56 protein-coding genes, 1 tRNA gene and 1 other RNA gene (2 of these 58 running past the window's edge) are annotated in these 55201 nt (G+C 62.3%); 28 read left to right on the top strand and 30 right to left on the bottom strand.

Annotation, left to right across the window (positions count from 1 at the left end):
* Together AB8A23_RS20805 and AB8A23_RS20800 are read right to left on the bottom strand one after the other, a co-directional pair.
* Window positions 1–128: the beginning of an outer membrane protein gene (locus AB8A23_RS20805; RefSeq protein WP_439058364.1), read on the bottom strand. 676 nt of this gene lie to the left of the window's left edge; only the first 128 of its 804 coding nucleotides appear in the window; it begins with the start codon at window positions 126–128; the stop codon falls past the left edge of the window.
* A 167-nt stretch (window positions 129–295) separates the two neighbouring features.
* Window positions 296–550 (bottom strand): hypothetical protein, encoded by a 255-nt coding sequence (locus tag AB8A23_RS20800; protein WP_175369082.1) that lies wholly within the window; start codon window positions 548–550, stop codon window positions 296–298.
* Window positions 551–1242: 692 nt separating this feature from the next.
* Between AB8A23_RS20800 and AB8A23_RS20795 the strand changes: the two genes are divergently transcribed.
* Window positions 1243–1833 carry a hypothetical protein gene (locus AB8A23_RS20795; protein ID WP_439058365.1) on the top strand — a complete coding sequence of 197 codons (591 nt, stop codon included), beginning with the start codon at window positions 1243–1245 and terminating at the stop codon, window positions 1831–1833.
* Window positions 1834–2359: 526 nt separating this feature from the next.
* Window positions 2360–3451, top strand: coding sequence for an acyltransferase family protein (locus AB8A23_RS20790; protein ID WP_439058366.1), 1092 nt, complete (start codon window positions 2360–2362; stop codon window positions 3449–3451).
* Between the two features lie 310 nt (window positions 3452–3761).
* Here the strand turns inward: AB8A23_RS20790 and AB8A23_RS20785 are convergent, their stop codons facing one another.
* A complete protein-coding gene (locus AB8A23_RS20785; RefSeq protein ID WP_439058367.1) occupies window positions 3762–4589 on the bottom strand; it encodes a tyrosine-type recombinase/integrase in 828 nt (275 codons plus the stop codon).
* Window positions 4590–4759: 170 nt separating this feature from the next.
* A tRNA-Ser gene (locus AB8A23_RS20780) sits at window positions 4760–4849 on the bottom strand.
* A gap of 167 nt (window positions 4850–5016) precedes the next feature.
* On the opposite strand from AB8A23_RS20780, the gene AB8A23_RS20775 reads away from it, so the two are divergent.
* Both AB8A23_RS20775 and ssrA read left to right on the top strand, forming a co-directional pair.
* Window positions 5017–5379: a histone gene (locus AB8A23_RS20775; protein ID WP_439058368.1), complete on the top strand. Its 363-nt coding sequence runs from the start codon at window positions 5017–5019 to the stop codon at window positions 5377–5379.
* Between the two features lie 38 nt (window positions 5380–5417).
* Window positions 5418–5770: a transfer-messenger RNA gene (gene ssrA, locus AB8A23_RS20770) on the top strand.
* An 82-nt stretch (window positions 5771–5852) separates the two neighbouring features.
* On the opposite strand, the gene AB8A23_RS20765 is transcribed toward ssrA, so the two are convergent.
* The gene (locus AB8A23_RS20765) at window positions 5853–6092 is read right to left on the bottom strand and encodes a hypothetical protein (protein ID WP_439058369.1); all 240 of its coding nucleotides are present in this window, start codon (window positions 6090–6092) and stop codon (window positions 5853–5855) included.
* 379 nt (window positions 6093–6471) lie between these two features.
* Window positions 6472–6729 carry a hypothetical protein gene (locus tag AB8A23_RS20760; protein ID WP_439058370.1) on the bottom strand — a complete coding sequence of 86 codons (258 nt, stop codon included), beginning with the start codon at window positions 6727–6729 and terminating at the stop codon, window positions 6472–6474.
* A 237-nt stretch (window positions 6730–6966) separates the two neighbouring features.
* On the opposite strand from AB8A23_RS20760, the gene AB8A23_RS20755 reads away from it, so the two are divergent.
* Window positions 6967–7089 carry a hypothetical protein gene (locus AB8A23_RS20755; protein ID WP_276509758.1) on the top strand — a complete coding sequence of 41 codons (123 nt, stop codon included), beginning with the start codon at window positions 6967–6969 and terminating at the stop codon, window positions 7087–7089.
* A gap of 75 nt (window positions 7090–7164) precedes the next feature.
* Here the strand turns inward: AB8A23_RS20755 and AB8A23_RS20750 are convergent, their stop codons facing one another.
* Window positions 7165–7329, bottom strand: coding sequence for a Flp family type IVb pilin (locus tag AB8A23_RS20750; RefSeq protein WP_089264337.1), 165 nt, complete (start codon window positions 7327–7329; stop codon window positions 7165–7167).
* 335 nt (window positions 7330–7664) lie between these two features.
* On the opposite strand from AB8A23_RS20750, the gene AB8A23_RS20745 reads away from it, so the two are divergent.
* The 7 genes from AB8A23_RS20745 (at window position 7665) to AB8A23_RS20715 (ending at window position 14961) form a co-directional block, all read left to right on the top strand.
* Window positions 7665–8600 carry a septal ring lytic transglycosylase RlpA family protein gene (locus tag AB8A23_RS20745; RefSeq protein WP_439060485.1) on the top strand — a complete coding sequence of 312 codons (936 nt, stop codon included), beginning with the start codon at window positions 7665–7667 and terminating at the stop codon, window positions 8598–8600.
* A 122-nt stretch (window positions 8601–8722) separates the two neighbouring features.
* Window positions 8723–9982, top strand: coding sequence for a D-alanyl-D-alanine carboxypeptidase family protein (locus AB8A23_RS20740; protein WP_439058371.1), 1260 nt, complete (start codon window positions 8723–8725; stop codon window positions 9980–9982).
* A gap of 1 nt (window position 9983) precedes the next feature.
* Entirely contained in the window at window positions 9984–10670 is a 687-nt protein-coding gene (gene tmk / locus AB8A23_RS20735) for a dTMP kinase (RefSeq protein WP_439058372.1), read from the top strand.
* On the top strand, window positions 10667–11713 hold the full coding sequence (locus AB8A23_RS20730; RefSeq protein ID WP_115028791.1) for a DNA polymerase III subunit delta': 1047 nt from the start codon (window positions 10667–10669) through the stop codon (window positions 11711–11713). Before tmk ends, AB8A23_RS20730 begins: the two co-directional genes overlap by 4 nt.
* 72 nt (window positions 11714–11785) lie before the next feature.
* Window positions 11786–13351: a methionine--tRNA ligase gene (metG, locus tag AB8A23_RS20725; protein WP_439058373.1), complete on the top strand. Its 1566-nt coding sequence runs from the start codon at window positions 11786–11788 to the stop codon at window positions 13349–13351.
* A 9-nt stretch (window positions 13352–13360) separates the two neighbouring features.
* Window positions 13361–14167 carry a TatD family hydrolase gene (locus AB8A23_RS20720; RefSeq protein ID WP_439058374.1) on the top strand — a complete coding sequence of 269 codons (807 nt, stop codon included), beginning with the start codon at window positions 13361–13363 and terminating at the stop codon, window positions 14165–14167.
* A complete protein-coding gene (locus AB8A23_RS20715) occupies window positions 14164–14961 on the top strand; it encodes an MBL fold metallo-hydrolase (protein WP_439058375.1) in 798 nt (265 codons plus the stop codon). Before AB8A23_RS20720 ends, AB8A23_RS20715 begins: the two co-directional genes overlap by 4 nt.
* On the opposite strand, the gene AB8A23_RS20710 is transcribed toward AB8A23_RS20715, so the two are convergent.
* From AB8A23_RS20710 to AB8A23_RS20695, 4 genes are all read right to left on the bottom strand, one after another.
* A complete protein-coding gene (locus AB8A23_RS20710; protein ID WP_439058376.1) occupies window positions 14942–15730 on the bottom strand; it encodes a hypothetical protein in 789 nt (262 codons plus the stop codon). The two genes, AB8A23_RS20715 and AB8A23_RS20710, sit on opposite strands and share 20 nt — an antisense overlap.
* 56 nt (window positions 15731–15786) lie before the next feature.
* A complete protein-coding gene (locus AB8A23_RS20705; RefSeq protein WP_439058377.1) occupies window positions 15787–17436 on the bottom strand; it encodes an acyl-CoA synthetase in 1650 nt (549 codons plus the stop codon).
* Between the two features lie 122 nt (window positions 17437–17558).
* Complete coding sequence (locus AB8A23_RS20700) at window positions 17559–19454, bottom strand: TRAP transporter large permease (protein WP_439058378.1); 1896 nt, start codon at window positions 19452–19454, stop codon at window positions 17559–17561.
* Window positions 19455–19465: 11 nt separating this feature from the next.
* On the bottom strand, window positions 19466–20485 hold the full coding sequence (locus AB8A23_RS20695; protein ID WP_439058379.1) for a TRAP transporter substrate-binding protein: 1020 nt from the start codon (window positions 20483–20485) through the stop codon (window positions 19466–19468).
* A 230-nt stretch (window positions 20486–20715) separates the two neighbouring features.
* Here AB8A23_RS20695 and AB8A23_RS20690 point away from each other — a divergent pair, with 230 nt between their 5' ends.
* A complete protein-coding gene (locus AB8A23_RS20690) occupies window positions 20716–21489 on the top strand; it encodes an SDR family NAD(P)-dependent oxidoreductase (RefSeq protein ID WP_231080687.1) in 774 nt (257 codons plus the stop codon).
* A 128-nt stretch (window positions 21490–21617) separates the two neighbouring features.
* Here the strand turns inward: AB8A23_RS20690 and AB8A23_RS20685 are convergent, their stop codons facing one another.
* Window positions 21618–22466 (bottom strand): helix-turn-helix transcriptional regulator, encoded by an 849-nt coding sequence (locus tag AB8A23_RS20685; RefSeq protein WP_439058380.1) that lies wholly within the window; start codon window positions 22464–22466, stop codon window positions 21618–21620.
* 96 nt (window positions 22467–22562) lie between these two features.
* On the opposite strand from AB8A23_RS20685, the gene AB8A23_RS20680 reads away from it, so the two are divergent.
* Complete coding sequence (locus tag AB8A23_RS20680; RefSeq protein WP_439058381.1) at window positions 22563–23453, top strand: SDR family oxidoreductase; 891 nt, start codon at window positions 22563–22565, stop codon at window positions 23451–23453.
* 192 nt (window positions 23454–23645) lie between these two features.
* On the opposite strand, the gene AB8A23_RS20675 is transcribed toward AB8A23_RS20680, so the two are convergent.
* Both AB8A23_RS20675 and AB8A23_RS20670 read right to left on the bottom strand, forming a co-directional pair.
* On the bottom strand, window positions 23646–24923 hold the full coding sequence (locus tag AB8A23_RS20675) for a serine hydrolase domain-containing protein (RefSeq protein WP_439058382.1): 1278 nt from the start codon (window positions 24921–24923) through the stop codon (window positions 23646–23648).
* Window positions 24924–25055: 132 nt separating this feature from the next.
* The gene (locus tag AB8A23_RS20670) at window positions 25056–25754 is read right to left on the bottom strand and encodes a hypothetical protein (protein WP_175369136.1); all 699 of its coding nucleotides are present in this window, start codon (window positions 25752–25754) and stop codon (window positions 25056–25058) included.
* 125 nt (window positions 25755–25879) lie between these two features.
* On the opposite strand from AB8A23_RS20670, the gene nthA reads away from it, so the two are divergent.
* Both nthA and nthB read left to right on the top strand, forming a co-directional pair.
* Window positions 25880–26506, top strand: a complete 627-nt coding sequence (gene nthA, locus AB8A23_RS20665) for a nitrile hydratase subunit alpha (RefSeq protein WP_439058383.1) — start codon at window positions 25880–25882, stop codon at window positions 26504–26506.
* Window positions 26503–27162 (top strand): nitrile hydratase subunit beta, encoded by a 660-nt coding sequence (nthB, locus tag AB8A23_RS20660; RefSeq protein ID WP_439058384.1) that lies wholly within the window; start codon window positions 26503–26505, stop codon window positions 27160–27162. Before nthA ends, nthB begins: the two co-directional genes overlap by 4 nt.
* A gap of 5 nt (window positions 27163–27167) precedes the next feature.
* Here the strand turns inward: nthB and AB8A23_RS20655 are convergent, their stop codons facing one another.
* Window positions 27168–27911 carry a Crp/Fnr family transcriptional regulator gene (locus AB8A23_RS20655; protein WP_439058385.1) on the bottom strand — a complete coding sequence of 248 codons (744 nt, stop codon included), beginning with the start codon at window positions 27909–27911 and terminating at the stop codon, window positions 27168–27170.
* A 212-nt stretch (window positions 27912–28123) separates the two neighbouring features.
* Between AB8A23_RS20655 and AB8A23_RS20650 the strand changes: the two genes are divergently transcribed.
* Genes AB8A23_RS20650 through AB8A23_RS20630 form a run of 5 tightly spaced genes read left to right on the top strand, consistent with a single transcriptional unit; the run spans window position 28124 to window position 32300 of the window.
* On the top strand, window positions 28124–28318 hold the full coding sequence (locus AB8A23_RS20650) for a nitrate reductase (RefSeq protein ID WP_420878700.1): 195 nt from the start codon (window positions 28124–28126) through the stop codon (window positions 28316–28318).
* A gap of 9 nt (window positions 28319–28327) precedes the next feature.
* Window positions 28328–28624, top strand: a complete 297-nt coding sequence (locus AB8A23_RS20645; protein WP_439058386.1) for a chaperone NapD — start codon at window positions 28328–28330, stop codon at window positions 28622–28624.
* Window positions 28625–28636: 12 nt separating this feature from the next.
* Window positions 28637–31132, top strand: a complete 2496-nt coding sequence (napA, locus tag AB8A23_RS20640; protein WP_439058387.1) for a periplasmic nitrate reductase subunit alpha — start codon at window positions 28637–28639, stop codon at window positions 31130–31132.
* Window positions 31105–31599 carry a nitrate reductase cytochrome c-type subunit gene (locus AB8A23_RS20635; RefSeq protein WP_120289709.1) on the top strand — a complete coding sequence of 165 codons (495 nt, stop codon included), beginning with the start codon at window positions 31105–31107 and terminating at the stop codon, window positions 31597–31599. Before napA ends, AB8A23_RS20635 begins: the two co-directional genes overlap by 28 nt.
* Before the next feature lie 5 nt (window positions 31600–31604).
* The gene (locus tag AB8A23_RS20630; protein WP_439058388.1) at window positions 31605–32300 is read left to right on the top strand and encodes a NapC/NirT family cytochrome c; all 696 of its coding nucleotides are present in this window, start codon (window positions 31605–31607) and stop codon (window positions 32298–32300) included.
* A gap of 37 nt (window positions 32301–32337) precedes the next feature.
* Here AB8A23_RS20630 and AB8A23_RS20625 read toward each other — a convergent pair whose 3' ends face one another.
* The 4 genes from AB8A23_RS20625 to AB8A23_RS20610 all read right to left on the bottom strand — a co-directional run bounded on the left by AB8A23_RS20625 (window position 32338) and on the right by AB8A23_RS20610 (window position 36647).
* Window positions 32338–33315 (bottom strand): Bug family tripartite tricarboxylate transporter substrate binding protein, encoded by a 978-nt coding sequence (locus AB8A23_RS20625; protein ID WP_439058389.1) that lies wholly within the window; start codon window positions 33313–33315, stop codon window positions 32338–32340.
* 107 nt (window positions 33316–33422) lie between these two features.
* Window positions 33423–34400 (bottom strand): Bug family tripartite tricarboxylate transporter substrate binding protein, encoded by a 978-nt coding sequence (locus AB8A23_RS20620; protein ID WP_439058390.1) that lies wholly within the window; start codon window positions 34398–34400, stop codon window positions 33423–33425.
* A gap of 53 nt (window positions 34401–34453) precedes the next feature.
* Window positions 34454–35884, bottom strand: coding sequence for an FAD-binding oxidoreductase (locus tag AB8A23_RS20615; RefSeq protein ID WP_439058391.1), 1431 nt, complete (start codon window positions 35882–35884; stop codon window positions 34454–34456).
* A 13-nt stretch (window positions 35885–35897) separates the two neighbouring features.
* Window positions 35898–36647 carry a FadR/GntR family transcriptional regulator gene (locus AB8A23_RS20610; RefSeq protein ID WP_120289701.1) on the bottom strand — a complete coding sequence of 250 codons (750 nt, stop codon included), beginning with the start codon at window positions 36645–36647 and terminating at the stop codon, window positions 35898–35900.
* A gap of 304 nt (window positions 36648–36951) precedes the next feature.
* Here AB8A23_RS20610 and AB8A23_RS20605 point away from each other — a divergent pair, with 304 nt between their 5' ends.
* Both AB8A23_RS20605 and AB8A23_RS20600 read left to right on the top strand, forming a co-directional pair.
* Window positions 36952–37716, top strand: coding sequence for an SDR family NAD(P)-dependent oxidoreductase (locus AB8A23_RS20605; RefSeq protein WP_439058392.1), 765 nt, complete (start codon window positions 36952–36954; stop codon window positions 37714–37716).
* Window positions 37717–37807: 91 nt separating this feature from the next.
* Window positions 37808–38707, top strand: a complete 900-nt coding sequence (locus AB8A23_RS20600; protein ID WP_439058393.1) for a dihydrodipicolinate synthase family protein — start codon at window positions 37808–37810, stop codon at window positions 38705–38707.
* Here the strand turns inward: AB8A23_RS20600 and queC are convergent.
* Entirely contained in the window at window positions 38704–39420 is a 717-nt protein-coding gene (queC, locus tag AB8A23_RS20595) for a 7-cyano-7-deazaguanine synthase QueC (protein ID WP_439058394.1), read from the bottom strand. The genes AB8A23_RS20600 and queC overlap by 4 nt on opposite strands.
* Window positions 39421–39539: 119 nt before the next feature.
* Between queC and mazG the strand changes: the two genes are divergently transcribed.
* The gene (gene mazG, locus AB8A23_RS20590) at window positions 39540–40364 is read left to right on the top strand and encodes a nucleoside triphosphate pyrophosphohydrolase (protein WP_439058395.1); all 825 of its coding nucleotides are present in this window, start codon (window positions 39540–39542) and stop codon (window positions 40362–40364) included.
* Window positions 40365–40395: 31 nt separating this feature from the next.
* Complete coding sequence (locus AB8A23_RS20585; RefSeq protein WP_439058396.1) at window positions 40396–41181, top strand: sulfite exporter TauE/SafE family protein; 786 nt, start codon at window positions 40396–40398, stop codon at window positions 41179–41181.
* A gap of 17 nt (window positions 41182–41198) precedes the next feature.
* On the opposite strand, the gene hflX is transcribed toward AB8A23_RS20585, so the two are convergent.
* The 8 genes from hflX to dusB form a co-directional block, all read right to left on the bottom strand.
* Window positions 41199–42590 (bottom strand): GTPase HflX, encoded by a 1392-nt coding sequence (gene hflX, locus AB8A23_RS20580; protein WP_439058397.1) that lies wholly within the window; start codon window positions 42588–42590, stop codon window positions 41199–41201.
* A 23-nt stretch (window positions 42591–42613) separates the two neighbouring features.
* Window positions 42614–42859, bottom strand: a complete 246-nt coding sequence (hfq, locus tag AB8A23_RS20575; protein ID WP_068731834.1) for an RNA chaperone Hfq — start codon at window positions 42857–42859, stop codon at window positions 42614–42616.
* Window positions 42860–43046: 187 nt separating this feature from the next.
* On the bottom strand, window positions 43047–43904 hold the full coding sequence (locus AB8A23_RS20570) for a D-amino-acid transaminase (RefSeq protein ID WP_089264306.1): 858 nt from the start codon (window positions 43902–43904) through the stop codon (window positions 43047–43049).
* Window positions 43905–43949: 45 nt separating this feature from the next.
* On the bottom strand, window positions 43950–45320 hold the full coding sequence (gene ntrX / locus AB8A23_RS20565; protein WP_089264305.1) for a nitrogen assimilation response regulator NtrX: 1371 nt from the start codon (window positions 45318–45320) through the stop codon (window positions 43950–43952).
* Between the two features lie 32 nt (window positions 45321–45352).
* Entirely contained in the window at window positions 45353–47638 is a 2286-nt protein-coding gene (locus AB8A23_RS20560; RefSeq protein WP_439058398.1) for an ATP-binding protein, read from the bottom strand.
* A gap of 192 nt (window positions 47639–47830) precedes the next feature.
* Window positions 47831–49273: a nitrogen regulation protein NR(I) gene (gene ntrC, locus AB8A23_RS20555; RefSeq protein ID WP_068731842.1), complete on the bottom strand. Its 1443-nt coding sequence runs from the start codon at window positions 49271–49273 to the stop codon at window positions 47831–47833.
* A 14-nt stretch (window positions 49274–49287) separates the two neighbouring features.
* The gene (locus tag AB8A23_RS20550) at window positions 49288–50466 is read right to left on the bottom strand and encodes a two-component system sensor histidine kinase NtrB (RefSeq protein ID WP_231080673.1); all 1179 of its coding nucleotides are present in this window, start codon (window positions 50464–50466) and stop codon (window positions 49288–49290) included.
* Window positions 50463–51497: a tRNA dihydrouridine synthase DusB gene (gene dusB / locus AB8A23_RS20545; protein WP_439058399.1), complete on the bottom strand. Its 1035-nt coding sequence runs from the start codon at window positions 51495–51497 to the stop codon at window positions 50463–50465. Before dusB ends, AB8A23_RS20550 begins: the two co-directional genes overlap by 4 nt.
* 232 nt (window positions 51498–51729) lie before the next feature.
* On the opposite strand from dusB, the gene AB8A23_RS20540 reads away from it, so the two are divergent.
* Both AB8A23_RS20540 and AB8A23_RS20535 read left to right on the top strand, forming a co-directional pair.
* Complete coding sequence (locus AB8A23_RS20540; RefSeq protein WP_439058400.1) at window positions 51730–52926, top strand: bifunctional 2-C-methyl-D-erythritol 4-phosphate cytidylyltransferase/2-C-methyl-D-erythritol 2,4-cyclodiphosphate synthase; 1197 nt, start codon at window positions 51730–51732, stop codon at window positions 52924–52926.
* 1 nt (window position 52927) lies between these two features.
* Entirely contained in the window at window positions 52928–53551 is a 624-nt protein-coding gene (locus AB8A23_RS20535) for a CinA family protein (RefSeq protein WP_093758557.1), read from the top strand.
* Here AB8A23_RS20535 and AB8A23_RS20530 read toward each other — a convergent pair.
* Complete coding sequence (locus AB8A23_RS20530; RefSeq protein ID WP_439058401.1) at window positions 53541–54026, bottom strand: type II toxin-antitoxin system RatA family toxin; 486 nt, start codon at window positions 54024–54026, stop codon at window positions 53541–53543. The two genes, AB8A23_RS20535 and AB8A23_RS20530, sit on opposite strands and share 11 nt — an antisense overlap.
* 10 nt (window positions 54027–54036) lie before the next feature.
* Window positions 54037–54996: a lipoyl synthase gene (gene lipA, locus AB8A23_RS20525; RefSeq protein WP_184516693.1), complete on the bottom strand. Its 960-nt coding sequence runs from the start codon at window positions 54994–54996 to the stop codon at window positions 54037–54039.
* Between the two features lie 100 nt (window positions 54997–55096).
* Here lipA and AB8A23_RS20520 point away from each other — a divergent pair, with 100 nt between their 5' ends.
* Window positions 55097–55201, top strand: the 5' portion of a protein-coding gene (locus AB8A23_RS20520; protein WP_439058402.1) for a DNA-3-methyladenine glycosylase. The gene runs 501 nt beyond the window's last position; only the first 105 of its 606 coding nucleotides appear in the window; its start codon is at window positions 55097–55099; its stop codon lies beyond the right edge, outside the window.

Below are 55201 nucleotides of genomic sequence, written 5' to 3'. Positions count from 1 at the left end.
CCGCCCCAGCTATAACCTGCCTCGGTCGCCCCGGGCGTCTTGGTCCAGACGCGCGACTGCAGGTCGGCGGCAGCGGCATTCACCGCGCCCGACGCTGCGATGATCGCGGCCAGCCAAAGCGTTCGCATCCAGGACCTTCCATCGCTCTGAAGATATTGAGCGAATTCGACACAAGCTTTAGCTGGAAACGCTGACCTTGGCTGTCACCGGTGGGCAACAGAAGCAGAACAATACCTGAGTACGGCAGCAAAAAGCCCGGCCGTTGGGCGGCCGGGCTTTCCGTAACTTTGTGGGATCAGTAGGCGCAGACGTTGACCGTCCGGACGCGCGGCCCACGGCGGGTTTCCACGACGCGGCGCTGCAAGCAGCCATCGGTCAGGCCGCCGACATAGAAGGTGGGCCCGCCGTAGAAGGCGTGGTGACCATAGCCGCCCCATCCGCCGTGCCAGCCGCCAACGTGCCAGCCATGGGCCGACGCGGCGCTGGGGGCGAGGGCGGCCGCACCGAGCGAGGCTGCAGCGATCAGTCCGAGGGTAACTTTGCGAAACATAGATCTTCTCCATTGGGTGGGCGCGCGAGCGCTTTGCTGTGTCCCTGCCCATCAGTCGCTGCCCTCGTCGGGCGCGTTCAAAGCGGTTCTGGAGAATCGTGTTTCAGTCTTGTTTCGTCGGAGACAGCTTTCATCGAAGCCGTGTCTCTCGATCAGGGCAGCGCAGTGGCTGCAGGCGCACCGACTAGCTGAGTTGCGAGATGGCTGAGCGGCGGTGTCGCAAAAATCGTCGCGCGCTTAGAAGCGGGCGCGGTAACCGTCATAGGCGTGAGCGGCCAGAATGCCGGCGCTGAGAAATCCGAAGAGTGCAGTGACGGTCTCAATCATCGTGGTGGTCCTTATTCCCCCGCGAACTACAGACGGCACGGGGGGCCGCACAGTCAAAGAGATTCGCGGTCGGCTTTTCATTCGGAGCTGTAGTGATGCGTCGTTGCAACATTTTACGCGGTTGCGCGGAGCGATCGCGGCGCAACGGCGATGACAATGCGGCGCCGGCGAGGCGATGCCAGCCCGGCGCAGGGTTAACGGGCGCTGAAGGCGTATCTGCGCGGGCATGATGAGGCGACATGGGGGATGACCGAGTCGCAGCAGTTCACCTCAGTGGATTTTTTGCTTACATACGCTTCAAGGAATCGCGCCGGTTGTCTCGCTCCCCGAGCCGCAGGATCGGACGTCGCAAGTGAGGATCTCCAGTGGCCGATACGTTCAACAACGAGATCAATGTCGGGCCGCCCCCTGTGCCGCTGCGCAAGCGCAGGTCGTTCGGCCCGTTCGGAGTTGTCGCCGTGCTGTTGATCCTCGCTGGCGGCGGTGGATATCTCTGGCTGAACTACCACGACGCACTGACCGACATGGCACAGGCGGTGACAGGAAGCACTGGCCCCAGAGAGAGCGCCCCGGTGTTGGCGAGCGCGGCGGAGGGCAGCGTCAGCGCGACTGATTTCGCAGCGTTCCAACAGCAGACCGGAAGCTCGATCCAGGCTGCTACCGAACTGCTGACGGCGCAGCAGACAGAGTTGAAGCGCCTGTCCGATCAGATCCAGGGCCTCACGACCCAGGTCGTTGGCCTAACCGCCAAGATCGATACGCTGCAGGGCAGGGGCGTTCTCGCCCCGCCGGCTCCAGCCGCTGCGGCGCCAGCGCCCATGGCCGCAGCTCCGGCTGCGCCAGTGGCCGCGCGCCCGGCACCCACGGCGCCGCGCAAGCGACCCGCCGATCGTCCCGCCGGTGCCATCTCGGTCGGCGGCGCTCCGCTCCCGGCGGCGGCGCAGCCACCGCGTTAGTCCCGATCCTCAAAGTTGCCTAGCGCGTCCCGGGTCGCCGTGCCCTCCTCGGCGGACGATGGCGGCTGAGATCGGGCGGTCCGCCGATGACCTTGGTCTTCACGAATTCGCATTTCGGACAGGCGAAGGTGCACTTGTCGCTGCCGCCGGGATCCGGCTCGCTTCGCAGCAACGCCATTCGCGCCCGGCACATCGCGCAGCGCGGCGGCTTGAGAGCGCCGAGTGTTTCAGCGGGCGTCGTTGGCTCGGATTGATCGATCATGTCGTCCGACAGAGGATGATGCGGCAAATGGCGGAAAGGGTGTCTGTCAATCTGCACTGAAAAATCAGCGTTTTCTGGTCCCGTTTATCAAGAAACTACGGTCTGGGCCAACGGGGCAGGCGGAGGGACCGTGGCTTCGACAAGCCCGATCTTATGTGATTCTTACTTCCCCTTTTGCTCACAGCGCGGGGCTGAGATGGACCGCAAACTTCCTACGCAACTACCGGTGTTGAGCACCTTTTGGGGGCGTGATAGCTGTGCGAGATGACATCGCAAGTTCTGCTTGGTGAGGAGCCGGCCGCTCGGAATCCGCATATTTGGCCGCTACTGGCCGGATTGCGGTTCTTTTTTGCGGCTTGGGTACTGTTCGACCACACTTATAATTTTGGCCCCGCTGACCGTGCCATGCCCATCTTTACGAAGAGTGGCCTTGTCGCGGTCATGTGCTTCTTCGTAATCTCCGGGTTCAGCATTCACCATTCGATCGTTAATCGGCCGAATGGATATGGAGCTCGCCGGTTCTGGCGTATCGCGCCGATCAACGTGCTTGCGGTCGTGATTGGGTGGATTGCCTATGTCGGGCTCGGACTGTCTGGCGGCTATGGCACGCCTCCTGTCCCGCCGGGCGCCTTGAAATGGATTGGATCCTTGCTTCTTTTGGAATGCGTGGTGCCCGTCACCATCCACTTCCTTTTCCCCGCATGGTCCCTGTCGATCGAGGTCTTGTTTTACTTCGCGGCTCCGACGCTACTGAAGCTTCGAAATAGCTTTGTGATCCCGGCGGCTGCTTTTGTGTCTGCGGCGCTCTTTGTGCGGTGGCCTTACATCCATGACGTTTACATTGCGGAGCCGTCCTACCTTGTCTCGGCCGCGGCTCTGCTATGGGCATGGCTCGCCGGATGGTTAGCCTATTCCTATGCCCGCAGCCGTTTCATGGTAGCGGCTTTCGGACTGGCGGGTCTGCTCAGTTTCTGGACCCAGGCAAAATACTTCGGAATTGTCGACTTCACCTCAGGCGCCGCGAATGTTCTGGCCTGGTTGCTCACGCTTTGGGTGGTCTTTTTTGACGTGGGAATAGCGGTCGGCGACAGGGCAAAGTCCGTTCTGAACTACCTAGGGGAGATCAGCTTTCCACTCTACTTGATCCATTATCCGGTGCTTTTTGCGCTCACGAGCTCCGTTTTCAAGACGCATCCGGATTGGAATTACGGAATTGTGCAGGTCGTGATCGCGCTTGTCTGCGCCGTCCTTACTTTCCATCTGGTTGATCGCCCGTTGCGTTTCGGCCTCAAGCGGGCCCAGCGGCCAGACATTTCCTCCAGTCAGCATAGACTCCCAGCAAGGGCCGAAGTCTGATCGACCGGCGGGTTTTACGATGATCGAAGTTTTCGAAGTGCTGCTCGGGCTTGTCGTCGCCTATATCGTCATTGCAGAGATCCGGAGGCGGATGCTCAGGTAAATGGCGCGGGACCAGAGCCGCGCGCGCTGTGTCACTCACGCGCTATGAGCGCTGAATCGCAGCTAATTCATTGAAATCGCCCGCACCAGTTCATCCACAAGTTCAAGGTGCGGGCGAGTAAGTCATTGATAGTCAGCGTGTTCTCAGAGGGCGAGTCCGCGGTGGGCCACAGCCAAATGGGAACACACCCGCGCCGAAGCGTGAACGTCAGGCGGCTTTCGCGAAAGCCTTGATCTCTGCCATCAATTGCTCTGGCGCTTCCCTCTCGCAAATCTCGTCATGGGTCTCGATTACGCGTGCTCGAACAAGCAGGCCGGCCGCAGTGACCGGTTTGATCTTGAGGATTTTCTTGCCCAGTCGCCCGGTTTTTTCAGATGCTCGATTCCAGCGATCGTAAGCCGTGCCGCGACCGATCTCGTCGCTGGTAGCAGCATACACATCCATCCATTCCTGCCAGCGTTCGAGCGAGGCGTTGCGGCATGCATCGGCATCGACGTTTTTGGCAATGATGGTCTCGATCCGCCCGCGGACCCGGTTGGACGTCTCCCGCTTATCAATCCAGATCGGCCGTAGCAGATCATGAATGTGGCTCGGCAGGATCTCGCCAATTCGCAGGTGTCCGATGGTTGGATAGGCGTAAGCCTTCAGCGACGACGGCCACTGTGCCGCATGCTTGGGGCTCCACTTCGCCTCGTTGTCCTTGATGTATTGCTCGGCGCATTCGCGAAACGTCGGCGCTGCGGTGATCGCTTCGACAGCCTTCAGTTCCTCACGGGCGGATCTCTTGGCCTGGACGATGTCGATGCCTGCGCGCACCTGCTGGCGGGCGGTGTCGCGCTTGATGCGCGCTTCCTTCAGCGAGACATCCCGGAGTGAGCCGAGGCCGTACCACCGCTCCTTGCCCTTGAACCAGTAGCGATACGACCAATTCCGCGACGTGGCGCTCGCAACGACGAGGTATAGACCGTCGCCGTCAGCGTGTTTTCCGGGCGTGATTTGCCGGGCGACATCGAGGGGTTTGAGCTTCCCAGCCATACCTGTTCTCCGATCAGAACCGTCCGCCAAACTCACGGGGAAAAACCACGAACACAGTGCTGATTTTGACGAACCAGAGCGAATGAGTAATGAGTAAAGACACCCGCCGGATTAACTCACTGATTTTATTGTGGTATCCGTACAGCAGCGAACAACTGCGAACAGGGTACTGGCGGAAAGGGTGGGATTCGAACCCACGGTACCCTTGCAGGCACGGCGGTTTTCAAGACCGCTGCCTTAAACCACTCGGCCACCTTTCCGTCGTGGGACAGCGCTTAGCAAAGCGGCCTGCCGAGGGAAAGAGAGGATTGCGCCGGGGCGGCTGTCCGGGGCTGAAATCATCGGCACGGGGATTCCCTCGGGCCGGTCGGTGCGGGGCGCCGGGCGTGCTAAGCACAGCCTGACGATTCTGAGGACGGAGACCAACATGGCAAACCCGACACCGCGCGCCGACGCCTTGCGTGCGATGCGCGAGGCCAAATTCGAAGCCGCGCAGCGGCTGATCAAGGAGGCCGGCAAGGCCGCCGCGCCCGCAGAGAGCAAGCCCGCGCCTGCGGCGAAGAAGGTGGCTGCCGCGAAGCCTGCCGGGAAGCCGGCTGTCGAGGTTCCGGCGGTCGAGACGCAGGGGTCAGGGCCTCAGACTGCGGACGTGCCGCCGGTCGAAGCTCCGGTTGCCGAAGCCAAACCTGCAAAGATCACGGCACCTAAAGAAAAGCCGGCCAAGGCAGAGGCGGCCAAGCGCGCTGCCAAAAAGACCGCTACCAAAAAGAGTTCCGCCAAGAAGGGCTAGCGGCCAGCGGCATTCCGCCCGGAATGCAGGGCGGACCGAGCCTAGATTTCGCCTGAGATCGCGCCTATATCTGGTTCGTCGCAAGACGATGGCGCTGAACCTCTCAATGGACTGCGGGCAGACCCGGGGGCAGTACCCGGCGCCTCCACCTCAGCAGCTCGCGATCTCATCCAGGTGAGGTCGATTTCGCCGGATGGTGAAATGCACGGGCTGCTCAGGCGGGGGCGAAACAGGATCGATGGCCGCGAAGAAGTTGTGAATTGTGCTCGGCATGATACCGCCGTTATCGGGTCAAAACCTAAATGCAAACGATAACGTTCGCATGAACGAAGTGCGCCTCGCGGCGTAACCGTTCGGGGTAGGTCCACCTTGCAACAGAACGGCCATGGCCGCGTCAACTTTCGGGTTGGCGCGGCTTTTAATTTGCCGAGTGCTTCCAGTTTGTAGTGTCGGAGAATGGCGCTTCCGTGCGCTCAGTGCCTGGTCTTGCCGGTCTGCAAGAACGGCTGCCGCGCAGTTTCGTGCTTCTGATAGAGTTCGAGCCAGCGCCGGTCTTCGGCATGGGCCCATTGTTCGAGCGAGATCCCAGGCGGGCGGGCGTGACCGATGGTGCCGTCAAGGCGGGTGAATTCCGCAGTCTCTTCCACGGTCAGCCCGATCAGCACCCGGATGCCCTGGTCATTCAACTCATAGCTGTCGTCATCGTCGATCATGCCGGCAATTGAGCAAGGCTGCGGGTGCGGTCAATGCAATTACCGGTTTAACCTAACCAATCAACCTTACCGGCAGCATATGCGTCTGAGTCGGTAGGCATCCATCGTCACGATGCGATGGTGCCCCGCTTTGCTGCCAGCTCACTCCGCGTCATTACGAAGCGCCGCGCGCCGAGGCTATGCTTGCCGTGGACGCACAAATTATAGCCGAAGCCACGACGCAATTTTAACAGAATGCATGCTCACATTCAGTGTCGTTCGGTCGATGCAATGGAGCAGGCAATGGCACGCAATTTCGGCGTTCCCCGACAGTTCCGCCCGCGGGCGCAGGCGCCCGTCTGGCCGCTATGGGTGATGGCTTTCGCGGTCGTCACCGTGATCAATGCAGCGACATTCCTTCCGCACTAGCGGGAGCAGGTGGCTGCTCACTCGACGCTGCAGCATTCGGCAGGCGCCACGACCCGAGCACATAGAGCTTCATGCTGTTGCGGAAGCGCGATGTGACGACGGTGAAGATGGCTTCGGGATGTTCGGCCCAGATGGCGATCTGGTAGAGCGTCACGATCAGGTGGCCATCGCGAAACCTGTACTCTCCCGCACCGGTTATTCCGCCGCAATCCGTCCTTGAAACGTCCATCTCCATCCCCAACATCCCGCCGCAAGAGTCCCGCCAGGAATCGCGTCAGCGCGTTCCGCTATCAAATCCAAATCATGCGCGATCGTTCAACTAACAAATAGTTGAAACGGACGGGGGAGCGAGTTGCGGAAATTAATCTCCGTTAGCGGCGGGCCGCAAATTCAAAACAAACCGCAGCGGGGATCTTAAAAATCATCATGTATTGCTGTGCCCAACGAGAATGCCGGGGGCTTTGTGGTGATCGAGACCTTGTTGTTGCTGAGTGTTGTTGCCGGTGTCGGCGGCCTGCTGGTGCAGGTCTATCGCTGGCGTCAGGACGTGCTGTACGGCCCGTATATCCGCCGCGAGTGGTACGATTGATCGTGCGAGACGTAACTTGAGGGAGAACTCCGCGCGCCGTGGCGGCGCGGGGAGTGATAGTGGATCGTCAGGTCGTCACTTCAGTGACGAGTTGATCGATGTGAACTTGCCATTGAGCTTGGTGCCCATACCGTTGATGACGGCAATGATGGCGAGGGCAATGCCGGCAGCAATCAGTCCATATTCGATGGCCGTGGCGCCGGTTTCGTCTGCGATAAATCGCTTGATGAGGTTTTTCATAGTGGTGCACGCTACGAAGCTCGTCTGAATCCGGGGTAAATATGTAAGCGTCGATCCCGGAAAAATGCGCGTGTTCTGAAGTGGTTGAACACAATCACGGTGCCATCTCACCGATCGCAAGAGGAACTTCTAGCGCGACGTGTGCGGTGCGAGCGACACCCGGCGTGCGGGCTGAAAACCCACATCCTCTGTTTACCATACCGGGGCTCTCCCCATTTCCGCCGCGATCCGGCTGCGATATATTCACCACTTGATGCGGAAGTGGGCTGCATCGGGATTTGGCCGTGGGGATGCCCGGAGATGGGCAGGCGGCCGCTGGAATGGTATTGGGGCGTATGGGGATTCGTGGGTCAAACCGACTCGGCCAGGCTGTTCAGGCAGCAGCGGCCATCAGCGCCTGTCTGGCGCTGGCCAATTGTTCCTCCTCCACCACCAGCTTCAGCCGCCTCGATCCGAAATATGGCGTCTCGAGCAGTCCTCGGGTCGTCGGGATGGGCGAGCCGGTTCCCAAGGGCGGCGGCACCTACCGTGTCGGCAAGCCCTACACCGTCGCCGGCAAGCTCTATGTGCCGGAAGAAAACATCAATTACCGCGCTGAAGGCATCGCCTCCTGGTATGGCGACGCGTTTCATGGCCGTCTGACAGCCAATGGCGAAGTGTTCGACATGGCCTCGCTCACCGCAGCCCATCCGACGCTGCCGATCCCGAGCTATGCCCGTGTGACCAACGTCTATAACGGCAAGTCGCTGATCGTGCGCGTCAACGATCGTGGCCCGTATCACGGCAACCGCCTGATCGACGTCTCGAACAAGGCCGCCGAACTGCTCGAATTCAAGGGTAACGGCACCGCCAAGGTTCGCGTCGAATATGTCGGCCGCGCGCCGCTGGAAGGGTCGGACGATCGCCAGCTCGTTGCCACGCTGCGCACCGGTGAACCGGCACCGTCGCCATCGCTGGTGCGCGTCGCCTCGGCGCGCTCTTTCGTGCCCGACATGCAGGGTGGTCGTGTTGTCTCGCGCGATGTTCCTCTGCCGGAGGGCCGCCCGTATTCGCTCGGCAATACTTCGGCCGATGTGGCGTCGATCCGTTCGACGTCGGAAATGTCGGCGTCGAGCCGCATGCGCACGGCGTCGGCGCCGCGCATGACCGAGAACCATCGCGCGGTGTCCTATGAGAGCAACGCCGCTTATGCTACGCCTGCCGAGCCGGATGACGGCACGGTCGATGCGCGTGGCGCCCAGGCGATCCTGTCCGGTCGCGGTCTCTACTAAGCCGGTTCGTCGTTCACGACCGACACCAGACGGGCGCAGCATAGCGCCCTGATCCGCGTTGCACCTTGCCGCGTTGTTTGCCATCGGCGATCCTGTTAAGACCTGAGCACTCAGGACAGCACATGGCATCTGGCTCTATCCCCTTGAAACGACCGCAATTCGCCGCGCGGAGCTGGCGAACGCTGCTGGCTGCCCTGGTGACGTTTGGCGTCGCCCTCGGCCCAACAGCGCAGGCTGCGAACCAGAGCGTTCAGGGTGCCAAGAAGGTCGTCGAGGACGGTGGCTACGACGCCGATGCGCCGACCGCGATCCTGATCGAGGCCGGCTCCGGCAGCGTGCTGTTCGAGAAGAATGCGGATGAGCTCCGCGCGCCCTCCAGCATGATGAAGCTGATGACCGTCGAACTGGTGTTCGACGCGCTGACCCGCGGCGACATCAAGCTCACGGACGAATACCGCGTCAGCGAGAATTCCTGGCGCAAGGGCGGCGCGCCGGCTGGCGCATCGACCATGTTCGCCGCGATTAACAGCCGCGTGCCCGTCGCCGATCTTTTGCGCGGGGCCATCATCCAGAGCGGCAACGACTCTTGCATGATCCTGGCGGAGGGCATTGCAGGCGGCGAGGCGGCCTTTGCCGAGAAGATGACGGCACGGGCGCGTGCGCTGGGCATGCCGAAATCCACCTTCGCCAATTCCAACGGTTTGCCGGACCCCGGCAACAAGATGACGGTGCGCGAGCTCGGCGTTCTCGCCCGTCATATCGTTCGCACCTATCCGGAATTCTACAAGCTGTTCGGCGAGCGCGAATTCACCTGGAACAAGATCCGCCAGCAGAACCGCAATCCGTTGCTGGCGACGCTGGACGGCGCTGACGGTTTCAAAACCGGCTACACCAAGGATGGTGGCTACGGCATGGTCGGCTCGGCCATCCGCGACGGCATGCGGCTGATCGTGGTGATCAACGGTCTGGACGATCCGGACGATCGTGCGACCGAGGCGAAGAAGCTGCTGGAGTGGGGTTTCAAGAATTTCGAGGCCCGCACGCTGTTCGCGGCCGACCAGACCGTCGGCTTCGCCAAGGTGTTTGGCGGCGAGAGCCGCTCGGTCGCGCTCTCGGCCAAGGAGCCAGTGAAGGTGATGGTGCAGAAAAACGGCAGCGACAAGCTGATCGCTCGCGTCGTCTATAAAGGCCCGGTGCGTGCACCCATTGAGCCCGGTCAGCCGGTTGGCGTGATCAAGGTCTGGCGCGGCGCCAATATCGCCGTCGAGACGCCGCTCTATACGGCGGCCGCCGTCGGCACGGGATCGACCATGCGGCGCGCCGTCGACGGCGCCGGTGAGCTGGTGATCGGACTGTTCCGCGCCGGCGCCGAGAAGCTCTGACATGACGGACACGCCCACGACACCGCCGCCGCGCGGTCGCTTCGTCAGTTTCGAGGGCGGCGAGGGCGCCGGCAAATCGACCCAGATCAAGATTCTGGCCGACCGGCTGGAGGCCGAAGGCAAGCGCGTCATCGTCACCCGCGAGCCCGGCGGTTCGCCCGGTGCCGAGATCATCCGCCATGTGGTGCTGTCGGGCATGGGCAAACTGCTCGGCCCCGAAGCCGAGACGCTGCTGTTTGCCGCGGCGCGCGACGACCATGTCCATGCGGTGATTGCGCCGGCGCTGGAGCAGGGCATCTGGGTGCTGTGTGATCGCTTCTCGGATTCGACGCGGGCCTATCAGGGCCGACTCGGGCATGTCTCGCCGGAACTGCTCAATGCGATGGAGCGCGTCACCATCGGACGGCTCAAACCGGATCTCACCGTCATTCTCGATATCCCGGTCTCGATCGGCATGCGACGCGCAGCAGCGCGGCGTGGCAATGATGTGCCCGATAGATTCGAGGCCGAGGGCATCGCCTTTCATCAGGGGCTGCGTGACGCGTTCCGGCAGATCGCAGCCGATGAACCGCAACGCTGCGTACTGATCGACGCCAATGCAGATCCCAAGATCGTATCGAACAATATCTGGGGCGTGTTGCGCCGACGCCTTCTAACGCCGTCGAACCACGAGGTCACTTCGGCATGAGCGCAAAGTCGTCCGAGCAAACGATCTCGGTTCCGCATCCGCGCGAGACGACCGCGCTGTTCGGTCATCAGGATGCCGAGGCCACGCTGCTCAACGCCTATCGCGGCGGCCGCATTCCGCATGCCTGGCTGATCGGCGGCCCGCAGGGCATCGGCAAAGCGACTTTAGCCTATCGCATGGCGCGTTTCGTACTGGCGCATCGCGATCCCGCATCACCGCAAGTGCAATCCGCAACATCGCTCGGTCTCGATCCGATGCATCCGATCGTGCGTCAGGTCGCCGCCGAATCCCATGGCGGGCTGCTGACGCTGGAACGTTCGCTCAACGACAAGGGCGTGATGCGCACGGTCATCACCGTCGATGAGACCCGGCAGACCGTATCGTTCTTCGGCTCGACCGCCGCTGTCGACGGCTGGCGTGTCTGCATCGTCGACACCGTCGATGAGCTGAACGCCAATGCTGCCAACGCGCTGCTGAAGGTGCTTGAAGAGCCGCCGTTGCGCTCGCTGTTCCTGCTGGTGACACATGCGCAGGCGCGCGTGTTGCCGACCATCCAGTCGCGCTGTCGCAAGCTGGCGCTGCGTCCGCTGTCCGTCGCCGACGTTACCCGCGCCACGTCGCAGGCCGCCGAGATCGAAACCAGCGATCCCTTGCTCAAAGAGGTCGCGGAAGCCTCGGAAGGCAGCGTGTCGCGCGCTCTGAATCTGCTCGGAGGCGGTGCGCTGAAACTGCACCAGCGCACCGCCTCGCTGCTGAATACGCTGCCCCATGTCGATCCGCGCGAGCTGCATGCGCTGGGGGATGCGCTGGGGACCAGCGACCGTGTCGCGCTCGGCGCCTTTGTCGACAGTGTCGACCGCTGGATCGGCGAGCGCATGCGGGCCGACGACGCCAATGCCAACGCCAATCTGCCCCGCCTTGCGCGGCTGGCGGAGGTATGGGAAAAGATCAACCGAGCCGCGCGCGAGACCGAATCCTACAATCTCGAGCGAAAACCGCTGGTTTTCTCGGTGTTTGGACTGCTCGCGGAAGCAACGCGCTGATCGCTGCGAGACTGGTTTCAGCCGATCCGCGCTTCACCAAGATCGTCTTATTCAAGGTCCGTAAAGTCAGCCATGACATCTGCAACCGATGCAACCCGACCGGCGTATTTTCTGACAACGCCGATCTTCTATCCCAATGGCGTGCCGCATATCGGTCATGCCTATACGGTCATGGCGACCGACACGATTGCCCGCTTCCAGAGGCTCGACGGTTATGACGTTCGTTTCCTGACCGGAACGGATGAGCATGGTCTGAAGATGCAGCAGACCGCCGTCAAGGAAGGCCTGACGCCGCTCGAACTGGCCGACCGGAATTCTGCGCGTTTTCGCGAGATGGATGCTGCGCTCAACATTTCCTATGACGACTACATTCGCACCACCGAGAAGCGCCATGAGCGCTCCGTTCAGGCGCTGTGGGTCGCGCTCGAGAAGGCCGGCGCCATCTATCTCGACAAATATGCCGGCTGGTACTCGGTGCGCCAGGAAGCCTATTTCGACGAAGCGGAAACGACGCTCGGCGACGATGGCGTGCGGCGCGAGCCGCTCGGCTCGCCGGTCGAGTGGACCGAAGAGGAAACCTATTTCTTCCGTCTGTCCGCCTACCAGGACAAGCTGCTCGATCTGTATGCGCGTGTTCCGGACTTCGTGTTGCCGCGCGAGCGGCTGAACGAAGTGACGAGCTTCGTGAAGGGCGGCCTGCAGGATCTGTCGATTTCGCGCACCACGTTCGACTGGGGCATCAAGGTGCCGGGTGCGCCCGGCCATGTGATGTATGTCTGGATCGATGCGCTGACCAACTACATCACGGCAGCCGGCTATCCGGATGTCGATGGCGACGACTTCAAACGCTATTGGCCTGCCAATCTGCACGTGATCGGCAAGGATATCGTTCGCTTTCACGCGGTGTACTGGCCTGCATTCCTGATGGCGGCAGGCGTCGACGTCCCGCATCGCGTCTTCAGTCACGGATTTCTTCTCAACCGTGGTGAGAAGATGTCGAAGTCGGTCGGTAACGTGGTCGATCCGATCGGTATGGCGCAGCAATATGGCGTCGATCAGATGCGCTATTTCTTCATGCGTGAAGTCTCGTTCGGGCAGGACGGCAGCTACAATCACGAAGCCATCGTCAATCGCACCAATGCCGACCTCGCCAATGATCTCGGCAATCTCGCGCAGCGCTCGCTGTCGATGATCGCCAAGCAGTATGGCGGCGTGCTGCCGGAGCCCGGCGACTTCAGCGACAACGACAAGGCCATCCTGGCGCAGGCCGACGGCATGCTGGAGCTCGCGCGCACCGCGATGGCGACGCAGCAGATCCATCAGGCGCTGAATGCGGTCTGGGCCGTGGTGGCCGAAGCCAACCGCTATTTCGCGGGCGAGGCGCCGTGGGCGCTCGCCAAGACCGATCCGAAGAAGCAGGCCACGGTGCTCTACGTGACCGCCGAAGTCGTGCGGCAGGTCGCCATCCTGGCGCAGCCGGTGATGCCCGCGTCCTGCGCCAAGCTGCTCGACGTGCTTGGCATCCCCGATGGCGAACGCGACTTCACGGCATTGGCCAACCGCATCAAGGCTGGTACGCAACTGCCGACACCGACCGGCGTATTCCCGCGCTATGTCGAACCGCCGGCGGCGAGCTGAGTTGACGTGATGCTGGTTGATAGTCACTGCCATCTGGACTTTCCCGATTTCGCCGAGGACCTCGACGGCATCGTCGCGCGCGCTGAAGCCGCAGGCGTCGGCAAGCTCGTGACCATCTCGACGCGGGTACGCCGGCTCCCGGCACTGCTCGCCATCGCGGAGCGCTTTCCGAATGTCTATTGCTCGGTCGGCACCCATCCGCACAATGCTGACGAGGAAGACGGTATCTCTGCGGATGAGCTGATCGAACTGACAAAGCATCCGAAGGTCATCGCGCTCGGCGAAGCGGGTCTCGATAACTTCTACGAACACGGCTCATCAGGCGCGCAGGAGCGCGGCTTCCGCGCCCATATCGCCGCGGCGCGTGCGACCGGTCTGCCGCTGGTGATCCATACCCGCGAGGCGGACGAGCAGTGCGGCGCCATTCTCGCAGACGAGATGGCGAAGGGCGCGTTCAAGGCAGTGCTGCATTGCTACACCGGCGGACGGGAGCTGGCGATGAAGGCCATCGGCATGGGCCTGTCGATCTCCTTCACGGGCATCATCACGTTCAAGAAATCGCAGGAGCTGCGCGATCTCGCGGCTGAGCTTCCCGCCGACCGCATCATGGTCGAAACCGACGCGCCATATCTGGCGCCCGGCAAATGGCGCGGCAAGCGCAACGAGCCGTCTTATGTGGTCGAGACGGCGAAGGTGCTTGCGGAAACCCGCGGCGTGTCGCTCGAAGAACTGTCGCGGCAGACCACCGAAAACTTCTTCCGCCTGTTCAGCAAGGCATCCGCCGAGAGCGCGTCTGGCACTGGCGTGCCGGCATGACGCTGGTGCTTACCATTCTCGGATCGGGATCCTCGGCGGGTGTGCCGCGCCCGGCGCTGGGCTGGGGTGCCTGCGATCCCGCCAATCCCAGGAATCGTCGCCGCCGCTGCTCGATGATGGCGGAGCGGAGCGGGCCTGAGGGCGTCACGCGCGTGGTCATCGACACCTCGCCGGACCTGCGCGAGCAATTGATCGACGCTGATGTCGATGACATCGATGCGGTGTTCCTGACGCATGAGCATGCGGATCAGACCCACGGCATGGACGACCTCCGTTCAGTGGTGCTGAAGCGCCGCAAGCGTATTCCGGTCTATATGAACGCCTCGACGGCGACGGATATCATGCTGCGCTTCGGTTACTGCTTTCAGTCGCCTCCCGGCAGCGACTATCCGCCGATCCTCGATCGCCTCAGCATCGAGGCTGGTGAGAGCCGAACCATCACGGGAAAGGGCGGCGACCTGACGCTGACGCCGTTCCTGGTCCAGCATGGCAACATCCCGGCGCTGGGCTACCGGATCGGCAACACCGCCTATACGCCTGATCTCAACGACATCCCGGAAGAAAGCTGGCCGGCGCTCGCAGGTCTCGACCTCTGGATCGTCGACGGGCTGCGCTACACACAGCATCCTAGCCATTTCAGCATCAGTGATGCGCTGCGCTGGCGCGACCGCTTCAAGCCGAAGCGGACGGTGATCACCAATATGACGGCGGATGTGGATTACGAGGCGGTCAAGGCGATGCTGCCGGAGAGTGTGATCCCTGCCTATGACGGGATCAGGCTGACGCTGGAGTAACTTGAGCAGCGAGTTTTTTCATTGCTGCATTTTCAAAGGTCACGTCACCGGCCTCTCGACCATGCAAAGCTATCTCTGCGGCGATTGAGCGACCGATAATTCGCTGATCAATATTGCCAAACCGACCAGGCACGAGACGTCCCAGCCAACCGACCCAGGCCGGGGTATGCGCATTGCCGACAATGATGCCGGGGCGGAAGATGGCGAGGCGGGTAAAACCGACCTTGCGCACGGTGTCTTCCTTTATGCCCATGACGCGGACGTAGCGAAACCGGCTTTGGGCTGTGCTTCCTACTGCAGACAGCAGGCAGAACTGGGCGATGCCGGCGTCACGGCAGCCACGCGCAAAGGCGCCGACAACGCCGAGTTCAAGGCGCTTCAGCTCCTCTTCGCTCCAGCGCATCGAGCCGGAACCGACACCCACACAACTCACGGCGCTGGCGGGCCACTGGCTTAAAACTTCACGGGCTAGGGCGGCAGTGCGTTCGGCAAAGTCAGCAGCGCCGGTATCAAGAACGACGTTGCGCACGCGCGATCGCGCGGCAATGGGTTTCCTGGTGATCATCACCACTTCGCGGCATTCGAGAATTGCCAGCAGCTCGGTGACGACTGCACCACCGACTTGCCCGGTACCGCCGAGAATGATTGCGGCGAAGTTCTGCGTCATGGATGCGACCTCTTGGTAGCGCCAAACTGTCGTTCCGGGGCGCTCGCCGGCGGCGAGCGAACCCGGAATCTCGATGTCGCTTGGCTCCACGGAGACTCCCATGTCGAGGTTCCGGGTTCGCTACCGCCTGACGGCGTCCGCGCCCCGGAACGACGAGTTTATGCGCTAAACGACCCCGTCGACTTCACCTGATCCCGCAGCAGGAACTTCTGGATCTTGCCTGTCGACGTCTTCGGGATCACACCGAACACCACCGCTTTCGGCGTCTTGAAGCCCGGCATCTGCGCGCGGCAGAACGCGATGATGTCGGCTTCCGTCGCCTCGGCATTGGTCTTCAGCTCGACGAAGGCGCACGGCACTTCGCCCCATTTCGCATCGGGCTTGGCGACCACGGCCGCGAACAGCACAGCCGGGTGTTTGTAGAGTACGTCCTCGACTTCCACCGACGAGATGTTCTCGCCGCCGGAGATGATGATGTCCTTGGAGCGGTCCTTGATGGTCACGTAGCCGGCAGCGTCGAGCACGCCGAGATCGCCGGTGTGGAACCAGCCGCCTTCGAAGGCCTCCTTGGTGGCCTTCTCGTTCTTCAGATAGCCCTTCATCACGATATTGCCCCGGAACATGACCTCGCCAATGGTCTCGCCGTCGCGCGGCACTTCCAGCATCGTTTCGGGATCGATCACCGTCACGGCTTCCTGCAGGTGATAGGGCACGCCCTGGCGGCGCTTCAGGTTGGCACGTTCATCCGCGGGCAGGGCGTCCCAGCCGGGCTGCTCGGCGCAGACCGAGGCGGGGCCATAGACCTCGGTCAGGCCGTAAACATGGGTCAGCTTGATGCCGATCTTCTCGGCGCCCGACAAAACGGCCATCGGCGGCGGCGCGCCGGCGATCGAGCCTTGCACCAGAGGTCCGCCGGAATAAACCGGCGCATCGGGCGCATTGATCAGCGTGTTGTAGACGATCGGCGCGCCTGACATGTGGGTGACGACATGCTCGCGCATCAGCGCGAAGATCTTGGTCGGGTCGACCTTGCGCAGGCAGACATTGACGCCGGCACTCGCCGCGACCGTCCAGGGGAAGCACCAGCCATTGCAGTGGAACATCGGCAGGGTCCAGAGATAGACCGGATGCTGGCCGAGACCGGCGGCAAGAATATTGGAGACTGCGTTCAGGTAAGCGCCGCGATGATGTGTCACCACGCCCTTCGGATTGCCTGTGGTCCCCGAGGTGTAGCCGAGCGCGATGGCGTCCCATTCATCGAGCGGGAAGGCGCTGGAGAAATCGGGACTGCCTTCGGCGAGGGCGGCTTCATATTCGAGTTCGCCGATCCGCTGGCCGCCGGCGAAGGAGACGTCGTCGACATCGATCACGGTCGGCTTCGGCCCGGTCATGAGGCCGAGGGCCTCGGTGATCACGCCCGAGAATTCCGGATCGACCAGCAGCAGCCTGGCGCCGCCATGGTCAAGCTGGAACGCGATGGCCGCGGGGTCGAGCCGGATATTCAGGGCGTTGAGGACGGCACCGGTCATCGGCACCGCGAAGTGCGCTTCGTTCATCGCGGGCAGGTTCGGCAGCATCGCCGCGACGGTGTCACCGCGCCCAATGCCCCGCCCGGTCAGGAACGATGCAAAGCGCCGGCAGCGTTCATAGGTTTGCGCCCAAGTGAAACGGCGTCCCTCATAGACCGTGCTGGTGAGGTCTGGATAAACCGCCGCGCTGCGTTTGAGAAAGCTCAGCGGCGACAGCGGCACGAAGTTGGCCGGAGTCTGGTCGAGGCCGACGCTATAGGCGCCCTGATCTGGGATCATTTTTAAGACTCCTATATGTAGTTCAGTAGGTTATGTAAGATATTTCATGTATCAGGTTATCACAGAAATGATCTTCCAAAATTACGCGAGGTGATGACCGTAACCTTCTGAAAGAACCTATCTTAAAGGAATCCGATCGATATCCATGGGAAGATTGCCACGATGATCAGGCCGATCAGCAGCGCCAGCAGATAGCCGAGGATCGGCCGGATGCCTTCCGCGGGATCAACACGGCCGATGGCGCAGGCGGCATAATAGCCCACCCCGAAGGGCGGCGCGAACAGTCCGATGCCCATGGCGAGGATGACGACCATCGCATAGTGGACCTCGTGGACGCCGACCAGCCGCGCGATCGGGAACAGCAGCGGCCCGAACAGCACGATGGCGGGGATGCCTTCGAGCACGCTGCCGAGGATCACAAAGGCCACGATGGAGACCGCGATGAAGGTCGCACCGCCGCCCGGCAGGCCCGTCATGGCCGCCGCCAGCGAACGCGAGAAGCCGGACTGGGTCAGGCCCCAGGCCATGCCGGTCGCGGTTCCGATGATCAGCAGGATTGCGCCGGAGAGGCAGGCCGTATCGACCAGCATCGGCTTCAGCCGGTTCCAGTCGAACTGACGATAGATCAACAGGCCCGCGAGCACGGCATAGACGATGCCGATGGTGGAGACCTCCGTGGCGGTCGCCACACCCTCGACCACGGCAGCGCGGATCACGAAGGGCAGCGCGATGGCCGGCACCGAGATGATGAAAGCTTTGAAGATGTCGCGCCCGGAAGCCCGTTTGACGTGGCTGAGGTCTTCGCCGCGATAGCGCCACCACACCAGCACGCCCAGCGTGATCGCCAGCACGACACCCGGCAGCAGGCCGCCGGTGAACAGCGCCGAGATCGAGACGCCAGTCACTGAGCCGATGGTGATCAGCACCAGGCTCGGAGGAATGGTTTCGGTCTGTGCGCCGGTCGCCGAAAGCAGGGCGACGAGATCGCCCGGCTTGGCGCCGCGCGCCTTCATTTCAGGGAACAGCACCGGCGCCACGGCGGCCATGTCGGCAGCCTTGGAGCCGGAAATGCCGGAGACGAGGTACATGGCGCCGATCAGCACGTAATGCAGGCCGCCGCGGACATGGCCGAGCAGGCTGGCAAGGAACGCCACCATGGCGCGGGCCATGCCGGTCATCTCGATCAGCAAGCCCAGGAACACGAATAGCGGGACAGACAGCAGGATGAGATGGCTCATGCCCTCGTCCATGCGGCCGACCAGCACCATCATCGGCGTGCGCGTCGTCAGTGCCATATAGCCGAAGATCGCGAGGCCAAAACCGAAGGCAATCGGCACGCCGGCGAATACGCACAGCGCCACGACGCCGACGAAGAAGATGATCAGGTTGAGATTGCCGAGCGTGCGCAACAGCGGCTCGGCGAGCCAGAACAGACCAATGATCGCCACCACGGTACCCAGCGCCGTCAGCACGGTGCGGACCTGGCCGTAGCGCAGCAGCCGCAGCAGCGCGAAGACGATCATCAGCGAGATGCCGACCGGCAGCGCGGCCGCGCGAAAGCTGTTGGCGATCTGCAGTGCCGGCGTCGTGATGTAGCTCTCCTCATAGGCGTATTCGAAGGACGGAGCGACGATCATCAGGAGAAACGCGAGCGCCGCACAGGTCCCGACGACGTCGAGAAACGCCCACATCCGCGGACCGGCCGACGCCACCAGCGCAGTCATCCGCATATGCTCGCCGCGCCGGAACGCCACGGCGGAGCCGAGCATCGCCAGCCACAGGAACAGGATCGAGGACAGTTCGTCCGACCAGATCAGCGGACGGTGGAAGCCGTAACGGGCCACCACGCCGATAAACAGGATGATCACCTCCGCCACCACCAACAGCGCCGCGGGAATCTCGACCAGATGGCCGAGGGTGCGGTCGATGGATGTCAGGATGGCGTCGCGGCGGGAGAGGGGGACCCCCTCCACGCTGGACGCCCCGCTTTCGAGGGCGGAGATGTCATGCACGGCCATAATGGTTCCGATCAGCCGAGCTTGCCGACAGCTTTCTCGAGGATGGCCCAGGCTTCGTCGCCATACTTGCCCTGCCATTCCTTGTAGAAGCCGGCCGACTTCAGCTTGTCGCGGAACGGGCCGGGCTCGAGCTCATTGAAGGCCAGCCCCTTGGATTCCAGTTCGCCGCGCAGGCCGGCGTTGAGCTTGGCGACGTCCTCGCGCTCCTTCATGCCGGCGGCATTGATGTTCTTGGCAACGATGTCGCGTAGATCGGCCGGCAGCTTCTCCCAGGCACGACGGTTGGCCAGGAACCAGTAGCCGTCCCACATGTGGTTGGTCAGCGAGCAGAATTTCTGCACTTCGTAGAACTTCGCCGTCGAGATGATCGCCAGCGGATTTTCCTGGCCTTCGACGACCTTGGTCTGCATCGCCGAATAGACTTCGCTGATATTGATCGAGGCGGGCGCACTGTCGAACGCCTTGAACATCGAGGTCCACAGCGGCGACACCGGCACGCGGATCTTGAAGCCCTTCAGATCGTCCGGGCTCTTGATCGGCTTCGTGGACGAGGTGATTTCGCGAAAACCGTTGTCCCAGATCTTGTCCATGACCACGAGATTGGCCTTGGTGATTTCCTTGCGGATATAGGCGCCGAGATCGCCGTCCATGGCCTTCCAGACCGTGTCGTAATTCGGGAAAGCGAAGCCGATGCCGTTGATCGAGGCGGCCGGCACCAAAGTGGCCAGGATCAGGCCGGACAGCGTGAAGAACTCGACGCCGCCGGAGCGGATCTGGCTCAACATGTCGGTGTCGGAGCCGAGCTGGTTGTTGGGGAATACCTGCAGGTCGACCTTGCCGTTGGTCTCGGTCTTGATCGCCGCCGACATCTCGCGGGCGCGGATGTTCATCGGATGCGTATCGGGCAGGTTATTCGCGTATTTGTAGACGTATTCGGCCTGCTGCGCGCGCGCGATGAACGGCATGCTGACGCCGCCAAATGCAGTCGCGGCGGCCGATGCCTTCAACAATGTCCGGCGTGAAATCGTCATTTTGTTTCTCCCAACCACTTCTTTGTTTGCCTTTGTGAGGCCCAAGGGCCCTTGCCGTCTGGTCATCATGCCCGGGCTGCCCGGTCAAGCCTTTTCGCCGTGCGACCAAAGGCCAAGGCCCAATAGAGGGCGCCCGCGCACGGCTTTTGCGCCGCGCGAATTTGTGGGAAGCATCGCGCGACTGAAGCCGCCGGCAGCCAGGACCGGTGGAGGAAACGCAAGGACAGCATATGAATAGGGATCACGGCGTAGCGATCATCACCGGCGGCGCATCGGGAATCGGTTTGGCGATCGCTAAGGCGGCCGTGGGTGAGGGCTGGAAAGTGCTGCTTGCCGACCTCACCCAGCCTGCTCTGGATGCCGCCAAGGCCCAGGTCGACGCCATCAAAGCCGGTGTGACCAAAACCGTCGTGATGGATGTGGCCAATGAAGACGCCGTGATTGCCGGCCTGAAGGACTGCGAAGCCGGTTTCGGCCCGGTGCGCGGTCTGGTGAATTCTGCGGGTATCGGCCGTCAGGTGCCGTTCTTCGAGACCTCGGTGAAACTGTTTCGCGAGATCCTCGACATCAATCTGGTCGGCACCTTTGCCGTTGCCAAGGAAGCTGCGCGGCTGATGAAGGCGCATGGCGGCGGCGCCATCGTGAATGTGGCGTCGGTGTCGGGGCTGCGCGGCAATATCGAGCGCTCGGCCTATGGCGCGTCCAAAGGCGGCGTCGTCACGCTGACCCAGGTGATGGCCTGCGAACTGGCGCCGTTGAAGATCCGCGTCAACGCCATTGCGCCGGGCCCGTTCGAGACGCCCATGGTGCAGGAGATGCATACGGTGGCAACGCGGGAAGGCTGGATGCAGGTGGTGCCGCAGCGACGTTACGCCGAGCCGGAGGAGGTCGCTGGTGCCGCGATGTTCCTGCTGGATGACAGCAAGTCGAGCTTCGTCACCGGCCACATTCTCAATGTCGATGGCGGCTTCGCCGCGCATGGGTTGCTGCCGAAATATCCGTAGCAAGAAACTCGTCATTCCGGGGCGCGGGCGCACTTTCGCGCACGCGAACCTGGAATCTCATTGTGAGTCACACTTCGAGGTTCCGGGTTCGCCCGCGGCTGTCGCCGCATGCGCCCCGGAACGACGAGTTATGGGCCCTTCGCCGCGATCAGCGCCTTCATCCGCTCGGCATCTGCAGCCGTCGCCGGCGTATAGACCACCATGCCCAAATTCGGCTGGCCGTCGACCGAAAATGTCGAATAGCTCATCGTGAATGGCCCGACGACGGGATGGTTCACATGCTTGCGGCCTTCGCCGTAACTGCCGACATCGTTGTCATGCCACATGGCTGCGAAGTCGGGGCTGATGCGGCAGAGCTCGTCGATCAATGTCTGGGCGCGCTGCGACGCGCCGCTGCGCGTGATGTCGGCGCGAAATGCCGCCACGGCGAAACGTGCATCATTCTCCCAGTCCGGCATCTTGGCGCGGACATTCGGACGACAGAACAGGATGCGCAGGACGTTGCGGTCTTCGGGCGCGATGTTCGGATAGTCGCCAAGCACGGCCAGTGCCGCACGATTCCAGGCCACGATGTCCCAGGTCGCATTGCGCACGACGGCAGCGCTGAACTCCATCGAATCCAACACGCGCTGCAGCGTCGGTGTGACGATATCGGACGGCGCAAAGCGCACCTCGGGTAGCCGGTGCTGCGCCAGCAGAAACAGATGCTCGCGCTCGACTGTCGATAATTCCAGTGCGCGTGAAATCCGGTCGAGCACATCGGCCGATGGCGCGCCGCCGCGTCCTTGTTCCAGCCATGTGTACCAGGTGGCGCTGACATTGGCGCGCTGCGCGACTTCCTCGCGCCGCAGGCCCGGCGTGCGGCGTCGCTCGGACGAAAAACCGAACGCCACGGGATCGAGCCTGGCGCGGCGATCCCTGAGATAAGCGCCCAGCGGATTGGAGCCAGAGCCGGAGGTTGTTTCGGTGACCGTCATGCTCAGCCTGTTAGTCGCCATACCCGTATAACGTCACGGCTTCACGCACTGTACCGCAGGACCGATACATCCGCGCATTCACGAGAGGAATATCACATGCGTGTCTTCGTTACCGGTGCTTCGGGCTTTGTCGGATCTGCGGTGGTTCAGGAATTGATCGGCGCCGGTCATCAGGTGCTCGGTCTCGCGCGCTCGGATGCATCTGCCAAGGGGCTGGCCGACGCTGGTGCCCAGATCCATCGCGGCGATCTGGAAGATCTGGACAGCCTGCGGTCCGGGGCTGCCAATTCAGACGGCGTGATCCATACGGCCTTCATCCACGACTTCTCGAAATTCAAGGAAAACTGCGCGATCGACGCACGCGCCATCGAGACGCTTGGCGATGTGCTGGCGGGCTCCGAGCGGCCCTTGATCGTGACCTCCGGCATGGCCTTCATCGCGCCTGGATGTCTGGCGACCGAAGACATGGGCCCGTCGAGCGCGTCGCCAAGCCCACGTGTATCGGAGCAGGTCGCCGAACGTCTGGCGGCACGCGGCGTGCGTAGTTCGTCGGTCCGGCTGCCGCCATCGGTCCATGGCGATGGCGACCATGGCTTCGTGCCGATGCTGATCAATATCGCGCGGGAGAAGGGCGCCTCGGCCTACTTCGGCGACGGTCTCAACCGCTGGCCCGCCGCACATCGGCTGGACGTCGCCCGGCTCTACAGGCTCGTCCTCGAGCACGGTTCCGCCGACATTCGGTATCACGCCAGCGCCGAACGAGGCGTCGTATTCCGTGAGATAGCCGAGGTCATCGGTCGGCACCTGAACCTGCCAATCGTCTCGAAATCGCCGGCTGAAGCCGCCGATCACTTCGGCTGGTTCGCAGGCTTCGCATCGATGGATGCGCCGGCATCCAGCGACTGGACACAACAGCAGTTGGGGTGGCGACCGACGCAGTCAGGATTGATCCCGGACCTCGATCACGTCAGATACTTCGGCAACTGAAGATGCAATGATGCGGGAGTACAAACCGGCTCGAATGACAGCTCGATCAACCGGATATCGCAACAATTTGAGCTAAGTCTCTGGGATCGCTGTGAGATAATATATTCCATAATATACCTTATGCGAATCCGAGATATTGGCGTGTGGTCCCAGTTTCGATTCTCTTAAAGCCGCACCCAGGCCACGCTCCCGCTATTTCCTGATCGCGTCGTAGACCAGCGTCTTCAGGATCGGCTGGATGCGGCCGCGCTGGGTCGGCGTCTGCACCATCAGGATCATCACCATGTCCTGATCCGGATAGGTCCAGAAGTAAGTCCCGGCGGCGCCGCCCCAGGCCATCTCGCCGACGAAACCCGGTACGCCGTCTTCGCCGGGTCCGGTGCGAACACCGAAGCCGAGGCCGTAACCGAAACCGGCGCCGGGATAGTAATAGGCCCAGGGCTTCACGTCGCTGGCCGGTGCGACCTGGTTCTGGCGCATCAGCTGAACCGACTCGGGCTTGAGGATTCGGACGCCGTCAAGCGTGCCGCCATTGATCAGCATCTGCAGGAAGCGCGCGTAATCGCCCGTGGTCGAGACGAGGCCGCCTCCTCCGGATTCCCATTTCCGCTTCAGCGTGGGATCGCTGATGGTCTCGTTGCCGATGATGCGGTCAGTTGGCATCGGCTGCGCAATGCGCGGCGCTTTGGCGGGATCGAGCACGTAATAGCCGGTGTCGGTCATGCCTAGCGGATCGAACAGATACTGCTTCTGAAAATCGTACAGCGACTGGCCCGAGGCGATCTCTATGATGCGGCCGAGCAAATCGGTCGAATGGCCGTAATCCCAGACTGTGGCCGGCTGATAGGCCAGCGGCAGTTTCGCAAGCCGCGCCGCGAAATCGGCATTGTCGAAATCGCCGTCGAACAGGCCTGCATCGAGATAAAGCTGCGTGATCAGCCCGAGATTGGTGAAGGCCGAACTGATGCCGGACGACTGCCGCATCAGGTCGAGCACGGTGATGGGCTTCAGCGCCGGTGTGAAGTCGAGATAGGGTTTGCCGCTGGCATCCGTGCGCTCGGTCGCGACCTGCGGATGGGCGAAAGACGGAATGAACTTGGCGATCGGATCGTCGAGTCTGAGCTTGCCCTGCTCGACCAAAATCATCGCTGCGACCGATGTCACCGGCTTCGACATCGAATACAGCCGGAAGATCGTGTCCGTCGTCATCGGCGCCATGGTCGCGGGATCGCGGACGCCAAAGCCCTCATAATAGACCGGCTTGCCGCGGTGCTGGATCAGCATGATCGCGCCGGCGAGATGGCCCTGACCAACCTCGCGGTCGAGCATGTCGGAGACGCGGTTCAGGCCGTCCTGCGAAAAGCTGTTGAGGTCAGGCTTGTCGGTCAGCAGGCTGGTGCCTGCCAAAGCGGGCGTGACCAGCGCTGCGGCGATGGTGAGGACGGACAGGAAGTCGCAAGATCGTCGCAAGATTGACACTGGATTTCCGCAAGCGGGCTTGAACATGGTCGAACGCTAACACCGAGATATTTCAGATACTTGTCGGAAAATCACGCAATTTGCCAATATCGCGGTTTTACAGCGATTGGCGGCCCCCGTGAATCACAAATGCGCGTCGGGTTTGCTCACGCTTCCCGGCGGCGGAAACCGGATCGTGGTGCCCAAAGTGATCCAGTTGGAATTCTCCCCGGTGATGTTGCGGCCATAGATCACGTCGACCGAGAAGATGTCGTTGGGCCGATAGCGCACGCCGGTCTGGATGCGTGGCTGGATCACGCTGGCGAATTCGGCGCGGCCCGCCTGCCCGTACAGTTCCACTGTGTATTGCAGCACGTCGGTGAATTTCCAGTCGAAGCCGACGCCATAGGTGAAGTAGTGGCGATCGACGGTGCGATCCCACAGCCAGCCGGCATTGAGATTGATGCGTGTGGTTTCGGAAAAACGATAGGTCGCCGGAATCTCGGCGAAGACGGCGGTGTTCTGGCCGGTCACAGCGTCGAATGTGCCGCTGGCCAGCGCCGATACGCCGAATTTTCCGATGCCGGTCGGCTCAATGTTGATCTTCGCCTTTGGCGCCAGCGTGGTGCTGAACTCGCCATCGGAGCGGCTGTGATTGGTGAGCACGCTGAGTTCGACCGGACGCGTGATCTCCACTACGCAGGACGGATTGGCCACCGCCGCGAAGTCGCTGTTGGTGGCCATCGAATACCAGCTCTCGACTTTGCAGGAGCCGAGGTCCGAAATATCCGCCGCATCGACCGCATAGGCGCCATTGGCCGCCTCCGCATGGCCCGAAGCCATCAGCAGCGCGACCAGAACGAAGCCGAACAGCGTCAGCGCGCGATAACGAGGAGCAGCCATGCTGTAGACCTAGCTGAGTCCCGAAATCCTCGACAGAACAATCGCGCCTCGCTTATCCTGAGGGTATGAGCGAACACCATCATGACCACGATCACGATCATTCCGAATTGTCGGACACCGAGCTGCGCGTCCGTGCACTCGAAACCATCCTGACCGAGAAAGGCTATATCGATCCGGCAGCGCTGGACGCGATGATCCAGGCCTATGAGACCAAGATCGGCCCGCACAACGGCGCCCTGGTGGTTGCGAAAGCCTGGACCGATCCGGCCTTCAAGGCCGCGCTGCTGGCGGATGGGTCTGCGGCAGTCGGCACCCTCGGCCATGTCAGCCGCACCGGGGACCATCTCGTCGTGGTCGAGAACACGCCCGAGCGCCACAACATGGTCGTGTGCACGCTGTGCTCCTGTTACCCCTGGGAAATGCTCGGCCTGCCCCCGGTCTGGTACAAGGCGGCACCCTACCGCTCCCGCGCCGTGAAGGATCCGCGCGGCGTGCTGGCAGACTTTGGCTTCACGATTCCGAATGACACGGAAATTCGCGTCTGGGATTCGACGGCTGAAACCCGCTTTCTGGTTTTGCCAATGCGACCTGCGGGCACCGAGGGCTGGAGCGAAGAACAACTGGCCGAACTGGTCACGCGCGACTCGATGATCGGCACGGGTCTGGTGACAGCGCCGGGAGCCCCGTCGTGAACGGCGTCCACGACATGGGCGGCATGGACGGTTTCGGCAAGGTAGAGCCGGAGCCGAACGAGCCGATGTTTCATGCGGAGTGGGAATCCCGCGTGCTGGCCATGGTGCGGGCCATGGGCGCGGCAGGCGCCTTCAACATCGACGCCTCGCGCTTCTATCGCGAGACGCTGCCGCCGGAGGTCTATCTCTCCAGCAGCTACTACAAGAAATGGTTTCTCGGCCTTGAGGATATGCTGGTCGAACGCGGCTTCCTCGCTGCCGACGAGATCAAGGCCGGCCACGCATCCGTGCCGCCGAAACCGCTAAAGCGCGGCAACTTCACCGTTGATAGTGTCGAGCGCGTGCTGACCCGGGGCTCATTCACGCGCCCTGCTTCGGCGCCTGCTACATTCGCGATCGGCGATCGCGTGCGGATGAAGAACATCCATCCGACCACCCATACGCGCTTGCCGCGCTATGTCCGCGGTCATGTCGGCGTGATCGAGCGCATATACGGCGCCCATGTCTATCCCGACACTGCGGCGCATGAGCAGGGCGAAAACCCGCAATGGCTTTACACCGTCGTGTTCGACGGTGCCGAGCTGTGGGGACCCGATGGCGATCCGACGCTGAAGGTGTCGGTCGAGGCGTTCGAGCCATATCTCGATCCGGCGTAATTGCCTCAGTGCGCCCGCACGTCGCCCGCCAGGCCCGCGAGTCTGGCGGGATCGATGACCGTCAAGCGGCCGCGACCGGCTTTCAGGATCAGCATCCGGTTCCAGGCCGAAACGGTGCGGCTGACCGTGAATAGCGTGGTGTCGCTGAGTTCGGCCAGTTCCTGGCGCGAGATCCTCAGTTCGATCGGAACGCACTCACCATCCGGATCTCCTTCCCGCACCAGGCGCAGAACGATCCGTGCGATACGTCGATCGGCATTCTCACTCGTTGCCTCGTGAAGACGGCGCAGCAGACGATCGGTTTGCCGTCCGACGATACCGAGGACATTGATCGCGAGCTGCGGAACAACATGCATCAGTCCGCTGAAGCGATCGGCGGACCAGCACAGCAGTTCGGTCGCGACTGTCGCGCGCAGGGTTGTCGGGCGAGAAAAATTGCCGAACATCGATGCGGCTCCGGCGAGATCGCCGCGTCGCATGAATTGCAGCGTTTTCTGCGCGCCATGCGCATCGATCATTGTCTTCTTGAGCTGACCATCGATGACCACAGCGATTATCGCCGGTACGTCGCCCTGTTGCCAGAGCGAACAACCGCAATCCAGAACGTGCTTTCTTCCAGCTTCGATGACGATGCCGCGTGCGCCCTCGTCCAGGCCCGCAAAAAGCGGCGTTTGACCAAACGAATTGCACATCTCTCGATCCATTGCTCGCCTTCCGGAACGAGCGATTTCGCCGAGCAGCTGTCGCAATCAAATAAAACTGTCATCAAAGATTCTGATGCGAGCGGCTCTGCACGACGACATCGCGATCAGAACAACGATATCAAATAAATCCTCCGCAGAGTTTGTTGTTTGATCCAGCGCAAAGAAGGTGGGCGCTGCAGCAGGCATATTGCCCTCGCTCTAGGCGAATCTCGCCTCTTCTCCAGGCATATGGCCGCAAACCGAAGGGGGAGCGTATGGTGACGGACCAGAATATCGCTCAGCCTGCAGAGGCTCAAAGGCGCAACAGCCGCATGTCGGAGTTGCTCGTCTTTCTCACGATCGTCGTTCTCATCTGGCCCGTCGTCGCGGTGGGCGTGGTCGGCGGTTACGGCTTTCTGGTCTGGATGACCCAGATGATTTTCGGCCCGCCCGGCCCGCCTCTGCTTCACTAGGACTTTCACATGACAGACAAATTCACCAGACGCGCTCTGTTGACCGGCGCGACCGCCGGCGCGTCCGCGCACGACAATGAGCACATCTCCAGCGCCGTCGTGTCGGTGCTTCCGGCCCATATCGACGCGGTATCTGCGCGGTTGTCGAGCCTTCCCGGTGTCGAGATACATCACCGCACGGCCTCCAAACTCGTGGTGGTTCTCGAAGGTCCAGGCAGCGGCGCACTAGGTGCGATGCTCGCAGACATCTCATCGTGGCCGGGCGTGCTCTCGGCCAACATGGTCTTCGAACAGCGTCTCGACTAGGAGAACGACGAAATGCCCCTTTCGCGGCGTGATCTACTCAAGGCTCAGGCAGCAGCCATCGCTGCAGCGGCGGCTGGCATCAACGTTCCGGCGGCCGCTCAGTCGATTGCCGGCGGCGTCGGGTCGCTGTCCATCAAATGGTCGAAGGCGCCGTGCCGGTTCTGCGGCACCGGTTGTGGCGTCATGGTCGGCGTCAAGGACAACAAGGTCGTCGCCACCCATGGCGACACGCTGGCGGAAGTAAACCGCGGCCTGAACTGCATCAAGGGCTACTTCCTCTCCAAGATCATGTACGGCGCCGACCGCCTGACCACGCCCCTCCTCCGCAAGAAGAACGGCGTGTTCGACAAGAACGGCGAACTCACGCCGGTGAGCTGGGACGAAGCATTCGACACCATGGCGCAGCGCGCCAAAGCGACGCTGAAAGAAAAAGGACCGACTGCGATCGGTATGTTCGGATCTGGCCAGTGGACGATCCTCGAAGGTTATGCCGCGACCAAGCTGATGCGCGCGGGTTTCCGCTCCAACAATCTCGATCCCAATGCTCGGCATTGCATGGCGTCTGCGGCCGTGGCTTTCATGCGCACCTTCGGCATGGACGAGCCGATGGGATGCTATGATGACTTCGAGGCCGCCGATGCCTTCGTGCTGTGGGGCTCGAACATGGCCGAGATGCATCCGATCCTGTGGACGCGCCTCACCGATCGCCGCCTTGGTCATCCGCATGTGAAAGTCGCGGTGCTCTCGACCTTCACGCATCGCAGCTCTGACCTTGCCGACATCCCGATCGTGTTCAAGCCGGGCACTGATCTTGCCATTCTCAACTTCATCGCCAACCACATTATCTCGACTGGTCGCGTGAACACCGAATTCGTCAACAACCATACGACGTTCGTGAAGGGCACGACGGATATCGGCTACGGGTTGCGTCCCGAACATCCACTGGAGAAGAAAGCCAAGGGCGCAGCCACGGCCGCAGCGACGACGCCAATCGATTTCGCGGCCTACGCCGAATTCGTGAAGGACTATTCGCTCGAGAAGGTGTCGAAGCTGACCGGTGTCGAGCCCGGCTTTCTGCTGGAGCTCGCCGAGCTCTATGCCGATCCGAAGCGCAAGGTGATGTCGCTCTGGACCATGGGTTTCAACCAGCACGTCCGCGGCGTCTGGGCCAATCAGCTCGTCTACAACATCCATCTGCTGACCGGCAAAATCTCCGAGCCGGGCAACTCGCCGTTCTCGCTGACGGGCCAACCATCGGCCTGCGGCACGGCGCGCGAGGTCGGCACCTTCGCGCACCGTCTCCCCGCCGACATGGTGGTGACCAATCCGGAGCACCGCAAGCACGCTGAAGAAATCTGGCGCGTGCCGCATGGCCTCCTGCCCGACAAGATCGGTTATCACGCCGTCGAGCAGGACCGCATGTTGCATGACGGCAAGCTGAACTTCTATTGGGTTCAAGTGAACAACAATGTGCAGGCGGCGCCCAACAGTTCGGGCGAGACCTATCCGGGCTACCGCAACCCTGCCAACTTTATCGTCGTGTCGGATGCCTATCCGACGGTGACGGCGATGTCCGCCGATTGCGTGCTGCCGGCGGCGATGTGGGTCGAGAAGGAAGGCGCCTACGGCAATGCCGAACGACGCACTCATGTCTGGCGCCAGCTGGTCGATGCGCCCGGCCAGGCGCGCTCGGATCTCTGGCAGCTGATGGAGTTCTCGAAGCGGTTCACGACGGACGAAGTGTGGCCCGCCGCCCTCCTCGACGCCAACCCGAACTACAAGGGCAAGACGTTGTTCGACGTGCTGTATCGCAACGGCGAGGTCGACAAATTTCCCGTCGGCGAAATCCCCGATGACTATGAAAACCACGAGTCCAAGGACTTCGGTTTCTATGTGCAGAAGGGGCTGTTCGAGGAATATGCCACGTTCGGCCACGGCCACGGCCACGACCTCGCCCCTTGGGACACCTATCATGATGTGCGCGGACTGCGTTGGCCGGTGGTCAATGGCAAGGAGACCAAGTGGCGCTACCGCGAAGGTCTCGATCCCTACGTCAAACCGGGCAAGAAGATCGAATTCTACGGCAACCCGGATGGACGCGCGCGCATCATCGCGGTGCCCTATGAGCCGCCGGCCGAGTCGCCCGACGCTGAGTTCGATCTCTGGCTGGTAACCGGCCGCGTGCTGGAGCACTGGCATTCCGGTTCGATGACCATGCGCGTGCCCGAGCTCTACAAGGCGTTTCCCGGCGCGCGCTGCTTCATGCATGCCGAAGACGCGCGCGCCCGCGGCTTGAACCAGGGCGCCGAAATCCGGCTGATGTCGCGGCGCGGTGAGATCCGCACGCGCGTTGACACGACCGGACGCAACCGCATGCCCCGCGGCGTGGTGTTCGTGCCGTGGTTCGATGCCAGCCAGCTGATCAACAAGGTCACGCTGGATGCAACCGACCCGATCTCCAAACAGGCGGACTTCAAGAAATGCGCGGTCAAGATCGTTTCCGTTTAAGTGCGATGAAGACGGTCATCGCGGCAATCATCGCCGGCACCATGGTGCTGGTGTCCGGTGCGATCTATGCGCAGTCTGTCCAGACAACGCCACGGATCGTGCCGCGCGTCACCGGCGCAGCGCAGCCCATGGGCGACGTTCCTGCGCCGCCCTTCCCGCGGCCCGTCACCGACGACAAGCGCGTGATGCGGAACTATCCGGAGCAGCCTCCGGTCATCCCGCATTCGATCGAGAACTATCAGCTCACGCTGCGGGCCAATCGCTGTCTTGAGTGCCATCGCCGCGAATATACCGAAGGCTCGGGTGCGCCGATGATCAGCATCACGCATTTCATGGATCGCGATGGCCAGATGCTCGCCGATGTGACACCGCGACGCTATTTCTGCACGGCCTGTCACGTGCCGCAAACCGATGCGCGTCCGCTCGTCCCGAACACCTTCACCGACATGAAGGCATCCGGCAGGTGAGCGCCATGAAGTGGTTGATATCCAAGTTTCTGTGGTTCTGGCGCATCGCCAGCCGACCGGCCACGCATATCAGTCTCGGCGTGCTGGCGCTGGGCGGCTTCCTCGGCGGCGTGATCTTCTGGGGCGGTTTCAATACGGCGCTGGAAGTCACCAATACCGAGAAATTCTGCACCGGCTGTCATGAGATGCGTGACAACGTGTATCAGGAGCTGCAGCGAACGCCGCATTTCGCCAATCGATCCGGCGTGCGTGCCACCTGTCCGGATTGCCATGTGCCGCATAACTGGACCGACAAGATCGCGCGCAAGATGCAGGCGTCGAAGGAAGTGTGGGGCAAGATTTTCGGCACGATCTCGACGCGCGAGAAGTTCCTCGACATGCGTCTGGAGCTTGCCAAACATGAATGGGCGCGCCTGAAGGCCAATGACTCGCTGGAGTGCCGCAACTGCCACTCGGCGATCGCAATGGATTTCACCAAACAGGCGCCCCGCGCGGCGGCGATCCATGCCAAGTTCCTCGTCACCGGCGAGCGCACCTGTATCGATTGCCACAAGGGCATCGCGCATGAATTGCCTGACATGTCCGGGATCGAGCCCGGCTGGAGCGCCCCGGCCGAAGTTCGCGACCGCCATAGCCACCACACGCCCGATGCGGATCGGTTGTCGCGCTATCTGGCATCGGTGAAGGAGACGCAGCCGTAGGGTGAATGGGCGAAGCTGACCCACCCTACGGCACAGCTCAGTTCATCGTGATGTTGGCCTTCTCGATCACGCCCTTCCAGCGCTGCGTCTCGCTGGCGATGTATTTGGCGAACTCGTCCGGCGGGACCGCCACGGCGACGGCCCCGAGTTCGGACATCTTCTTCTTCGTCTCGGGCAACTGCATGAATTCGCGGATCGAAACTGACAGCTTGTCGGTGATGGCTTTCGGCGTTCCGGCCGGTGCCATGAAGCCGTGCCAGGCGACGGCCTCAAAACCCGGAAGGAATTCCGACACCGCGGGCAGGTTCGGATCGAACTCGGCGCGTTTCGGCGAGGCCGTCGCCAGCATCGCGAGCTTGCCGGCTGCCGCATGCGGCAGCAGCAGTGGCACGTTGTCGAAGGCGATATCGATCTGGCCGCTGAGAAGATCGGTCACCATCTGGCTCGAGCCCTTATAGGGTACGTGAACCATCTTGGTGCCGGTCATCTGCTGGAACAGTTCGCCGGCAAGATGCTGCGTGGTGCCGACGCCGGCCGAGCCGAATGTCACCTTGTCGGGATTGGCTTTGATATAGGCGATCAGGTCCGGCACCGTGCGCGCCGCGATCCTGGTCGGGTTCACCACCAGGACATTCGGCACCATGCTGATCTGCGCGATCGGCACGAGATCCTTTTCGGGATTGTAGGACAGTTTTGCGCCATACAGCGTCGGATTGATCGACAGCGCCGAGGTGCTGGCAAGGCCGATCGTGTAGCCATCGGGCGCAGCGCGCGCGACGCGGGTGACGCCGATGATGCTGCCGGCACCGCCGACATTCTCGATGATGACGGTCGCGCCCATCTTCTTCTGCAGATGCTCCGACACCATGCGCGCAAAGATATCGGCCGTGCCGCCGGCGGCAAACGGAACGATGCTGGTGATCGGGCGGCTCGGGTAATTCGCGTCCTGGGCCGTCGCATGCGTGAGCGTTCCCAGCGTCAGGCAGACAGCCATCAGGATTGACCGAAGTCTCATTGAACATTCCTCCATGTGTTTTTCTATTTTGATCGTCGGCGTCCTTTGGTGGACGCTCGAAACTGAGGTGGTGACGAACGTGACGTCGTCACCACCCGCGCGGTCGGCTAGTTCATCGTGACGTTGGCCTTCTCCATCACACCCTTCCAGCGCAAGGTCTCGCTGGCGATGTATTTGGTGAACTCATCCTGCGGGATCGCCACGGCGACTGCGCCGAGTTCGGCCATCTTCTTCTTCGTCTCCGGCAGGCTCATGAAGTCGCGGATTTCCGCCGATAGCTTGTCGACGATCGGCTTCGGCGTTGCCGCCGGTGCGATGAAACCGTGCCAGGCGACAGCCTCGAAGCCCGGCAGGAATTCGGCGACGGCCGGCACATTCGCGTCGAACTCTGCGCGCTTCGGCGTTGCCGTGGCGAGCATCGCCAGCTTGCCACCGGCCACATGCGGCAGCAGCAGCGGGACGTTGTCGAATGCGATATCGATCTGACCACTGATCAGGTCGGTGACCATCTGGCTCGAGCCCTTATAGGGCACATGGACCATCTTGGTGCCGGTCATCTGCTGGAACAACTCGCCGGCAAGATGCTGCGACGTGCCAGGTCCGGCCGAGCCGAACGTTACTTTGTCTGGATTGGCCTTCATGTATTCGATCAACTCAGGAACCGTGCGGGCCTTGATGCGATCGGGATTCACCACCAGCACGTTAGGTACGATGCTCACTTGGGCGAAGGCCACCAGATCCTTCTCCGGCTGGAACTGAAGCTTGCTGCCGTAGAGCGAGGGCGCGATCGCCAGTGGCGAGGTGCTGGCGAGGCCGATCGTGTAGCCATCGGGCTGCGCCTTGGCGACACGGTTGACGCCGATATTGCCGCCAGCGCCGCCCATATTTTCGACCAGCACGGTGGCCCCGAGCTTCTTCTGCAGGTTCTCCGACACCATGCGCGCGATGATGTCCACGGTGCCACCGGCGGCGAAGGGCACGACGATGGTGATCGGCTTGGTGGGGTATTTCGCATCTTGCGCGCTCGCCTGCCCGACGGCGCCCACGGCGACGCAGGCCGCCATCAGGATGGATTTGATCTTCATGCGTGTTCCTCTTCTCGAATGAGTGTTCTGATGAATGCTTGCGGGCGCCTCGCCTATTGCGCAGGCAGCACTTTTCCGGGATTCATGATGTCGTTCGGATCGAGCATCTGCTTGACGCTGCGCAGCAGCCGCAACTCGGTCGGCTTGGTGACGCGCGCGAGCCGCTCGCGATTGGCGATGCCGATGCCGTGCTCGGCACTGATGCTGCCGCCGAGCGCGACGGTCTCTTCATCGACGATGGTGTTGATGCCGCGGATCGTGTCCTGGATCTGATCCTTCTGGTTCTGCTCGAGGCCTGGAATGATCGCGAGGATGTGGATGTTGCCATCGCCGATATGGCCGTGCATCACGATGCGTGCGTCGGGCCGATAGGCAGCGATGCGCTTCTCCACCTGTGTGACGAAGGTCGCCTGCTGCGACAAGGGCACGGCGCTGTCATGCGAGATGACGTAACCGGCCTTCTTGCTGCCTTCCGACACGCTGTGTCGGATCTTCCAGAACGCCGCAGCCTGGGTCTCGCTGGAGGCCACCAGCGCATCGGTGACCAGCTCGCGCTCATAGGCGTTACTGAGCAACGCTTCGAGCGCTGCATTCAGATCGACCGACACCAGCGTGTCGACGAGCTCGATCAGCACATACCACGGCGTATCCAGCTCGAACGGGATGTTCACCAGCGGCAGGTTCTCGGCGATCACCTCGATCTGGCCGCGCGACATCACTTCGAAGGCGCCGATGCGGTCACCGAGTTCGGTACGTGCCTGCGCGAGCAGGTCGAGCACCGCGTCGATACTGTTCAGCTTGGCGAAGGACACTGCCCTCGCCCGCGGCTTCGGAAACAGCTTCAGTACAGCACCAGTCATGATGCCGAGCGTGCCTTCGGCGCCGATGAAGAGCTGCTTGGTATCGAAGCCCGTGGAGTCCTTGCGCAGCGCCGTCATGCCGTCGAGGATCTCGCCATCGGGCAGCACGACTTCGAGGCCAAGCGTGAGTTCGCGTGTGGTGCCGTAGCGCAACACGGCGGTGCCACCGGCATTGGTGGAAAGATTGCCGCCGATCTGGCACGAACCTTCAGCGCCGAGGCTGAGCGGAAACAGGCGGTCGATATCGTCGGCCGCTTTCTGGATGTCGGCGAGGATGCAGCCGGCATCGACGGTGATGGAGTCACCGAGACGGCTGACGCTACGGATCTTGTTGAGGCGATCGAGACGCAACACGATCGTGGTGCGGTCGGCGAGCGGCGTGGCTGCGCCGCACATGCCGGTGTTGCCGCCCTGGGGTACGATGGCGATGCCGGCGGCCGCGCAGGCCTTCACGATGGATGAGACTTCCTGCGTCGAGCCAGGCTTCACGACGGCCAGCGCCTTGCCGTGATAGCGGCCGCGCCAGTCGACCACATAAGGTTCGAAATCGCCGCCGGGACCGATCAGGTGTCGGTCGCCGACGATGCCGGCAAGCATTGCAAGAAATGCGGTATGGTCAGTCAATTCACTCTCCCCGTCACCGGAACGAGAGGTCGAGCAGTCGGCCTTCGAACAGGCGATCGCGCGAGCTTTCGAGATGGAGACGCATGGCCGTGCGCGCCGCTTCGGCGTCGCGATCACGGATCGCTTCAAAAATACTGCTGTGTTCCTCGAACACCTGTTCAAGGCCGGGCCGCGGGCCCATCAGCGACAGGCCGTGCAGCTTCATGCCGACAGCGACGTGGTCCTTGAGGGCGTTCAGCGAGGTCGCGAAATAATGATTGTTGGTCGCCTCGGAGACAGCGAGATGGAAGGCGTAGTCGGCGTCTTCGCGATGCTTGCGCTTCTTCGTCGCCTCGCGCAGCAGGCCGAGCGCTGCTTCCATCTTGCCGAGATTGTCGTCGCTGCGTCGGAGCGCTGCAAAATGCGCGGCATCGGCTTCCATGGTGATGCGGAATTCGAAGCAACGCTGGATGTCCGCGATGGTCTCCACCCGCGCGAAGCCGAGTGGCTGTGGCTGCGCACGCATCTGGACGAAACTGCCTGCGCCCTGTCGCGACATGATCAGGCCGTCTTCGCGCAACCGGCCGAGGGCTTCGCGCAGCACCGGGCGGGAGACGTCGAACATGTCGGAAAGTTCGTGCTCGCCAGGCAGCTTCTGGTCCGGTGCGTAGTCGCCATTGGCGATGCGCTGCGCGAGTTCGCCATAGACCTTGTCGACGAGCGAACCAGCGGCACCGCGCGGACGCGGCGCTTCAGGCAATTCAGAGGGATCAATCGGCTTCATGATCGGTCAAACCGCAGCTCACAGGAATGGCGGTGGAGGTTTCGTGTGACGGTCCGATCGCCCGGGAGCGCCGTCGCATGGAAACACTTCCGCGCCCAAAAATTTCGGCGACCATGAGAGGCGACGGCAAACTTGTCAACATGTCAATGTCGTGCGGATGAACTCTCATGGTCGTATAGTATTGATGTATAATGGTGAAATTGCTTGATCCGATCAAATACCGTGCTGCATCGCACAAATGCTGATAACTTGTCAGGCTGCTGAAATCGTGGTCGAACGCTCGCTCAATCGGAAAGGACCAGGCGTGACCAACGGACTGAACGGCAAGGCTATCGTGATCATCGGCGCAAGCTCCGGCATCGGCGCTGCCGTGGCGAAGAAATTCGGCGCCCTCGGTGCCAGGCTGATCGTGCACTACAACGGCAATCCGGAAGGCGCCGAGGAAGTGGTCGCCAATATCCGCGCGAGTCGTGGCACGGCCGACCTTGTGCGCGGCGACGTGTCGGAGCGTACTGAGGCTGCGCGCGTGATCGACGAAGCCCATGCCAAGCTCGGCCGCATCGATGTCTTGATCAACAATGCCGGCGCCATGTTCGGCCGCACATCGATCGCCAATGCCACCGACGAACAGTATGACGACGTGGTCGATCTCAACATCGGCTCGGTGTTCTTCGCCTGCCGCAAGGCCGCGAAGATCATGGAGGCGCAGCGTTCAGGCTCGATCATCAACACGACCTCGGTCGCAGCCCGTAACGGCGGCAGCGGCGGCGCCGGCCTCTATGGTTCGGCCAAGGGTTTTGTCTCGACCATCACGCGCGTGCTGGCGAAGGAACTGGCTCCGTTCAACGTACGCGCCAATGCGGTGGCGCCGGGCGTGATCATGACGCCGTTCCACCAGCGCTATTCGACCGCGGAGCAGCTTGAAGGCGCCCGCCAGGGCATCCCGCTGGGCCGGATCGGCACGCCCGAGGATTGCGTCGGCGCCTATCAGTTCCTCGCCGACGAGACCATGAGCAGCTACATCACCGGTCAGGTCATCGAGGTGAATGGCGGCCAGATCATGCCGTAACGTATTTACCTCTCCCTGCTTGCGGGGAGAGGTAAAAAACAAGCGCTTCGTTAGAAGAACTCCTGCAACACGCACCCGAAAGAGCACAACGATGACAGCTCCCTTCCCGACCGGCGTCTACTGCGCCGCGACCACCCCCTTCAACGCCGACCTGTCGGTGGATCAGGGCCTGTTCACCTCGCACTGCCAGCGTCTGCTCGATGACGGCTGCACCGGCATCGCCATGCTCGGCACGACAGGCGAAGCCAATTCGCTGTCATCACGCGAGCGCATGGCGCTGCTGGAAGCCGTGGTGAAGTCCGGGATCGCGCCGTCGAAGCTGCTGCCGGGCACCGGCGTTGCGTCGATCATGGAAACCGTCGAACTCACGAAGCACGCCGTGACCAGCGGTGTCGGCGCCGTCGTGATGCTGCCGCCGTTCTACTACAAGGGCGTGTCCGATGATGGCATCGTCGATGCCTATACGGCAGTGATCGAGCGCGTTGCCGATCCGCGCCTGCGCGTTGTGCTCTATCACATCCCGCAGATGTCGGCGGTGCCGATCTCGCTCGACGTCATCGATCGGTTGCGCAAGCGCTTCCCGGAAATCGTGGTCGGCATCAAGGATTCCGCGGGCGAGTTCGCCAATATGAGCGCCATCGTCGATCGCTTCCCGGGTTTCTCGGTGCTGGTCGGCGCCGATCCCCTGATGCTGAAGCTGCTGCCGATGGGCGGCGCCGGCTGCATCACGGCGACCTCCAACCTCGTGAGCCGCGAGCTCGCTACCGTGTTCAATGGTTACAAGGATCCGGCCAAGGCGGCCGAGGTTGCGACTGCGCAGGAGCGTATCGTCGCGGCGCGCAATGCGGTGTCCAGCTATGCGCAGCTTCCCTCGCTGAAGGTGCTGCTGGCGAAGCGCGACAACAATGACAATTGGCTGCGGGTGCGTCCGCCGCTGACGGGCCTCAGCGCTACTGAAGCGGCCAAGGTCCGCGAGTCGCTGTCCGTCTAGACAGCCGTGGCTGCGAACGCGCGCCAGCCCTTGGCGCGTAGTTCGCAGGCCGGGCACTTACCGCAGCCATAGCCCCAGTCGTGTAACGCGCCGCGCTCACCGAGATAGCAGGTGTGCGAGTGTTCGCGGATCAGGTCGACGAGGCCCTGCCCGCCGAGCTCATGCGCCAGCGCCCAGGTCGCCGCCTTGTCGCGCCACATCAGCGGCGTGTGCAGCGTGAAATTCCTGGCCATGCCGAGATTGAGCGCCTGCTGCAGCGCCTTGATGGTGTCGTCGCGACAATCGGGATAGCCGGAGTAATCCGTCTCGCACATGCCGCCGATGATGTGGGTGATGCCGCGTCGATAGGCCAGCGCTGCGGCGAATGTCAGGAACACCAGATTGCGGCCGGGCACAAACGTATTGGGCAGGCCGTCGGCCCCCATCTCGATGGCGACGTCACGCGTCAGCGCGGTGTCGGAGATCGCTGATAGCGTCGGGATATCCAGCGTGTGGCTGTCGCCGAGTTTGGCGGCCCAGTCGGTATTCAAGGCCTTCACGCCCGCCAGCAGCTTGTCGCGGCTATCGAGCTCGATGGCATGGCGCTGGCCGTAAGCGAAGCCGAGCATCTCGACGCGCTTGAAGCGCGCCAGCGCCCAGGCCAGGCAGGTTGCGGAATCCTGGCCGCCGGAGAACAGCACCAGCGCGGTTTGATCTGGGAAAGTGTCGCTCATCGGCTGCAGATAGCACTCCCCAGAGCTGTGTGAAAGACAGGCAAAACCGGGCATTTCCGCTGGGCCACGCTGCCGTCCTGCGGCATAGCAAAGGCTCCTGCTGTGAACCGTGGTGCCTCATGACCCCTTCCCGCGATATCGCCGGCCTGATCGAGATCATGGCCCAGTTGCGCACGCCCGTGACCGGCTGCCCATGGGATCTGGAGCAGGATTTCGCGAGTATCGCGCCCTATACGATCGAGGAGGCCTACGAGGTCGCCGATGCCATCGTTAGGCACGATCTCCACGACCTCTGCGACGAACTCGGCGATCTCCTGCTGCAGGTGGTGTTCCACGCCCGGATGGCCGAAGAGCAGAACGCATTCGCGTTCGGCGACGTCGTGGAGGCGATCACCCGCAAGATGATCCGCCGGCATCCGCATGTGTTTCCCGGCAAGGATGGCAAGATCGCACCGACGGATGTGAAGGGGACGTGGGGGCGTATCAAGGCCGAGGAAAAGGCTGAACGCGCCGCCCGGCGCGGCGTTGAGACCACGCCGCCCTCCTCGTTCCTTGCCAGCGTCAAGGCCGGGCAACCCGCGTTGAGCCAGGCCATGGAGCTGCAGACAAAAGCCTCCAGCGTCGGCTTTGACTGGAATGACCCACGCGCGGTGCTGGCGAAAATCCGCGAGGAAGCCGACGAGATCGAAGCCGCACTCGATCGCGGCGATCAGTCCGAAGTGGCGGCCGAGACCGGCGATCTGATGTTCGCGCTGGTCAATCTCGCGCGGCACGTGAAGGCAGATCCAGAGCTGGCGCTCCGCGGCACCAATGCGAAATTCGAACGGCGCTTCGGCTATATCGAACGGGCGCTCGCGGCGAAGGGAAGCTCGCTACAGGAGGCGTCGCTCGGACAGATGGATGCGCTGTGGAACGAGGCGAAGGGTAACGAAATCGCGGATTGAATGACTCGCAACCGCTAGGGAACAACCGACGATGACACTGACTGACGTCCTCGGCGGTCTTCTGGCGGGCGGTGTCGGCGGCATGGCGTCCGGCTTGCTCGGTATTACCAGTGGCGGAATCCTCGTCCCGCTGCTGGTGCTCCTGCTTGGCAAAGATCAGCACGTCGCCCAGGGCGTTTCTCTCGTCGTGCAGGTCGTGCCCACCAGTCTTTCCGGCGTCCGCAACTATCAACGCAGCGGCCATCACGTGCCGCCGCGCTGGCTTGCCTGGCTGGCCATCGGATTTGCAGTGGGCGGGTGCGTTGGCGCCTTGCTCGCAACAACCGTTTCTGCTCGCGCGCTGCAATGGACTTTTGTCGGCTATCTGCTGGTTCTCGAAGTGATTGTCATCCGTCGGCCGTCACATCCCAAGCTCGAAGGCACTGCAGACGAAGCGAAAGAGGTGCCGTTACGCGGGTCAGCGCTCGTCGCCATCGGCGCGGTCGCGGGCTGGTCGTCGGGGTTTCTGGGGATCGGCGGCGGGCTTGCGATCACCGCCTTGATGACGGGCCTGCTGAAGGTGTCCCAGCATCAATCCCAGGCCCTTAGCCTTGCCGTCACAGCACTGCCCGTCACTTTACCGGCCGCCCTGCTCTATGTGCAGCAGGGCATAGAGCTGCCGTGGCTCACGATTGCAAGTCTGATCATTGGGCTGTGGATCGGTACCGGTCTTGGATCACGGCTGGCGAATCGCATGAGTCAGAGAGCTTTGCGGATGACACTCATCGCTGTCATCGCCGGCATGGCAGTGTTCATGGCGTTTAAAGCTGCAATCTGAACAACAACAGAGTTTCGTCAGGCACTCAGATCCGCGACCGGATGCAGCACCGCGCTGAACCGACTCATGACGATATCGCGTTTGGTCTCATCGACACGCACCACCATGTCGAAATGGCCGTCGTGCAGTTCTTTCACCAGTACTTCCGCATTGCGATGCAGCCAGCTCACGCCAGCGCCGTCCGCAGCGTCGATCGACAGATCCAGCGTGATGCGGCTGGCGGCGAGCCGTGTTTCGATGGCAGCGAGCAGATCGTCGATGCCCTCGCCGGTTTCGGCTGAGACCATGAAACACAGCTTGTCCAGCGGCCGCCGCGCCGCGATATTGGCGAGGTTCTCGCGCTCCTCCGGAGGGAAACGATCGATCTTGTTCCAGACTTCGAGAATGCGCGCTGTTGCATCCGTATCGATGCCGAGCTTGCGCAGCACGTTGTCGACGTCGCTTTGCTGCGCTTCCGCATCCTCATGCGAGATGTCGCGGACATGGAGAATGATGTCGGCTTCCAGTACCTCTTCCAGCGTCGCGCGAAACGCGGCTACGAGCTGGGTCGGCAGGTTGGAGATGAAGCCCACCGTGTCCGACAGCATGGCCTTGCCGCCATGCGGCAGCGTCAGCGCGCGCAGCGTCGGATCGAGGGTCGCGAACAACATGTCCTCGGCCTGCACGTCGGCGCGCGTCAGCCGGTTGAACAGCGTGGACTTGCCGGCATTGGTGTAACCGACCAGCGCAACAACGCGATACGGCACGCGCTGGCGGCCGGCGCGATGCAGGCGCCGCGTCGCCTGGACCTTCTTCAGATCGGCTTCGAGCCGCGCGATGCGGTCGCCGATCATGCGGCGATCCGCCTCGATCTGGGTTTCGCCGGGGCCGCCCATGAAGCCGAAACCGCCGCGCTGGCGTTCCAGATGGGTCCATGAACGGACGAGACGGCTGCGCTGATAATTGAGATGCGCGAGCTCGACCTGCAGCGTGCCTTCCTTGGTCTTGGCACGGCGGCCGAAGATTTCAAGGATGAGACCGGTACGGTCGAGCACCTTGGCCTTCAATTCCTTTTCGAGATTGCGCTGCTGGATCGGCGACAGCGCGCAGTCCATCACCACGATCCCGATCTCGTTCGCCGCGATCAGGCCGGCGATCTCCTCGACCTTGCCCTTGCCGAGATAGGTGGCCGGGCGGATCTGGCTCAGCGGCGCGGCGACGGCCTCGACCACGGTGAGGTCGATGGCGCGTGCGAGACCGACCGCCTCTTCGAGCCGGGCTTCCGTATCGCGGACATGAGAATAGGCTTGCGCGTCGGCGTCGCCCCGCCGTTCGCGCAGGTAAGGACCGACCACGAGGACGCGGCCGGTCGATTCGCTGCTGGCCGAGGGTCGGTCGGCAGCATTGCCTTCGAAGCTACGAAATTCCAATCAAGCGTCTCTCAGGAGTTCGCTCAAGCCGGATCCTCGCCACCCTCAAAAAGCTGAATCGGTGCGCCCGGCATGATGGTCGAGATCGCATGCTTATACACCAGCTGCGAGTGTCCGTCGCGCCGGAGCAGAAGACAGAAATTATCGAACCAGGTGACAATGCCCTGCAATTTGACGCCGTTCACCAGAAAGATCGTGAGCGGAGTCTTGGTCTTGCGTACGTGGTTGAGGAAGGTGTCCTGTAGATTTTGTGCGCGGTCTGCCGCCATTTTTTTTAATCCCGCAGTCTGTTTTGTTGCTTTTTTTGAACCCGGCGCAGCCCTCTCCGGGGCCTTACCAAGCTGCCGCACTTTCCCCTGAGATCCCCCTCCGGGAGCGCGACGACGTGATTAGACGGCAGGCGCGCTTTTTAGGCAAGCCGGAACGCGGAATTGGTGCCTAAAAGCGCGGCAAATTTTATGAAATCGCTGCGAATTTATGGAATTCCTGCCTCAGGCGCGTCGCGATACCACCAGGCTTGCCGTCACCGATCGGTTTGCCGTCGATATTGATGACCGGCATAACGATCTGACTCGCCGACGAGACGAAGGCTTCCGCGGCGTCATAAGCCTCTGCCGGTGTGAAGTTCCGCTCTTCCAGCTTGAGCTGCATCGAAGCCAGAACCTCGATCAGTACGGCGCGGGTGATGCCTGCGAGAATGCCTGACGCGGCCGTGCGCGTCACCACCTTGCCGTCCTTGGTGACGATCCAGGCGTTGCACGACGCACCCTCAGTGACGAAACCGTCGGCGTCGACATACCAAGCTTCATAGGCGCCCTTGTCGCGGGCTTCCTGTCGCGCCAGCACATTGGGCAGCAGGCCGACAGTCTTGATGTCGACGCGCGGCCAGCGATTCTCGGCCGTGGTGATGACCTTCACGCCCTTGGCAGCAGTCGCCTGGTTCTTGGCGAAGTTGAGCGATTTCGCCGTCACGACCACGCTGGGTTTCACGTCCGGCGACGGAAATCCGTGATCGCGATGGGCGACGCCGCGGCTGATCTGCAGATAGACGATGCCGTAATTGATGCGGTTGCGGCGAATGACTTCCTGCATCACCACCTTGAGCGATGTCAGCGGCATGGCCTCGGCGATGCGCAGCTCCCGCAAGGAGCGCTGCATGCGCGCAATATGGCGGGGAAAGTCGACCATCTTGCCGCCGATGATCTCGCAGACCTCGTAAATGCCATCGGCGAACTGATAACCGCGGTCCTCGACGTTCACGGCGGCATCGCGCAGGTTGACGTATTGACCATTCACATAGGCGATGCGCGACATGTTCGTTCCGAGGCTTGAGTTGAAGCTTGAGGTGAGGTGAGTGATTTAGCCGACGCCGAGCGCCTTGAGCTTGCGGTGCAAGGCGGAGCGCTCCATGCCGACGAATTCAGCGGTGCGCGAGATATTACCCGAAAAACGGCTGATCTGCGCAATCAGATAATCGCGTTCGAACACTTCGCGGGCTTCGCGCAGCGGCAGGCCCATGATGTGCTCGCCATTGTTGCTGGTCGGCATCGACGGCACCATCGAACCGACGTCCTGCGGCAGCATGTCGGCGGTGATGATCACTTCCGGTCCGCCGCCGGCCAGGATCATGACGCGTTCGACGTTGTTGCGAAGCTGGCGGATATTGCCCGGCCAGACATGGGACTGCAGGACCGCCATGGCGTCCTCGCCGATCTGTCGCTTCGGCAGGCCCGTCGCGATGGAGATCTGCTCCATGAAATATTCGATCAGCTCCGGGATATCCTCGCGGTGCTCGGACAGCGGCGGCACGCGGATCGGCACCACCGAGAGGCGATGATAGAGATCCTCACGGAAACGACCTTCGGCGATTTCCTCTTCGAGATTGCGCGCGGTCGACGAAATGATGCGGACGTCGACATTGACCTTGGTGGTTCCCCCTGCCCGCATGAAGGTCTGGTCGACCAGCACGCGCAGGATCTTGTTCTGGGTCTCGCGCGGCAGATCGCCGATCTCGTCGATGAACAGCGTGCCGCCATGAGCCTCTTCCAGGGCTCCTGCCTTGCGCGCCTGTTCGCCATTGGACTGTTCGATGCCGAACAGTTCGACTTCCATGCGCTCCGGCGTAATCGCTGCAGCGTTGATGACGACGAACGGCCCCGTGGAGCGGGCAGAGGCCGTGTGCAGCGTGCGCGCGGCGAGCTCCTTGCCGGCGCCCGACGGGCCGACGATGAGAATGCGGCTATTGGCCTTAGCGGCGCGATCGATGGTCTGCCGTAGCTGGTTCATAGCGGCCGAGCGCCCCGTCAGCGAATTGGCGACCGGCGCGAGTTGCTTCAGTTCCTTGACTTCGCGTTTCAGCCGCGAGGTTTCCAGCGCGCGCGTCGCCACAAGGATCAGCCGGTCAGCCTTGAACGGCTTTTCGATGAAGTCGTAGGCGCCGCGCTTGATCGCTGCGACGGCGGTTTCGATATTGCCGTGGCCTGAGATCATCACCACAGGCAATTCGGGATTGTCGCGTTTGACCTGCTCAAGCAGTTGCAGGCCGTCGAGCTTACTGCCCTGCAGCCAGATGTCGAGAAACACCATGTTGGGGCGGCGATTGGCGATTTCCGCGAGCGCGGAATCGCTGTCTCGTGCGGTGCGGGTGGTGAAGCCCTCATCGTCCAGAATGCCCGCAACAAGATCGCGAATATCGGCTTCGTCGTCGACGATCAGAATGTCATTTGCCATAGGTCAAAATATCCTGGTCACGTTTATTCTTGTCAGTTGCCGGTAGCGGCTTTGATCTTCGGTTCGTCATCAGGCGGGGCTTCCGGTTCACTCTTGTCCGCGTCAGCCTTCTGACCAGAGATAGAAAACCGCAGCCGCATCCAGGCACCGCGCTGTCCTGGACGAACGCTCGATGCGTCGCCAAGTTCGATGCCTCCACCATGATCCTCGAGCACCTTGCCGACGATCGCGAGGCCGAGGCCAGTGCCCTTCTCGCGAGTCGTGACATAGGGTTCGAGCAAACGCGACCTGTTGACGGTCGGCAGACCGATGCCGTTGTCGATCACGTCGATCAAGATCATGTCGTTCTCGCGCGACGCTGTGACATCAATACGACCTTTGCCGAGTTCTTCTGGCGGCACGGCCTCGATCGCCTCTGTCGCATTCTTGATGATATTGGTGAGCGCCTGAGAGATCAGTCGGCGGTCGAACCGCGCGCGCATCGGCTCTTCCTTGATCTCGGCGGAGATGTCGAGGTCGGGGTGACCGACCCGCATCAGGAATACGGCCTGACGCACGGTGTCGGCGACATCCTCACCTTCGATCACGGGCTTGGGCATGCGCGCAAAGCGCGAAAATTCGTCGACCATGCGCCTGATGTCATCGACCTGCCGAACGATGGTGTCGGTGCATTGTTCGAAGATCGCCTTGTCGTCGACGATGACCTTGCCGAACTTGCGCTTGATGCGTTCGGCGGAGAGCTGGATCGGCGTGAGAGGATTCTTGATCTCATGCGCGATGCGGCGCGCCACGTCGGCCCAGGCCGAGGTGCGCTGTGCCGAGACGAGTTCGGTGATGTCGTCGAGGGTGATGATGTAGCTGTCGCGCGACTGGCTGGTCTGCTCGGCGCTGACGCGCACCGACAGATTGCGCTCTTGCCCGTCGCGGGTGATCGTCACCTGCCCCTGGACCAGCCGCTGCGATCCCTCGCGTGCGGTCTGCATCAATTCATCGAGCTCGGGAATGATCTCGTGCAGCGGGTGGCCCAGCGTCTCGGACTCCGAATGTCCGACCAGTTTCTCGGCCGAGCGGTTGAGAATGCCGATCATGTTCGAGCCATCGACGCCGATGATGCCGGCGCTGGCCGATGATAAAACCGCCTCGATGAAACGGCGGCGGCTGTCGATGACGTCGCTCGCGCTGACCAGTTCGTCACGCTGGGTGCGCAGCTCCTGCGTCATCTTGTTGAAGGTCTCGCCGAGATGGGCGAGATCGCCCTCCGACTGGATCACCGGCACCTGAACATGAAGATCACCGGTCGAGACCATGTTCGCTGCGCCCATCAGGCGGCGGATCGGCGCCACCAGCCAGTTGGCGAAATTCAGTCCGATCAGCACGGCGGACATCAGCACCGTCAGTGCGATCACGGTGAACATCAGCGCGAAGGCGACCTGAATGCCGAGTCTGCGCGATTCCAGTTCGGCATATTCGGCCGCGCCGGCCTGGCTCTGGTTCATCTGCGCGACCACGCGCGGATCGAGCTTGCGGGCGACATAGAGGAACATATTGTCGAACGCTCGCAATCGGATCACAGCGGCGACGTAATTTCCCTCGGGGATCACAGCGATGGCCGGCTCGGACGCGCTGACATTGACGAGGAAGTCTGCCGGCGGCGGCGAGAATTCCTGTTTGATGCCGGGTTGGTCGGGTTCGATGACGTTGCGATCCTTGTCGATCAACATGGCGCCCGGCAGATTGCGGGCGGTTGCATTTGCCAGCATCAACGAACGGAACGTGCCGCGGTCCTGATAGAAGAGCGGCTGGATGCGCGCGAGATCGTCGGCCATGCCGAGGATATCGCCGCCAATCAATTGGCCGTGCTCGTGCAGATAGGCACTGGCAATCACGAGCGAATTGTTGATCACCGCCTTGGTCGGGCCGGAGAACAGCCGGTCGAGGCCGCGGTCGAGGGTCACATTGGCAACGATCGAGACCAGCACCGCCGGCAGCACGGCGATCACCGAGAACAGGCTGACGATCTGGACATGCAGCCGGGCCGCCGCCCTGCCCCTGCGGCGCGCCTGGATAACCTTCCAGATCTCCCGCGCAATGATCAGGACCAGCAGCAAGACGCTGGCGGCATTGATCAGCAGGAAGGTAACGACGACCTGATGGGTCGGCGCGATCGGCGTGAGGCCGTTCAGGACGAGGAAGGTCAGGCATGACGACAGGAGTGCCAGGCCCACAGCCAATGGCACGAACAGCCGCCGCAGGGTCCACCTGCGCGGCTCCGCCATCGACGGTTCATAGGCTGTAGCCGACGTGTCTGCGCTGGTCATTCCGACAATGTGGTGAGCGTGGACGCCGTGCGGCTGCCGGAGACAGCCCGGACCGCACTGATGCAATCATACAACAATGTTGCCCAATTACGACAAATCCACGGCGCAGACTAGCCAACGAAAACGCATAGCCTGCGTTTTCGTGTGTTTTTGCGTCTCAAACCCTGGAATTGCTCGATCCTGCTACCGAGATCAGCCGCCGGTTCGATAGACCTGAATGTCGAGATCGCGAATTTTCTTCCGCAGCGTGTTGCGGTTGAGGCCGAGCAGATCCGCAGCGCGAATCTGGTTGCCTCGGGTCGCGGCCAGTGCTGCGGTCAGCAGCGGCACCTCGATCTCGCGGAGAATGCGGTGATAGAGACCCGGCGGCGGCACGCCGTTCGGGAAGCCGGAGAAGTGCGAGGACAGATAGACCTCGACGGCACCACCGAGATTATCCACGCCGGTCGGCGCACTACCACCCGAGGCCACAGCGGGCGGCGCCAGTTCGCCGTCGATCACCGAGCCGGTAATGACATCCTGCGGATAGAGTGCTGCCAGACGGCGCGCGAGGTTTTCCAGTTCGCGAACGTTGCCCGGCCAGCGATGCTGCTTCATGCGCTCGAGCGCCAAGGCGTCGAGCTTCTTCGGCGGCAGGCCGTCCTTCTCCGCGAGTGCAAAGAAGTGGCGGATCAGATCGGGCAGATCCTCGATGCGCTCGCGCAGCGGCGGCAGGCGCAGCGGCACGACGTTGAGGCGGAAGAACAGATCCTCGCGGAACAGGCCCTGCTGGATCAGGATACGCAGATCCTTGTTGGAGGCGGCGACGATACGCACGTCGGTCTTGATCGGCGTGCGGCCGCCAACGGTCGTGTATTCGCCCTGCTGCAATACGCGCAGCAAACGGGTCTGGGCCTCCATCGGCATGTCGCCGATTTCGTCCAGGAACAGCGTGCCCCCTTCAGCCTGCTCGAAGCGGCCGGTGGCGCGGGCATTGGCGCCGGTGAAGGCGCCGCGCTCGTGGCCGAACAATTCGGACTCGATAAGATCGCGCGGGATCGCCGCCATGTTGACCGCAACGAACGGGCCGTTGCGGCGCTTGCCGTAGTCGTGCAGCGCGCGGGCCACCAGTTCCTTGCCGGTGCCGGACTCGCCGGAGATCATCACCGTCAGATCGGTCTGCATCAGGCGGGCGAGGACGCGGTAGATTTCCTGCATCGCCGGCGAACGGCCGACCAGCGGGATCGAGTCGAACTCGCCGTCATCGGCGTGGCTTGCGACGCGCTCCTTCGGCTCGGACAGCGCGCGACCGACGATGGCGATCAATTCCTTCAGATCGAACGGCTTCGGCAGATATTCATAGGCACCGCGCTCGGAGGCGCGGATCGCGGTCATGAAGGTGTTCTGCGCGCTCATCACGATAACCGGCAGATTGGGCCGCATCTTCTTGATACGCGGCAGCAGATCGAACGCGTTCTCGTCAGGCATCACCACGTCGGTGATCACAAGGTCGCCCTCGCCCTGGCTGACCCAGCGCCACAACGTGGCTGCGTTCCCGGTCAGGCGAACCTCATATCCGGCGCGCGATAGCGCCTGATTGAGGACGGTGCGGATCGCCGTATCATCGTCCGCAACCAGAATGCTACCTGCAGCCATCGTTAGTCCTCGTCTTACGTCTGTGAGGTGTGCGTCGGTGCCGCGGGGGCATCGGCGCTGCTCGGATCAAGGGTCTTGTCGTCCAATTTCTTGGCGGGGTTGAACATCGGCAGCAGCACGCGAAAAGTCGTCTTTCGTGGCTGAGATTCACATTCGATGATCCCACCGTGATCGCCGACAATCTTCGCAACCAATGCAAGACCCAGGCCGCTTCCGGTGGGCTTGGTGGTGACGAAGGGATCGAACAGGTTGGGCAGAAGATCTTCGGGAACGCCAGGGCCGTTGTCCTTGACGCAAAACTCCAGCGGCAGCGAGACGCGCGATTTCTTGCCCGGCACCGACAGCCGCACGCCCGGCCGGAACGCGGTGGTGAGCTGGATCTCACCGTCGGAACCGAGATCGACGATGGCTTCGGCAGCGTTCTTCACCAGATTCAGGAACACCTGGATGAGCTGGTCCTGATTGGCCAGCACCGGCGGCAGCGACGGGTCGTAATCCTCGATGAAGCGGATGTTGCGGGCGAAGCCGGACTGCGCGAGGCGCTTCACGTGATCGAGGACGGAGTGAATGTTGACCGGGCCACGCGCCACCGGGCGGTCGTCGCCGAACACTTCCATGCGATCGACCAGCGTCACGATGCGATCGGCTTCGTCCATGATCAGGCGTGTCAGCATGCGGTCTTCCGACGATGCCGACTGCTCAAGTAGCTGAGCGGCTCCGCGAATGCCCGACAGCGGATTCTTGATCTCATGCGCCAGCATGGCCGCCAGCGCGATCACCGAACGCGCAGCGCTGCGATGGGTGAGCTGTCGATCCATCTTGTCGGCGATGGTGCGCTCCTGCAGCATCACCACAATATGGCCCGGACGCTCGGTGAGCGGCGCGACATGCAGATCGACCTGACGGTCGCCGCCGATGCGCGGTGTGCCCAGATCCACCTTGTATTCGTTCACCGGCGAACCGGCGGCGCGAACCTGATCGATCAGCGCCAGCAGCGGACTGCCGAATGGCACCAGTTCTTTCAGAGACTGCCTGCGCAGGAATTGCGTAGAAATCTCGAAAAAGGATTCCGCAGCCATATTGGCGTCGACGATCTTGCCGTCGGGTGCGATCAGGATCACCGGATTCGGTAGTGCGTTGAGAATGGCCTCACTGTCGGTCGGGACAGGACGACGGTGCTCTGCGGCGTTCATGCGGCAGCACTCCATGCGAAATCATCAAAAGCGTCATTCAGAGACCGCTGCACACCGGAGGGATCTTCGGATGTAAGGATCTTCTGTCGCCAGGTCTTCAGGGTCTCGGTCGGCGCGCAGCTCGTAGCTGCGGCCGCATCGAGTGCCCAGCCGAGATGTTTGCGCGCGTGGCGCAGGCCGATGCGCATGCCGTAGTGACGGACCACGTCGTCGTAGAGGGCGCAGATATAAGCGAGTTGCTGCTGCAGCGACGGCGCGGCTTCCGCGATGCCGGTTTCAAGACGTCGGCCGATTTGGCCGGGCAACCAGGGCATTCCCTGAGCTCCGCGACCCATCATGACGGCATCGGCACCGGACATCTTCAGCGCACTCACGGCCTTGTCGTAGGACGTAATGTCACCATTGACGATGACGGGAATGCTGACGGCGTCCTTCACCGGGCGCACGGCGCTCCAGTCGGCTTCGCCCTTGTAGAACTGGCAACGGGTGCGACCATGCACGGTGATAAGCTGCACACCCGCCTGCTCTGCGCGCTGCGCCAGCTCAGGCGCGTTCAGCATGCGATCGTCCCAGCCCAGACGCATCTTCAGGGTCACGGGTACTTTCACGGCAGCGATGGTCGCCTCGATCAGCTTCAATGCGTGGTCGAGGTCGCGCATCAGCGCGGAGCCCGACTGGCCGCCGGTCACATGCCGCGCCGGGCAGCCCATATTGATATCGATGATGTCGGCGCCGGCGGCTTCGGCCACACGGGCCCCCTCGGCCATCCAGTGGGTCTCACAGCCGGCCAGCTGGACCACATGGGGCCCGATCCCGGTCGCTTCGCAGCGCAATACCGACATGGGACGACCATTGACGAGATCGTCGCTGGCGGTCATTTCTGACACGACGAGGCCGGCCCCGAGTTCGGCGGTGAGCCGCCGGAATGGCGCATCGGTGATACCCGACATCGGCGCCAGAACGACCCGGTTGGCGATCTCGATGCCACCGATTCGTAACGGCTTGCTGTATACTGAGTCCGGGGTGGTCACAGACCTGCTCGTCGTTGTCTCGTCCGCTGCATTGCGGGCATAGGGCGCATAATGCGCACATTTGTTGTGCAGTCAACCGTCATGCCTACACATTAGACAGATGCGCTCATTTTGCAAGTGCAGTGCAGCAATGCACTCTTATGCAGCCACGAGAATGTAATCATACTGTTTTTGCCCGCGGCCGTGCTAAGGGCTGTGCGATCACCGCTTACCCCTTAATCACCTGACCCTGATGACAAAATCACCTAATCCTGCCGGTTTGAAGACAGCTGCCATTATCGTTGCCGCCGGCCGCGGCCTCCGCGCTGGCGCCGGTGGACCGAAGCAATATCGCATGATCGGAGGCCGCAGCGTTATCTCGCGGGCCATGGAGCCGTTTTGCAACCATCCCCAGGTCTTTGCGGTCCAGCCGATCACCAATCCTGACGATATCGCTGTGTTCAACGAGGCGGTCAGCGATTTGAGGTATCATGTTCCTGCCAATGGCGGTGCGACGCGTCAGGCGTCGGTGCATGCTGGACTCGAAGCACTGGCAGATCACGCGCCGGACATCGTGCTGATTCACGATGCAGCCCGCCCGTTCGTAACCCCTGCTTTGATCGAGCGCGCGATTGCCGCGGCACAGATCACTGGCGCTGCCGTGCCCGGTGTCGCCGTTACCGATACGATCAAACAGGTCAACGAGGCCGGACACGTGGAAGCGACGCCGGACCGTGCACGCTTGCGCAGCGCGCAAACGCCACAGGCATTTCGTTTTGATGTCATCCTTGAAGCGCATCGTCGTGCTGCAAAGGAAGGCCGCGATGATTTCACCGACGATGCCGCGCTCGCCGAATGGGCGGGATTGACCGTGGCAACCTTTGAAGGCGATCTTGCAAATATGAAGCTCACGACTCCCGAAGATTTCATTCGCGAAGAAGCGCGTCTCGCCGCCTCGCTCGGCGATATCCGCATGGGCACGGGCTATGACGTGCACGCCTTCGGCGACGGCGATCACCTGATGATCTGCGGCGTCCGTGTGCCGCATACGCGCGGCTTCCTTGCTCACTCAGATGGCGACGTCGGCTTGCATGCGCTGGTCGATGCGATCCTGGGCGCGCTGGCTGACGGCGATATCGGTTCGCACTTCCCGCCGACCGATCCGCAATGGAAGGGCGCGGCGTCCGACAAGTTCTTGAAATACGCCGTGGACCGCGTCGTCGCACGTGGCGGCCGTATCGCCAATCTCGAAGTGACGCTGATCTGCGAGCGGCCCAAGATTGGCCCGCTACGCGATGCGATGCGCGAGAAGATCAGCGAGATCTCCGGCGTGGCACTGTCACGCGTCGCGGTGAAGGCGACCACCAGCGAACGTCTCGGCTTCACCGGCCGTGAAGAAGGCATCGCCGCGACTGCGGCTGCCACCATTCGCCTTCCCTGGATGGACTGACATGGCAGCGAGCGACGCACGAGCCCTCTCCCGCGCGCTGCTCGATCTCTGCCGCAGCCGCAAGCTGACGATCGCGACCGCTGAGTCCTGCACCGGCGGCCTCGTCGCTGGCGCACTGACCGAAATTCCCGGCTCGTCCGACGTGATCGATCGCGGCTTCGTCACCTATTCCAATGCCGCCAAACACGCGATGCTCGGCGTCAAGACTGCGACGCTCGACAGTTTCGGTGCGGTCAGCAAGGAGACCGCGATCCAGATGGCGGTCGGTGCGCTCGAAGAAGCGGATGTCGATCTCGCGGTTTCGATCACCGGGATCGCAGGCCCCGGAGGCGCAACGCCGGGCAAGCCGGTCGGCCTCGTGCATTTTGCCGTTGCGTCGCGTGACGGCCGCATCGTCAACAAGGAATGCCGCTTCGGCGCCATCGGCCGCAGCGCGGTGCGTCAGCGCTCCGTGCTTGAAGCTCTGCGGATGCTGATGGAATTGGCACGTGGGCCACAGCCGCCGGCCAAGAAGCGCGAAGCTGCGAGTCTCGCGCGCCCGCGCGTGGCGCGTTCGCCGCGACGGACCGCCGTCAAACGACGCAGGCCGACCGCGCCACTAAAAAAGCCGACGACTAAGAAGTAGACGGAACGCCCGAGACGCGCGGGCTGCGATAAACTTCGTCCGCGCGCTTCTCGAAGGCTACAGCAAAGCGCTGGAATGCCGCGTCGAACATCGTGCCCATCAGCATCGCCAGCATGCGGCTCTTGAATTCATAGGCAATGAAGAAGCCCACATCGCATTCCCCGTCATCTGCCTTCGGCTCGAAGGTCCAGCGGTTTTCGAGATTGCTGAACGGACCGCGCAGATATTCGACCATGATCTTCAGGTTCGGCCGATCCAGCGTCACGCGGCTGGTGAAGGATTCCTGGACCAGCTTGAACGACACGGTCATGTCGGCAACGATGACCTCGGTGCCATTCTCGTGCGGCGTGCGCTGGCGAATCTTCAGCGACTTGCACAACGGCACGAATTCCGGATAGCGCTCGACATCGGCGACCAGATCGAACATCTGGGAGGCGCTGTGACGCACGCGGCGCTTGTTGGCAAATCTCGGCATCGTCGCGTTCTCAGCGCGCGAGAGCGGCGCGCGCAGCCTGCAGCTTGGCAAAATCCTCGCCGGCATGATGCGACGAGCGCGTCAGCGGGCTCGCCGACACCATCAGGAAGCCCTTGGTGTAGGCGACTTTCTCATAGCCGCTGAATTCATCGGGGGTGACATAGCGCGACACCACGTGATGCTTGCGCGTCGGCTGCAGATACTGGCCGATGGTCAGGAAGTCGATATCGGCCGAACGCATGTCGTCCATCACCTGCAACACTTCAGGGCGCTCCTCGCCGAGGCCGACCATGATGCCGGACTTGGTGAAGATGGTCGGGTCGAGTTCCTTGACCTTCTGCAGCAGGCGCAGCGAATGGAAATAGCGCGCGCCCGGTCGCACTGTCAGATAGCGCGACGGCACGGTTTCCAGATTGTGGTTGAACACATCGGGCTTCGCCGCGACGACGACTTCGAGGGCGCCCGGCTTGCGCAGGAAGTCAGGCGTCAGGATTTCGATGGTGGTCGTGGGACATGCCGCGCGGATCGCACGAATCGTCTGCGCAAAATGTTCGGCACCGCCATCGGCGAGATCGTCGCGGTCCACCGAGGTGATCACCACATGATGCAGGCCGAGCTTGCGCACGGCTTCGGCGACATGCTCGGGCTCCATTCCGTCGAGCGCGTTTGGCATGCCCGTCTTGACGTTGCAGAACGCACAGGCGCGGGTGCAGGTGTCACCCATGATCATGAAGGTGGCGTGTTTCTTCTGCCAGCACTCGCCAATATTCGGGCAGCCAGCTTCCTCGCACACGGTAACAAGGCCGTTTTCCTTGACGATCTTGCGGGTGTCGCCATAGCCACGGCTGGTTGGCGCACGGACCCGGATCCAGTCCGGCTTCGGCGGCGAGAACGAATCCGGCCGATTCACTTTTTCAGGGTGACGCGGGCGGAGCTGCGTGGTGGAAACGGTATCGAGGACGACGACCATGAACTGTCCGTTCTGAGTGAAGCCTTAGGTAATCCGCCGGGCCCTGTCCTGCAACCCGCCCTCGCCTTGCCCGGCCCTGCATCGTAACATAGCAGGCAGAATGGCTCCAAAATCTCACCAAATCCCCCAAAAGCTCGGCAAGGCACTCAAACGCAGCTTTTTCGCTCGGAGCGTGCACGATGTGGCCCCCGAACTGATCGGCGCG

The organism is Tardiphaga sp. 619_E2_N8_4, from assembly GCF_051810905.1.
GTDB classification, from domain to species: Bacteria; Pseudomonadota; Alphaproteobacteria; order Rhizobiales; family Xanthobacteraceae; genus Tardiphaga; species Tardiphaga robiniae.
Note: the sequence above shows the minus strand (reverse complement) of the source record. Positions and strands in the feature narration are given on the sequence as shown.

What these genes read in the sequence shown, in the direction of transcription:
- AB8A23_RS20710 (WP_439058376.1), bottom strand. Translation starts at nt 15,730, where the DNA reads ATGGGAGTCTCCGTGGAGCCAAGCGACATCGAGATTCCGGGTTCGCTC.
- AB8A23_RS20690 (WP_231080687.1), top strand. Translation starts at nt 20,716, where the DNA reads ATGAATAGGGATCACGGCGTAGCGATCATCACCGGCGGCGCATCGGGA.
- AB8A23_RS20645 (WP_439058386.1), top strand. Translation starts at nt 28,328, where the DNA reads ATGACAGACAAATTCACCAGACGCGCTCTGTTGACCGGCGCGACCGCC.
- AB8A23_RS20715 (WP_439058375.1), top strand. Translation starts at nt 14,164, where the DNA reads ATGACGCTGGTGCTTACCATTCTCGGATCGGGATCCTCGGCGGGTGTG.
- AB8A23_RS20775 (WP_439058368.1), top strand. Translation starts at nt 5,017, where the DNA reads ATGGCAAACCCGACACCGCGCGCCGACGCCTTGCGTGCGATGCGCGAG.
- AB8A23_RS20680 (WP_439058381.1), top strand. Translation starts at nt 22,563, where the DNA reads ATGCGTGTCTTCGTTACCGGTGCTTCGGGCTTTGTCGGATCTGCGGTG.
- AB8A23_RS20790 (WP_439058366.1), top strand. Translation starts at nt 2,360, where the DNA reads ATGACATCGCAAGTTCTGCTTGGTGAGGAGCCGGCCGCTCGGAATCCG.
- AB8A23_RS20705 (WP_439058377.1), bottom strand. Translation starts at nt 17,436, where the DNA reads ATGATCCCAGATCAGGGCGCCTATAGCGTCGGCCTCGACCAGACTCCG.
- ntrC (WP_068731842.1), bottom strand. Translation starts at nt 49,273, where the DNA reads ATGGCTGCAGGTAGCATTCTGGTTGCGGACGATGATACGGCGATCCGC.
- tmk (WP_439058372.1), top strand. Translation starts at nt 9,984, where the DNA reads ATGACGGACACGCCCACGACACCGCCGCCGCGCGGTCGCTTCGTCAGT.
- AB8A23_RS20700 (WP_439058378.1), bottom strand. Translation starts at nt 19,454, where the DNA reads ATGGCCGTGCATGACATCTCCGCCCTCGAAAGCGGGGCGTCCAGCGTG.
- AB8A23_RS20745 (WP_439060485.1), top strand. Translation starts at nt 7,665, where the DNA reads ATGGGGATTCGTGGGTCAAACCGACTCGGCCAGGCTGTTCAGGCAGCA.
- AB8A23_RS20695 (WP_439058379.1), bottom strand. Translation starts at nt 20,485, where the DNA reads ATGACGATTTCACGCCGGACATTGTTGAAGGCATCGGCCGCCGCGACT.
- AB8A23_RS20530 (WP_439058401.1), bottom strand. Translation starts at nt 54,026, where the DNA reads ATGCCGAGATTTGCCAACAAGCGCCGCGTGCGTCACAGCGCCTCCCAG.
- AB8A23_RS20570 (WP_089264306.1), bottom strand. Translation starts at nt 43,904, where the DNA reads ATGTCGCGCATCGCCTATGTGAATGGTCAATACGTCAACCTGCGCGAT.
- AB8A23_RS20685 (WP_439058380.1), bottom strand. Translation starts at nt 22,466, where the DNA reads ATGACGGTCACCGAAACAACCTCCGGCTCTGGCTCCAATCCGCTGGGC.
- AB8A23_RS20720 (WP_439058374.1), top strand. Translation starts at nt 13,361, where the DNA reads ATGCTGGTTGATAGTCACTGCCATCTGGACTTTCCCGATTTCGCCGAG.
- AB8A23_RS20600 (WP_439058393.1), top strand. Translation starts at nt 37,808, where the DNA reads ATGACAGCTCCCTTCCCGACCGGCGTCTACTGCGCCGCGACCACCCCC.
- AB8A23_RS20750 (WP_089264337.1), bottom strand. Translation starts at nt 7,329, where the DNA reads ATGAAAAACCTCATCAAGCGATTTATCGCAGACGAAACCGGCGCCACG.
- AB8A23_RS20800 (WP_175369082.1), bottom strand. Translation starts at nt 550, where the DNA reads ATGTTTCGCAAAGTTACCCTCGGACTGATCGCTGCAGCCTCGCTCGGT.
- AB8A23_RS20730 (WP_115028791.1), top strand. Translation starts at nt 10,667, where the DNA reads ATGAGCGCAAAGTCGTCCGAGCAAACGATCTCGGTTCCGCATCCGCGC.
- AB8A23_RS20785 (WP_439058367.1), bottom strand. Translation starts at nt 4,589, where the DNA reads ATGGCTGGGAAGCTCAAACCCCTCGATGTCGCCCGGCAAATCACGCCC.
- metG (WP_439058373.1), top strand. Translation starts at nt 11,786, where the DNA reads ATGACATCTGCAACCGATGCAACCCGACCGGCGTATTTTCTGACAACG.
- AB8A23_RS20560 (WP_439058398.1), bottom strand. Translation starts at nt 47,638, where the DNA reads ATGACCAGCGCAGACACGTCGGCTACAGCCTATGAACCGTCGATGGCG.
- AB8A23_RS20630 (WP_439058388.1), top strand. Translation starts at nt 31,605, where the DNA reads ATGAAGTGGTTGATATCCAAGTTTCTGTGGTTCTGGCGCATCGCCAGC.
- AB8A23_RS20610 (WP_120289701.1), bottom strand. Translation starts at nt 36,647, where the DNA reads ATGAAGCCGATTGATCCCTCTGAATTGCCTGAAGCGCCGCGTCCGCGC.
- AB8A23_RS20670 (WP_175369136.1), bottom strand. Translation starts at nt 25,754, where the DNA reads ATGGCTTCGGGCCATGCGGAGGCGGCCAATGGCGCCTATGCGGTCGAT.
- nthA (WP_439058383.1), top strand. Translation starts at nt 25,880, where the DNA reads ATGAGCGAACACCATCATGACCACGATCACGATCATTCCGAATTGTCG.
- ntrX (WP_089264305.1), bottom strand. Translation starts at nt 45,320, where the DNA reads ATGGCAAATGACATTCTGATCGTCGACGACGAAGCCGATATTCGCGAT.
- AB8A23_RS20625 (WP_439058389.1), bottom strand. Translation starts at nt 33,315, where the DNA reads ATGAGACTTCGGTCAATCCTGATGGCTGTCTGCCTGACGCTGGGAACG.
- AB8A23_RS20550 (WP_231080673.1), bottom strand. Translation starts at nt 50,466, where the DNA reads ATGAACGCCGCAGAGCACCGTCGTCCTGTCCCGACCGACAGTGAGGCC.
- hfq (WP_068731834.1), bottom strand. Translation starts at nt 42,859, where the DNA reads ATGGCGGCAGACCGCGCACAAAATCTACAGGACACCTTCCTCAACCAC.
- AB8A23_RS20740 (WP_439058371.1), top strand. Translation starts at nt 8,723, where the DNA reads ATGGCATCTGGCTCTATCCCCTTGAAACGACCGCAATTCGCCGCGCGG.
- AB8A23_RS20535 (WP_093758557.1), top strand. Translation starts at nt 52,928, where the DNA reads ATGGCAGCGAGCGACGCACGAGCCCTCTCCCGCGCGCTGCTCGATCTC.
- queC (WP_439058394.1), bottom strand. Translation starts at nt 39,420, where the DNA reads ATGAGCGACACTTTCCCAGATCAAACCGCGCTGGTGCTGTTCTCCGGC.
- AB8A23_RS20620 (WP_439058390.1), bottom strand. Translation starts at nt 34,400, where the DNA reads ATGAAGATCAAATCCATCCTGATGGCGGCCTGCGTCGCCGTGGGCGCC.
- AB8A23_RS20540 (WP_439058400.1), top strand. Translation starts at nt 51,730, where the DNA reads ATGACAAAATCACCTAATCCTGCCGGTTTGAAGACAGCTGCCATTATC.
- napA (WP_439058387.1), top strand. Translation starts at nt 28,637, where the DNA reads ATGCCCCTTTCGCGGCGTGATCTACTCAAGGCTCAGGCAGCAGCCATC.
- mazG (WP_439058395.1), top strand. Translation starts at nt 39,540, where the DNA reads ATGACCCCTTCCCGCGATATCGCCGGCCTGATCGAGATCATGGCCCAG.
- AB8A23_RS20760 (WP_439058370.1), bottom strand. Translation starts at nt 6,729, where the DNA reads ATGGACGTTTCAAGGACGGATTGCGGCGGAATAACCGGTGCGGGAGAG.
- AB8A23_RS20765 (WP_439058369.1), bottom strand. Translation starts at nt 6,092, where the DNA reads ATGATCGACGATGACGACAGCTATGAGTTGAATGACCAGGGCATCCGG.
- AB8A23_RS20635 (WP_120289709.1), top strand. Translation starts at nt 31,105, where the DNA reads ATGCGCGGTCAAGATCGTTTCCGTTTAAGTGCGATGAAGACGGTCATC.
- AB8A23_RS20585 (WP_439058396.1), top strand. Translation starts at nt 40,396, where the DNA reads ATGACACTGACTGACGTCCTCGGCGGTCTTCTGGCGGGCGGTGTCGGC.
- lipA (WP_184516693.1), bottom strand. Translation starts at nt 54,996, where the DNA reads ATGGTCGTCGTCCTCGATACCGTTTCCACCACGCAGCTCCGCCCGCGT.